Origin of the sequence: Hahella sp. CCB-MM4 (genome assembly GCF_002260525.1) — a bacterium.
GTDB lineage: Bacteria > Pseudomonadota > Gammaproteobacteria > Pseudomonadales > Oleiphilaceae > Hahella.
The window spans coordinates 173,014-214,564 of record NZ_MRYI01000009.1 but is presented as its reverse complement, the minus strand read 5'-3'; the positions used below and the strand labels follow the sequence as shown (position 1 = coordinate 214,564).

The 41,551-nt window shown below is 49.6% G+C and carries 37 protein-coding genes (1 of these 37 cut by a window edge); 15 read left to right on the top strand and 22 right to left on the bottom strand.

The features are described from left to right. Positions 1-354: 354 nt before the first annotated feature. Genes miaB through lnt form a run of 5 tightly spaced genes read left to right on the top strand, consistent with a single transcriptional unit; the run spans position 355 to position 5,595 of the window. Positions 355-1,695, top strand: a complete 1,341-nt coding sequence (miaB, locus tag BTA51_RS16790; RefSeq protein WP_094709281.1) for a tRNA (N6-isopentenyl adenosine(37)-C2)-methylthiotransferase MiaB — start codon at positions 355-357, stop codon at positions 1,693-1,695. A gap of 25 nt (positions 1,696-1,720) precedes the next feature. Continuing rightward, entirely contained in the window at positions 1,721-2,686 is a 966-nt protein-coding gene (locus tag BTA51_RS16785) for a PhoH family protein (RefSeq protein WP_094709279.1), read from the top strand. A 12-nt stretch (positions 2,687-2,698) separates the two neighbouring features. Continuing rightward, positions 2,699-3,157 carry an rRNA maturation RNase YbeY gene (ybeY, locus tag BTA51_RS16780; protein WP_094709277.1) on the top strand — a complete coding sequence of 153 codons (459 nt, stop codon included), beginning with the start codon at positions 2,699-2,701 and terminating at the stop codon, positions 3,155-3,157. A gap of 51 nt (positions 3,158-3,208) precedes the next feature. Beyond that, complete coding sequence (locus BTA51_RS16775; protein WP_094709275.1) at positions 3,209-4,048, top strand: HlyC/CorC family transporter; 840 nt, start codon at positions 3,209-3,211, stop codon at positions 4,046-4,048. Continuing rightward, entirely contained in the window at positions 4,045-5,595 is a 1,551-nt protein-coding gene (lnt, locus tag BTA51_RS16770) for an apolipoprotein N-acyltransferase (RefSeq protein WP_094709273.1), read from the top strand. The genes BTA51_RS16775 and lnt overlap by 4 nt, the downstream gene beginning before the upstream one ends. Here lnt and BTA51_RS16765 read toward each other — a convergent pair. Further along, positions 5,592-6,161, bottom strand: a complete 570-nt coding sequence (locus tag BTA51_RS16765; protein WP_094709271.1) for a zinc ribbon-containing protein — start codon at positions 6,159-6,161, stop codon at positions 5,592-5,594. The two genes, lnt and BTA51_RS16765, sit on opposite strands and share 4 nt — an antisense overlap. Positions 6,162-6,519: 358 nt before the next feature. Here BTA51_RS16765 and leuS point away from each other — a divergent pair, with 358 nt between their 5' ends. From leuS to holA, 3 genes are all read left to right on the top strand, one after another. Further along, positions 6,520-9,105 carry a leucine--tRNA ligase gene (gene leuS / locus BTA51_RS16760; protein WP_094709269.1) on the top strand — a complete coding sequence of 862 codons (2,586 nt, stop codon included), beginning with the start codon at positions 6,520-6,522 and terminating at the stop codon, positions 9,103-9,105. A gap of 35 nt (positions 9,106-9,140) precedes the next feature. After that, on the top strand, positions 9,141-9,650 hold the full coding sequence (gene lptE / locus BTA51_RS16755; protein ID WP_094709267.1) for an LPS assembly lipoprotein LptE: 510 nt from the start codon (positions 9,141-9,143) through the stop codon (positions 9,648-9,650). 67 nt (positions 9,651-9,717) lie between these two features. Further along, entirely contained in the window at positions 9,718-10,734 is a 1,017-nt protein-coding gene (gene holA, locus BTA51_RS16750; RefSeq protein WP_094709265.1) for a DNA polymerase III subunit delta, read from the top strand. A gap of 2 nt (positions 10,735-10,736) precedes the next feature. Here the strand turns inward: holA and BTA51_RS16745 are convergent, their stop codons facing one another. The 3 genes from BTA51_RS16745 to BTA51_RS16735 all read right to left on the bottom strand — a co-directional run bounded on the left by BTA51_RS16745 (position 10,737) and on the right by BTA51_RS16735 (position 13,518). Further along, positions 10,737-12,182, bottom strand: a complete 1,446-nt coding sequence (locus BTA51_RS16745) for a DHA2 family efflux MFS transporter permease subunit (RefSeq protein WP_094709263.1) — start codon at positions 12,180-12,182, stop codon at positions 10,737-10,739. After that, positions 12,179-12,661: a transcriptional regulator SlyA gene (slyA, locus tag BTA51_RS16740; protein WP_094709261.1), complete on the bottom strand. Its 483-nt coding sequence runs from the start codon at positions 12,659-12,661 to the stop codon at positions 12,179-12,181. The genes BTA51_RS16745 and slyA overlap by 4 nt, the downstream gene beginning before the upstream one ends. A gap of 353 nt (positions 12,662-13,014) precedes the next feature. Next, a complete protein-coding gene (locus tag BTA51_RS16735) occupies positions 13,015-13,518 on the bottom strand; it encodes a GNAT family N-acetyltransferase (RefSeq protein ID WP_094709259.1) in 504 nt (167 codons plus the stop codon). A gap of 419 nt (positions 13,519-13,937) precedes the next feature. On the opposite strand from BTA51_RS16735, the gene BTA51_RS16730 reads away from it, so the two are divergent. After that, complete coding sequence (locus BTA51_RS16730; RefSeq protein WP_094709257.1) at positions 13,938-15,032, top strand: EAL domain-containing protein; 1,095 nt, start codon at positions 13,938-13,940, stop codon at positions 15,030-15,032. A gap of 53 nt (positions 15,033-15,085) precedes the next feature. Here BTA51_RS16730 and BTA51_RS16725 read toward each other — a convergent pair whose 3' ends face one another. The 6 genes from BTA51_RS16725 to BTA51_RS16700 form a co-directional block, all read right to left on the bottom strand. Further along, positions 15,086-17,137 carry a methyl-accepting chemotaxis protein gene (locus BTA51_RS16725; RefSeq protein WP_168188201.1) on the bottom strand — a complete coding sequence of 684 codons (2,052 nt, stop codon included), beginning with the start codon at positions 17,135-17,137 and terminating at the stop codon, positions 15,086-15,088. 275 nt (positions 17,138-17,412) lie between these two features. Beyond that, on the bottom strand, positions 17,413-18,060 hold the full coding sequence (locus BTA51_RS16720; protein ID WP_210404856.1) for a hemolysin III family protein: 648 nt from the start codon (positions 18,058-18,060) through the stop codon (positions 17,413-17,415). A gap of 275 nt (positions 18,061-18,335) precedes the next feature. After that, entirely contained in the window at positions 18,336-18,677 is a 342-nt protein-coding gene (locus BTA51_RS16715) for a hypothetical protein (protein WP_094709253.1), read from the bottom strand. A 147-nt stretch (positions 18,678-18,824) separates the two neighbouring features. Then, complete coding sequence (locus BTA51_RS16710) at positions 18,825-19,214, bottom strand: VOC family protein (RefSeq protein ID WP_094709251.1); 390 nt, start codon at positions 19,212-19,214, stop codon at positions 18,825-18,827. A 30-nt stretch (positions 19,215-19,244) separates the two neighbouring features. Beyond that, entirely contained in the window at positions 19,245-19,985 is a 741-nt protein-coding gene (locus BTA51_RS16705) for a slipin family protein (RefSeq protein ID WP_094709250.1), read from the bottom strand. Further along, on the bottom strand, positions 19,982-21,421 hold the full coding sequence (locus tag BTA51_RS16700; RefSeq protein ID WP_094709248.1) for a nodulation protein NfeD: 1,440 nt from the start codon (positions 21,419-21,421) through the stop codon (positions 19,982-19,984). The genes BTA51_RS16705 and BTA51_RS16700 overlap by 4 nt, the downstream gene beginning before the upstream one ends. A 477-nt stretch (positions 21,422-21,898) precedes the next feature. On the opposite strand from BTA51_RS16700, the gene BTA51_RS16695 reads away from it, so the two are divergent. Then, complete coding sequence (locus tag BTA51_RS16695; RefSeq protein ID WP_094709246.1) at positions 21,899-24,262, top strand: glycosyl hydrolase family 18 protein; 2,364 nt, start codon at positions 21,899-21,901, stop codon at positions 24,260-24,262. Positions 24,263-24,461: 199 nt separating this feature from the next. On the opposite strand, the gene BTA51_RS16690 is transcribed toward BTA51_RS16695, so the two are convergent. From BTA51_RS16690 to BTA51_RS16680, 3 genes are all read right to left on the bottom strand, one after another. Continuing rightward, positions 24,462-25,217 carry an ABC transporter substrate-binding protein gene (locus BTA51_RS16690; protein WP_094709244.1) on the bottom strand — a complete coding sequence of 252 codons (756 nt, stop codon included), beginning with the start codon at positions 25,215-25,217 and terminating at the stop codon, positions 24,462-24,464. A 472-nt stretch (positions 25,218-25,689) separates the two neighbouring features. Then, positions 25,690-26,004, bottom strand: a complete 315-nt coding sequence (locus tag BTA51_RS16685; RefSeq protein ID WP_094709243.1) for a hypothetical protein — start codon at positions 26,002-26,004, stop codon at positions 25,690-25,692. A gap of 62 nt (positions 26,005-26,066) precedes the next feature. Beyond that, positions 26,067-27,434: a S8 family serine peptidase gene (locus tag BTA51_RS16680; RefSeq protein ID WP_094709241.1), complete on the bottom strand. Its 1,368-nt coding sequence runs from the start codon at positions 27,432-27,434 to the stop codon at positions 26,067-26,069. Positions 27,435-27,765: 331 nt separating this feature from the next. Here BTA51_RS16680 and BTA51_RS16675 point away from each other — a divergent pair, with 331 nt between their 5' ends. Further along, positions 27,766-27,999: a DUF1059 domain-containing protein gene (locus BTA51_RS16675; RefSeq protein WP_246841069.1), complete on the top strand. Its 234-nt coding sequence runs from the start codon at positions 27,766-27,768 to the stop codon at positions 27,997-27,999. Between the two features lie 297 nt (positions 28,000-28,296). Then, positions 28,297-29,085: an ABC transporter substrate-binding protein gene (locus BTA51_RS16670; protein ID WP_094709239.1), complete on the top strand. Its 789-nt coding sequence runs from the start codon at positions 28,297-28,299 to the stop codon at positions 29,083-29,085. A 66-nt stretch (positions 29,086-29,151) separates the two neighbouring features. On the opposite strand, the gene BTA51_RS16665 is transcribed toward BTA51_RS16670, so the two are convergent. Next, positions 29,152-30,000 (bottom strand): LysR family transcriptional regulator, encoded by an 849-nt coding sequence (locus BTA51_RS16665; RefSeq protein ID WP_094709237.1) that lies wholly within the window; start codon positions 29,998-30,000, stop codon positions 29,152-29,154. Between the two features lie 145 nt (positions 30,001-30,145). On the opposite strand from BTA51_RS16665, the gene BTA51_RS16660 reads away from it, so the two are divergent. The 3 genes from BTA51_RS16660 (at position 30,146) to BTA51_RS16650 (ending at position 34,823) form a co-directional block, all read left to right on the top strand. Then, positions 30,146-31,333: an acyl-CoA dehydrogenase gene (locus BTA51_RS16660; protein ID WP_094709235.1), complete on the top strand. Its 1,188-nt coding sequence runs from the start codon at positions 30,146-30,148 to the stop codon at positions 31,331-31,333. A gap of 182 nt (positions 31,334-31,515) precedes the next feature. Next, on the top strand, positions 31,516-33,747 hold the full coding sequence (locus tag BTA51_RS16655) for a thiamine pyrophosphate-dependent enzyme (protein WP_094709233.1): 2,232 nt from the start codon (positions 31,516-31,518) through the stop codon (positions 33,745-33,747). A 14-nt stretch (positions 33,748-33,761) separates the two neighbouring features. Then, positions 33,762-34,823 (top strand): ACP S-malonyltransferase, encoded by a 1,062-nt coding sequence (locus tag BTA51_RS16650; protein WP_094709231.1) that lies wholly within the window; start codon positions 33,762-33,764, stop codon positions 34,821-34,823. A gap of 116 nt (positions 34,824-34,939) precedes the next feature. On the opposite strand, the gene BTA51_RS16645 is transcribed toward BTA51_RS16650, so the two are convergent. The 8 genes from BTA51_RS16645 to BTA51_RS16605 all read right to left on the bottom strand — a co-directional run. Continuing rightward, positions 34,940-35,440 (bottom strand): DUF3368 domain-containing protein, encoded by a 501-nt coding sequence (locus BTA51_RS16645; protein WP_210404852.1) that lies wholly within the window; start codon positions 35,438-35,440, stop codon positions 34,940-34,942. 11 nt (positions 35,441-35,451) lie between these two features. Continuing rightward, positions 35,452-35,685 (bottom strand): UPF0175 family protein, encoded by a 234-nt coding sequence (locus BTA51_RS16640; protein WP_094709229.1) that lies wholly within the window; start codon positions 35,683-35,685, stop codon positions 35,452-35,454. Between the two features lie 496 nt (positions 35,686-36,181). Continuing rightward, positions 36,182-36,535, bottom strand: coding sequence for a hypothetical protein (locus BTA51_RS16635; protein WP_094709227.1), 354 nt, complete (start codon positions 36,533-36,535; stop codon positions 36,182-36,184). Between the two features lie 154 nt (positions 36,536-36,689). Continuing rightward, a complete protein-coding gene (locus BTA51_RS16630; RefSeq protein ID WP_094709225.1) occupies positions 36,690-36,983 on the bottom strand; it encodes a DUF5992 family protein in 294 nt (97 codons plus the stop codon). 219 nt (positions 36,984-37,202) lie between these two features. Then, on the bottom strand, positions 37,203-37,520 hold the full coding sequence (locus BTA51_RS16625) for a hypothetical protein (protein WP_094709223.1): 318 nt from the start codon (positions 37,518-37,520) through the stop codon (positions 37,203-37,205). A 787-nt stretch (positions 37,521-38,307) separates the two neighbouring features. Continuing rightward, entirely contained in the window at positions 38,308-38,487 is a 180-nt protein-coding gene (locus BTA51_RS16615; protein WP_094709219.1) for a hypothetical protein, read from the bottom strand. A gap of 151 nt (positions 38,488-38,638) precedes the next feature. Next, the gene (locus BTA51_RS16610; protein WP_094709217.1) at positions 38,639-39,520 is read right to left on the bottom strand and encodes a hypothetical protein; all 882 of its coding nucleotides are present in this window, start codon (positions 39,518-39,520) and stop codon (positions 38,639-38,641) included. A gap of 2 nt (positions 39,521-39,522) precedes the next feature. Then, positions 39,523-41,551, bottom strand: the end of a protein-coding gene (locus BTA51_RS16605; RefSeq protein ID WP_094709215.1) for an FG-GAP-like repeat-containing protein. The gene runs 5,018 nt beyond the window's last position; 2,029 of the gene's 7,047 nt are visible here — the last part of the coding sequence; its start codon lies off the right edge, out of view; it ends in the stop codon at positions 39,523-39,525.

Below are 41,551 nucleotides of genomic sequence, written 5' to 3'. Positions count from 1 at the left end.
GATGGGCCCAGATGAGGCCCTGCGAGGGGTGTGAGATCCAAAATGGCCGGAAAAACAATCTGTATCTTCGACCATTTTCGTCGAGAGTATCAATTACCTCAGAATTTTGGGGTTATTCAGACTCTCCCTAGGCCTCGCTAACCTTTCACCAGCATCAACACGCATCATCGATATGGCGACTTTTTAACCACTTTTCCGCTAAAATCCCCTACACTCGCCACGGGGAAATCCGTATAATACGCGGTCCTTTTTGGTCGGCGCTTTTCCGCCCTGAGCTGTAATGAAACCTGTCAGTTGGCTGGATTCAGTAAAGCGGAGCGCTGTGGCAAATGCTTTATTTTTTGGTGAACTTGAATGGCACAAAAACTCTTTATTAAAACCTACGGCTGTCAAATGAACGAGTATGACTCGTCTCGCATGGCGGATTTGCTGGGTGAAAGCCATCAGGTCACCATTACGGATAATCCGGATGAAGCCGACATCCTGTTATTGAACACTTGCTCCATCCGTGAAAAAGCCCAGGAAAAAGTCTTTCATCAGTTGGGACGCTGGAAAGAACTGAAACAGAAGAATCCCAACCTGTTAATCGGTGTGGGCGGCTGCGTGGCAAGCCAGGAAGGGGACGCCATACGTGACCGGGCTCCCTACGTCGATATGGTATTCGGCCCGCAGACCCTGCATCGTCTGCCCGAGATGGTCAACACCGTCCACGGAAACAAAATCCCTGTGGTAGACATCACCTTCCCGGAAATTGAAAAATTTGACCGCCTCCCCATGCCCAAAGCTGACGGAGCGACGGCTTTTGTTTCCATCATGGAAGGTTGCAGCAAATACTGTACTTTCTGCGTGGTGCCTTACACCCGCGGTGAGGAAGTCAGCAGACCTGTTGACGACGTTCTTGCTGAAATCGTACATCTGGCCGGACAAGGTGTCCGCGAAGTAAATCTGCTCGGTCAGAATGTCAATGCCTATCGAGGTCTCACCCATGAAGGTGACACAATTGATCTGGCAGAACTCATCACTTATGTCGCCACCATCGACGGCATCGACCGGATTCGCTACACCACGTCCCATCCGGTGGAATTTTCAGATTCCCTGATTGATGTTTATGCCGAGGTACCGGAACTGGTTAGCCATCTGCACCTTCCGGTTCAAAGCGGCTCCAATCAGATTCTGGTAGCGATGAAGCGTGGTCACACTGTAGAAGAATATGTTGAGAAGCTTGAACGCCTGAAACAAATTCGGCCGGACATCAGCCTGTCTTCAGACTTTATCATCGGCTTTCCCGGAGAATCCGATCAGGACTTTGAGGACACCATGAACCTGATCAATCGCATCGGATTCGATCATTCTTTCAGTTTTATCTACAGCGCCCGCCCAGGCACTCCTGCTTCGGACTTACCGGACGATGTCAGCGAAGACACCAAGAAAGAGCGCCTGTCCATTCTGCAGCAACGTATTCTGCAACAGGCACAGAGCATCAGCCGTCGCATGGTAGGCGGCACTGAGCGAATTCTCGTTACCGGTGTATCCAAGAAGGATCCCGGTGAATTGCAGGGGCGCACAGAAAATAACCGCGTGGTTAACTTCAAGAGTGACACCCAGGACATCATCGGCCGTTTCATTGACGTCAAAATCACGGAAGCCTATCCCAACTCACTGCGTGGTGAGCGGGTGGACAATCTGAGCTACTAATACCCACTGAATTCAAAGGCCCAAATTGACGGACCCATATATTACTTTCACTCTTGAGCCAGCTGATCCTGTCAGGCTGCTCTCCCTATGCGGGCAGTTCGATGAGAATCTAAAGCTCATCGAACGTCGGCTACATGTCCGAATCGCCTATCGTGGACACAAAATCACCATCCACGGGGATACCCAGCAGACCCACGCGGCAGTCGAGATCGTTAAGCACCTGTACCGCGAAACGGAAGCCAACACCGTTATCGAGCCGGAAATGGTTCACCTGTTCATACGTGAATCCGGAGCAGAGGATGATGACACCCCCAATCATGGGTCTGGAGCCGTCATCCGAACACCTAAGTTGCACGTTAAACCCAGAGGCGGAAATCAGACCCATTATGTCAAGGCGGTTCTCAGCCACGACATCAACTTTGGCGTAGGGCCCGCAGGTACTGGAAAAACCTATCTGGCCGTTGCCTGTGCTGCGCAAGCCCTTGCCAACGATCAGGTAAAGCGTATTCTTTTGGTGCGGCCAGCCGTTGAAGCCGGGGAAAAACTGGGCTTTCTGCCGGGTGACCTGGCCCAGAAAGTTGACCCCTATCTGCGCCCATTGTATGACGCATTGTACGAAATGTTTGGCTTTGAACAGGTCGGTCGCTTACTGGAGAAAGGGTTGATTGAAATTGCCCCCCTCGCCTTCATGCGGGGCAGAACACTCAATAATGCCTTTATCATTCTGGACGAAAGCCAGAACACAACACCTGAGCAGATGAAGATGTTCCTGACACGGATCGGTTTCGGCTCCACCGCCGTGATCACCGGTGATGTCACTCAGGTCGACCTCCCTAAAGGCGTGCCTTCCGGATTAATCCAGGCATTGAAAGTTCTGGAAAACGTGCCTGGCATCAGCGCCACGATGTTCAAGAGCAAAGACGTTGTACGTCACCCACTGGTCCAGCGGATTGTTGATGCTTACGACGCCCACAACGACACCAAGGTTTAAGGATTCCAATACATGACGCTTGATGTCGACATGCAGATAGCCTCTGAGAGCGAGCAACTTCCGGATGAGCAGAACATCATCCGTTGGGCCGCCGCAGCCCTCCAGACAGACGACGAGCAGGAAGTGACCGTCCGGATTGTCGACGAGGAGGAAAGCCAGCAGCTGAACCATCAGTATCGAGGCAAAGACAGACCCACCAATGTTCTGTCGTTCCCTTTCGAATCACCTCCCGGAATCATCCTCCCCTTGCTTGGGGATTTGGTTATTTGCGCGCCGGTGGTTGAAAAAGAGGCGATCGAGCAGCATAAAACACTTGAGGCCCACTGGGCTCACATGGTGATTCACGGCATGCTGCATTTGCAGGGATATGATCATATACTTGATCAGGATGCGGAGGTTATGGAAAATCTCGAGAAAGGCCTGATGCAAAAACTCGGCTTTGACAACCCTTATGCCGCAGATGAATTATAAATCCAAAGGCATAGCCTGCAGGGAACAACGAACAAGGTTACAAAGACATCGATGAGTGACGACCATTCGAGTAACAACTCTTCTCGATCCTGGCTGGATCGATTATCGCAAGCTTTTTCCGGCGAACCCAAAGACAAGGAAGACCTATTACAAATCATGCGGGAAGCGGAAACCCGCAAAGTCATCGATTCAGATGCGCTTAGCCTGATCGAAGGGGCCATGCAGGTCACTGACATGCAGGTTCGGGAGATTATGATCCCCAGGGCTCAAATGAGCGTCGTTAAGGCGAATCTAAGCCCTCAGGAATACACCACCGAAATTGTTGACTCCGCACACTCGCGCTACCCCGTGATTGGCGAATCAAGAGACGAAGTGATCGGTATTCTGCTGGCCAAAGACCTGCTGGTACTCGCCCTGAACAATGACCTCAACAAGAGCAAAGTCCAGGACATACTGCGTCCGGCCTGGTTCATTCCCGAAAGCAAACGCTTGAACCAGCTCTTGAAGGAATTCAAGGAAAACCGCAATCATATGGCGATTGTCGTGGATGAATACGGCGGGGTGGCAGGTCTGGTGACCATCGAAGACGTCCTTGAGCAGATCGTCGGCGAGATCGAGGATGAACACGACTTCGACGAAGAAGGCCAGATTAAATGTACCGGTGAAAATCAGTACATCGTTAAGGCCCTGACCACCATAGAAGAGTTCAACGAATACTTTTCCACGGCGCTGAATGAGGAAGAGTTCGATACCATTGGCGGACTGGTTCTGAAACAATTCGGCCGCCTTCCCAAGCGTGGTGAATCAGTCAGCTTTGGCGGACTGGAGGTCACTATTCTTAATGCGGATAACCGTCAGATTCGATTGATGCAGATCCAGCGGGCCGCATGATACGCAGCCTGACATCCATCTTTATCATCCCGGCTGTGGCAGGCGCTCTCCTGCCATTTTGCTTTGCGCCTTACGATATCTGGCCATTGGCATTTCCAGCCATATTTTTATTACTTCATTTCACTACCTACGACAGTCTGTTGCGATCATTTGCGCAAGGATGGAGTTTTGGACTGGGATTTTTTGGTGTAGGTGTATCCTGGGTTTACGTTAGTATCCACGACCATGGCGGCGCTTCCATGCCTCTGGCGCTAGCTTTAACGTCGCTATTCGTTGCAGGCATAGCCCTGTTCCCCGCCCTTCAATTTGTACTGACAGCAAAATTGGCTGCAGCGGCTAAAAAGCCACTCAACATCACAGCCAGAACACTATTGTTTATTTCAGTATGGGTACTGTTCGAGTGGGTTAGAAGTTGGTTCCTGACCGGCTTCCCCTGGCTTTATCTAGGCAACGCCTTTATTGAAACTCCACTGGCTGGATGGGCTCCGATAACCGGTGTATACGGAGTCTCCCTGTTTATCCTGCTTACAACAGCGGGGGGTTATCTATACTGGCACTACCGTCAAAAAAAACTACTGATCAACGTACTCTTGTTTATTGGTTTACTGTGGGGAAGTGGCGCACTGCTTAAGTCAGTCGAGTGGACTAAGGCACTGGATGATCCATTTACTGTCAGTATGGTTCAAGCCAACATCCCGCAAGACGGAAAGTGGGAGCCTTTCAACCGCGACTGGATCACCAAGGACTACCTAGACCTGACAAGCGATCTCTGGAGTAGCGACCTTATTATCTGGCCCGAAACCGCCCTGCCTTATTTCCAGCACCAGGCAACCAAGCTGATAACCAAGTTGGACCAGCAAGCCAAGGATACCAATACTACTTTGGCCATGGGCATTCTCAGCGCCGAGTTTGATAAATCAGGTAAGGCTACGGTCTACAACAGTTTCTCCGTTATTGGAAACGGTAAAGGACTGTATAACAAACAAAAATTGGTCCCTTTCGGTGAATATGTGCCACTGGAGGATCAACTTCGCGGATTGATTCGCTTTTTCAATATGCCTATGTCAGATATGGCAAAGGGCTCCTCTGAACAGAGCAGCCTTCGTTATGGCAAGCATAGACTGATGCCCCTTATCTGTTATGAAGTCGTATATCCGGATTTCGTAGCAGAACATGCCCGGCAGGCGGAGCTTCTGGTAACGGTCAGCAACGATAGCTGGTTTGGAGCGTCCATAGGCCCTCACCAACACCTGCAGATTGCTCAGATGCGAGCGCTTGAAACCCGCAAATACATGCTTCGCAGCACCAATAACGGCATTACTGCCATTATTGATCCTTTTGGCAATATTACGAATCGCGCACCACAGTTTGAGAGAACAACCTTAACCGGCCAAGCAAGACTCCGGAGTGGCGAGACCCCATTCGTGATAACAGGATCCTGGCCCATTCTGATACTGTGCGCACTGATCGCCATGGGCGTTTTATGGAGGGGGCGACGGGCTGAATCACCTCAACTCGATAGAGAAATCCAACCCTTTAAAGGCTAGCCTTCCGCTTCGGGGTCGTCCCCCTCCACTTCTGATTCCAACGGCCAACGGGCAGTTACCCGATGGAAATATATCCCATCACAGCGGTGACAGGGCTCCAAATGGGTGGTTTCCACCAGACAGACCATCTTGTCGCACTGAGTGCATTGGAGCATTCCGGGAATAGCAATCTCCCCGGCCATATAGGTTCCCGGATCATGGTTCAGTCGATGATCCAGGTTATCCTGCTCCACCTTGGTTTTATCCGCAATGGACAACAACGTCCGTCGCAATTTTTGCTCCAGGAGATCCATATCCATGCGCAGCCACTCTCGCAAGCCGCTGCCGGTCTCAGCAACAAACCGGGAAAGGGACTGAACATCGCGCTTCAAATACGCTTTAATCAGATCCCATTCTTCACGGGTAAGCCTGGCGACTCCCTGTTCAAACTCGACCGCCTTTTCGATCTCTTCTTTCAGGTTCTCCCAAGTGGTAGCCTCAGCTTCCGCCAGCGATTTTTCCAATCGATCCAGCACTTTGCCGTGTGCTTCAACAGCATTGTCGGAAAGTTTGGTCTTTTCGCTCATAGTCTCCTCCTTTCGGGCACTGTACTGTTGATCCCGTGCCCTATAACGTCAGTTTAGGCCTAATCACCCTGAGTTGCAGTTGATTAGGTCATTCCCCCAATAAAATTACGTTAATAGGCCATCCATATGACGTGAGGCCTATCTGTCACCCCTTTCATAGGTTAGAATAACCGGCTTTCGTTTTTCAGGGTCAAGCCATGATGCCGAAGTTTCACCACTATGACCTTGATCCAGGGCAAAGCCCAATTTACGAATAACTTATCCGGCAGCGGAACAGCACAGTGATATATCAAGCGGCTGATATGCCTGTTCGGGGTATATTACATTCATAGATAGTTGACCGAAGATTTTTAAAGCGATGGAAGAACTGTACCACCCGAAAAAAATCGAGACAGAAGCCCAAGAATATTGGGAAACCAACCAGTCCTTCAAAGTGTCTGAAGACCCCAGCAAGGAAAAATACTACTGTCTATCCATGTTCCCCTACCCCAGCGGCAAGCTCCACATGGGCCATGTGCGGAACTACACCATCGGCGATGTTATTTCCCGTTACCAGCGGATGCTGGGGAAAAACGTCCTGCAGCCCATGGGATGGGATGCTTTCGGTCTCCCGGCAGAAAATGCCGCCATCAAAAACAATGTTCCCCCTGCCAAGTGGACCTACGAAAATATCGATTATATGAAAGGCCAGCTGAAGCTGCTGGGCTTTGGATATGACTGGAACCGCGAAGTTGCCACCTGTAAACCGGATTACTACAAATGGGAACAGTGGTTCTTCACCCGGCTTTATGAAAAAGGCCTGGTCTACAAAAAGATGTCCACAGTTAACTGGGACCCGGTGGATGAAACGGTTCTGGCCAACGAACAGGTTATTGACGGCAAGGGCTGGCGCTCTGGCGCTCCCGTCGAACGCCGTGATATCCCTCAATGGTTTATCAAAATCACAGACTATGCGGAACAGTTGCTGAACGATCTGGACGGCCTGGAAGGCTGGCCGGAACAGGTTAAAACCATGCAGCGCAACTGGATTGGACGCTCCGAAGGTGTGGAACTGACCTTCGGCGTGAAAGACTCTGACGCAGAGCTGGAAGTTTACACCACCCGCCCAGACACCTTGATGGGTGTCACCTACGTTGCACTGGCACCACAACATCCACTGGCAGCAGAAGCCGCCGGGGAGTCAGCATCGCTGGCAGAGTTCATCGATACCTGCAAGAACACCAAAGTGGCCGAAGCGGAAATTGCCACAATGGAAAAACGCGGCATGGACACTGGTCTGGTTGCCATTCATCCATTAACCCAGGAAGAAATTCCCATCTGGGTCGCTAACTTTGTGTTGATGGATTACGGCTCTGGTGCCGTTATGTCTGTTCCCGGACATGACGAACGGGACCATGAATTTGCCCTGAAGTTCGGTTTACCAATCAAACAGGTCATTGCCCCCAAAGGCACCGAGGAAATCGATATCCAGGAAGCCGCCTACATTACCAAAGGTCTGCTGGTGAATTCCGGAGAGTTTACCGGTATGACCTCCGAAGAAGCCTTTGATGCCATAGCAGAGAAGCTTGGTTCACTCGACAAGGGCCGCAAAACTATCAACTACCGCCTGCGTGATTGGGGTGTATCCCGTCAACGCTATTGGGGCACTCCAATTCCAATGCTGACTCTGGAAGATGGTAGCGAACAGCCGGTAGCACTGGAAAATCTTCCCGTCCAGCTTCCTGAAGATGTTGAAATGGACGGGGTGAAGTCGCCCATCAAAGCAGATCCGGAATGGGCCAAGCGTACAGTGAATGGGCTGCCTGCGATTCAGGAAACCGACACCTTTGACACCTTTATGGAGTCATCCTGGTATTACGCCCGTTTCTGTTGTCCAAACCTGGATGATGCCATGCTGGACCCAGCCGCTGCCAACTACTGGCTGCCGGTCGACCAATATGTCGGCGGTATCGAACATGCCATCCTGCACCTGCTCTATTCACGCTTCTATCACAAATTGCTGCGTGACGAAGGCCTGGTCGATAGTGACGAGCCTTTCAAGAACCTTTTGTGTCAGGGCATGGTCATTGCCGAAACTTTCTATCGTGAAGAAGAAGGCGGTAAAAAATCCTACTACAACCCGAAAGATGTGCGGGTTCAGCTGGACGACAAAGGAAAGCCGGAAGGTGCTGTATTGATTTCAGACGGCCAGCCAGTAGTTATCGGCGGCAAGGAGAAGATGTCCAAGTCCAAGAACAATGGTGTTGACCCTCAGGATCTCATCGATCAATACGGGGCCGATACGGTTCGTCTGTTCACCATGTTCGCGGCACCTCCCGAACAGTCGCTTGAGTGGTCGGATTCAGGAGTCGAAGGGGCTCACCGCTTCCTGCGCCGCCTGTGGAAACAGGTACATGCACATACAAGTGGTGGTGAATGTCCGGCACTGAATGTGTCCAGCTTGTCAGAAGCACAAAAGACATTACGCCGGAAAACCCACGAAACCATCAAAAAGGTTAGTGACGATATCAGCCGTCGCATGACGTTCAATACAGCGATTGCCGCAGTAATGGAATTGCTTAATGATGTCAGCCGCTTTGATGATGACTCTGACCAGGGTCGTGCGGTCGTTCGTGAAGCCTTGGAATCTGCGGTATTGATGCTTGCCCCAATAGTCCCCCATGCCAGTCATGCACTGTGGGATGCTCTTGGGCACAGTGGTCCGGTTCTCGATTCCGTTTGGCCGGTAGTGGACGAAAGTGCTCTGGTGAAAGACAGTATCGAAATGGTGGTACAGGTTAACGGCAAATTGCGCGCACGCCTTAGTGGAAGTGCGGACACCAGCAAGGAAGACTGGGAAAAGCTGGCCCTGGAAGATGCCAATGTCCAGAAATTTGTTGAAGGCAAGAACATCGCCAAGGTCATTGTCGTACCGGGCAAACTGATCAACGTTGTTGCCAAATAGACGCCGAATAAGCAGGAGTGCTGGGCAGAATACGAATGAGCAAACATAAAAACGCAGTCTGGATGGGTGTTCTCGTATCTGCCAGCATAGTGTCCGGTTGTGGATTTCATTTGCGGGGACAGGTCGACTTACCTGATAACCTGAAGCAAATGGCCCTAAGCTGCCCTCAGGAGAGTAGTCGGGATCTCTGTCTGAATCTGAAGAAAAGCCTGGAACAGGCCGGTATTCAGATTCTTGACAGCACGGACGACGCCGCAGTACTCAGTATCAATGACGTCAAGGATCAGCGTAGAGCCGTCAGCATCGGCAATGATGCGGGTGTGGCCGAATATGAGGTCACCCGCAGTGTGAAGTTCAGCTTCACGGATGCCGAGGGCAATCCCGTCATTGCTGACGGCAAGACCTCCCAGTTTCAGTCCTATCGCTTTGACGAAACCAGCGTCCTGGGCAAAGACAAGGAGGAAGAACAGATCAGAAAGGAACTGAACCAATTGCTGGCTCAGGACATCCTCAACCGGGTTGCGGTCAGCGCTTCCAGACTTTGAGCGAAATGCGGCAATAGCGGGGGACTTGCGTGACACAATCTGCAGCTAATCAACCAGCCGTTCAGTTATGAGAATTCGCCCGGATCAACTGACTCAGTCACTCAAAAAGAATCCTCCAGGGATTTTTGTCGTCAGTGGTGATGAGCCACTGCTATTGCAAGAAGCCTGCGATGAGATCCGTAAGTATTGCAAAAGCCAGGAATTTTTGGAGCGCTTGGCATTCCACGCCCCTAAAAACTTTGACTGGGGGCAGCTGGACGAACATACCCAATCATTTTCGCTGTTTGGCGAGAAAAAACTGATCGAACTCCATCTCGAGTCGCTACCCAATGATGCAGGAAAAAAATCCCTGCAGGCCTGGGCCAATCAACCTCCTGAAGATGCCTGCCTTCTGCTCATTAGTGGCAAAATTGAAAGCTCTACGCTGAATACCAAATGGTTTAAAGCCATAGAGAGCCACTGCCTGCATGTGCAGATCTGGCCGATCAACCACGATCAACTCCCCCAATGGGTTACGCAGCGGATGCAGCGGGTAGGTTTTCATCCGACTGCTGCAGCGGTCAAAGCCCTGTGCGACCATGTGGAGGGAAACCTGCTTGCGGCACAACAGGAAATTGAAAAACTCCGCCTGCTGAACACCCAGGAACAGGTGGATGTGGACGATATTTTGAAAGGTATCGCCAGCAGTAATAAGTACACGGTATTCAACCTGGTGGATGCCTGTTTGGAACGGGATGCCAAGCATGCTGTAAAGATCCTGCAGACCCTGCAGGCAGAATCATTCGAACCCAGCATTGTGCTTTGGTCGTTATCACGGGAAACCCGTGTGCTGGCCAAGCTATTCAGGGCTCGTCAGGCAGGCCGTAATATTGAACAAGTATTGCAACAGGAAAGAGTGTTCAAGAACAAGTGGCCGCTGTACAAGAAGTACATGGGCAAAGCCTCCCCGGCTTACCTCCCCAAGTTGCACCATCACTGCCAGTTAGCCGATAAAGCCATCAAAGGCCTGGAATCACAATCACCCTGGTCTCTGCTGATGGAAGCCTCCTTGTTGCTGGCAGGCGTTGCGTCAGTAAAAGCTTGATCTCAACACTCTGTCGCATAATTACTGCCAACCTGACTGCGGCGTATTTTCATCGCAGGGATCACAGCGAGTAACGACAGAATTCCCATCAACCCAAAAGCCTCAAAATAGCTCAGACTGGCGGCCGACACTTCCACGCCTGATGGTGCACTACTCCCAGAGCCACCCAGCTCCAGTACGATAGCCACCATATTCGTACCAAAAGCCGCCCCGAACTGTCGGCAGAAATTGATAATGCCTGAGGCTTGTCCCAAATGCAGATCATCCACTTCCACTAATGCACCGGTGCTTAATGCGGGCATCATCAAGGCCAACCCTACGCGCCCGAGAACAACCAACACTGTCAAATACAACAACGGCGTACCTTGGCTGGTCTCAAGCCACAATAAAGTGGCAATACCAAAAACGCCCAACCCGGCCACAATCAGATTTCGCGGCGGATATTTATCAGCTGCGAAACCTGCCAGGGGAAACAGGATTCCGAGAACCAGACCCGCAGGAAACATGATAATACCCGCGTCTGTCGCGGAGTATTGATAGGCCGTCTGGACAAACAACGGAATCAGATAAGTTGAACCATACAGCGCCAGCCCTAGAGCCAATGCCGCTATCGAGGCATTGCGAAAACTGGCGATACGAAGAAGAGACAGCTGAAGCAATGGCGCTTTACTCTGGTGCTGCTGCCATACGAATCCGGTCAATGAGACGAGTGACACCAGCATTTCAACGATGACAGTAATGATCTCATCACCGCCATGCTGCAGCCGGGTCAAAGCATCCAGACCTGTAGCAATCCCCAACCCAAGCATGAGGAAACCCACCCAATCGAAACCTGCTGGCTTTTGGCTGCGGTCCCGTCCCGGCATATAAATCATCGCCAACACCAGTCCCAGGAATGAGATCGGCATGGGAACGATAAAAACATATCGCCAGTTCAGTTGATCAACAATGATTCCGCCCAAAACAGGCCCCAGGGCCGGCGCCAGAATGACACCGATTCCATATATCCCCATCGCCCTCCCCCGTTGTTCGCGGGGAAACACTTTAAACAGTACAAACATGGCAAGGGGCTGCAACAATCCCGCGGCAGCGCCCTGTAGAACCCGCGATAAGATCAGCATCTCAGGTGTCTGGCTTAACGCCCCTAGCGCTGAGGCTCCGCAGAACAACAGCATTCCAAAGCCAATGGCGAATTTGAGGCCAGCCCTTTGAGCCAGCCAGGATGCGGTGAGCATAGAGGTCGTCATGGCAGCCAGAAACCCGGTAGACAGCCAATGGGCCACTCCCTGAGATAAAGTGAAGTAGCGCATGATCTCCGGGAGGGCCACGTTGATAATGGTGGCGGTCAGGATGGTTGAGATCGTCCCCATCAACACGGTCAACATGGCTAACCATCGATAAGCCGGGCCATGACGATTAAACAGTGCGGTCAGTGCAGCATCCGTCATTGATTCTCCCCGTCGCTATCAGCGCAAGCCTCGTTATCGAACTTGCTGTCCAAAGCAGACGCATTGGATCTGATTTGTTGGAATACCCGCATGCAGGTCTGAATTTCCTCATCACTGATACCATTCATCATCTGCTGCCGAAGTCCTGACGCTCGCTGATTCAGGCTTACCAGAAAGCTTTCACCTTCTTCCGTCAGATTGATTCGTTTGGCCCGACCGTCACGAGCACACGGCGAACGGGTAATCAGCCGATCCTTTTCCAGACCTTCCAGAAATCGAACCAAAGTTGGAGATTCAATTGCCAAAGCACTGGCAAGTTCTTTCTGAGTTAGACCGCCGCCAAGCCTCTGGATATACATGAGAGCCACCCAACGGGACTGGGTCAGCCCCAGATCACTTAATTGATCATCCAGTAACCGACGCCACAGACGACTCAGCCTTGATAGCTGAAAGCCAAACTCTTCCCTGGGCTTACTCATAAACAGACCTATACACCGAACAATATAGTTAGCATGCTATCTATATTATTAAAAAGAGACTATCAGCAATTCCGCTTAGTAAGTTGTAAATCATCGCATCGTGGATGGCAGACTTTATTCAACCGTTTGCATGTCATCTGCCCAATTAGACATTATCCATCCTGCTAGGGTCTGTTGACGTTTCGCCATCATCACTGCTGGAGACCATTTTTGTGATCCAGCTAGCGGTTCGCCGCCCGGGCGGAAGGAGTGCAGTGTAGTTACTCTACATAAGTGACTGACAACGACGCTGGGCACAAAAATGGTTCCAGCCCGAAGGGTTGCGATGGCGAAACATCAACAGACCCTAGAGATCATCCCTCCGAATTCTGGTCACCCAACCATTTATACATGACCAGAGCATCCACATAGCCCTTGTGGGGATGATGAAAGGCTTGAGGCAACCTTCCGACAGTCTCAAACCCCAAGCTCTGCCAGAGCTTGACCGCCTTTTCGTTACTGGCGGCGACGAAATTGAACTGCATAGCCTTGTAGCCGAAATCGAGAGCCTGCTGTTGTGAGTGTTTACACATCAGTGTTGCAATTCCCTGTCCCCTGGAAGCGCTGGAAACCATATAGCCGCAATTGCAGACATGACTTCCCGGTCCGTTCTGATTGTTTTTTATATAGTAGGTACCCAGTATCCGGCCGCCCTCTGAAACCACGTACGTTTTACGGGGTAGCTCCATCCACAGGTGATAAGCCTCTTCTTTCGAGGTTTCCAAGGCATAGCCGTAGGTCTCGCCAGCCTCAACCACTTCTTTGAAAATCGGCCAGATACCCTCAAAGTCTTCCGGTATCGCTTCTCTTATTTCCATGTCGTCTTTCCTGATTCTTAGTCTGAATTGAATATATTAAAGAATTGAATTTGATGAGAGCACTATGTTCACCAAATTAGATAGCACCTGGATTTACCAAAATAGAAAACACCCGGATTTACCGAAATAGATAAACCCCGGAATTTTTTTATCGCAAACCAGCTTTAATCATCAAGCACAGCACGGGGCCAGGCTGCAGGCAGCCTCGTCGAAATTCACGCTCAGGGCTTCGATACATCCACGCATTTCTTTTTCCGGCAGGATTCACATTCGTTAACAATTAGTGATCACGGAATTCTTTACTCTTCCCAATTATCGACCAAACTATGAAGTAGTAGTCCAAATTCAGGAAGATCATTCAGCCACCCCAATGCCTGCTCCCGAATAGAGGAGGCATTATCCGGAAAAAGCGTAATACGATGATCCGCTGGTTTCTTGAATGCTATAGCAAAGACAAAGGTCAAATCGAACGAGTGCCACTTCGTCAGTTTCCAGTGACTATTGGTCGCGGAGATGACGCAGATATCACTCTCAACTCGACGGATGTTTCCAGGGTTCACGCAGAACTCAGCTTACAAGGCGACGAGCTTTGGGTTCGGGATCTAGGCTCTACCAACGGCACTTTCGTCAATCATGAGCGCATTAGTGGACCGACCAAAATACAGAACGATGACGTGGTTCATTTCGCCCATGTCGAAGCTCGGGTAATTGACGAAGACAGTTTCACCGGTGATGTATCCAACATTACCATGATGATGAGCTGCGATCTGTCGACCAACATTCCCCTGGGTTCCCGACACCTCAAATCACTATTGGAAAATGCCCAGGTCACTCCCCTGTATCAACCGATTGTCACCCCCGACGGACAGCATTTCGCTTACGAGCTGCTTGGAAGAGGGGCACACCCGGAACTCTTACCCAACCCGGGTGCTTTGTTTCATATTGCCGAAAGTATTAACAAAGCGGTGGAACTCAGTGAGCTGTTCCGCCAGACAGGGCTGAACGACGCCAATTCCAACAGCCTTCCCAAGCCTCTGTTCGTCAATACTCACCCCCATGAAATGCAGGACCAGGATCGTCTTCTGAAGTGTCTTGCGGAAGGCCGTGAGGCCTTCCCTGATCTGCATCTTGTCATTGAAATTCACGAACAGGCCGTCACTGATATCAAGGCCATGCAACATCTGGCTGAAGAAATAAAAGCGATGGGCTGCGGACTGGCGTATGACGACTTTGGCGCTGGCCAGGCACGATTACTGGAGCTAACCGAAGCCCCTCCAGAAGTGGTCAAGTTTGATATCGCCCTGATCAGAAATATTCATCGGGCAACGTTACAGAAACAGGAAATGCTCGAAATGCTGGTGGCGATGGTCCAGAAAATGGGTATCAAGGCTCTTGCCGAAGGCGTCAGCTGCCCGGAAGAAGCCGAAATTTGCCAGCGCATCGGGTTTGACCTGATTCAGGGATTTGCCTTCGGATTTCCTTACCCTCTGACCGAGTGGCGCTCCCACTGGTAGAACGCCACCTTTAACTTTCCCTGCCATGTTAAGCCCCGCTAACCGTATAACACCTAGCCCACCACTTTAAAGCGCTCGACCAGCATATCCAGCTCGCTTGCCACTTCACCAAGCCGACCGCTGTTTTCGGAGCCGGATACGGCAGTGTCCTTGGTATCTTTGGCGATATCCGCAATCCGGGTCAGTCGCTGGCTGATGTCTTCTGCCACCAGCCCCTGCTCACCTGCAGCATGCGAAATTTTCTGGCTGAGGTTATTAATATCGGCAATACGATGCCGAAACTGGGATATGGCTTCAGCAGACTGACTGGAAACCTCATGACTCCGGGTTACCGCTGACTGATTGTTCACCATGGTTTCCGAGAGTCCGCGATAGCTGGAAATCAAGCGCTCAATGGTGTTACGGATTTCGGCGGTTGAATCTGCCGTACGGCTTGCCAGAGTTCTCACCTCATCCGCAACTACTGCAAACCCTCGCCCCTGATCTCCTGCTCTGGCCGCCTCAATCGCAGCGTTCAGCGCCAGCAGATTGATTTGACCGGTAATACCTTCGATCACCGACGAGACACTCTCCACTTCTTCCATCTCCCTGGTCAGGGTTTCCATGGATTTTACAGACTCATCAATACTTCCCTTGAGGGATTCGAGTGAAGCGAGGTTATGCTGAATCTCATTGACCGTATGCTCAATTTCTCCCACCGCCAGAGTGGCAAGCTTCATCCCTTCATTTGCGGTCCCCGCAACATCATGGGCTGTAGCCGTCATTTCATGCATGGACGCAGAAATCGACTCCGTGTCCTCACTCTGATCAATGGACTGATTTTTCAGTGTCTCAGACATGGATTGACTATGACTGGCCGACTGCTGCATCTCCAGAGCCTTGTCCTGCAGTTCCTCCATAATCGCACTCAAGGATTGCCGGACTTGCTCTACAGCCAGGGTAAGCTCTCCCATTTCGTCATTCCCATGCTTATCAATCCGATAGGTCAGATCGCCCTGAGCCAGCCCGTTCAGCGCTTTCTTCAGAGTCCGCAATGAGGGTCTGATACTACGAATAATCACCGCCAGCACCACCACCGCCACCAGAATCGACACCATCAGCGCCGTACCGGCAGAGGTCAGACTGTTGGTAAGGTTGGAGGTAACCCGATTGTTGGTTTCCACCGAATAACGTCGGGCGAAAGTATTCAGTGCATCAAGATCGCCGTCCACCCTGCTCTGCAGAGTTCTCAACTGCTTGAGATTTTCCTCATACCCCAATCTTGCTTCTATCAATAAGCGGCGTTCGTCTATCAGCCCTTTTTGATCACCTTTTCCAGCGGTTAACGTGGTCAACATCTGGGTGGTTTTCTGCGCCGTCTGCATGAAGTCCTGGGAGTCAGGATAATTGGTTGCCAGGTTAACAAAGCTGAAGAACTTATCCTGGTGATTCATATTCCACTGATTGAACGCCTGTTGATTTTTATCCAGCGTTTCCAGTGAATCAGACAGATTAATGCTTTTGATAATCATGAGTCCTCGAAGGAATGAAGCGTAGAACTCATTGGCGATAGACAGTGCATAGTCATCAGCCAGCGTCAGCAACAGGGAATCAAACATCGGCGTGATTTCAGCCTCCAGTTTATCCACCTGGGCGGCTTTCTCCTTGGAACTGGCAATGACTTCCAGGCTCTGTTTGTGACGGCTCATGGCAGAGTTCATCAGTGTGCTGATTTGCTTCAGCTGCCCTTCCAGATCCTCCAGATTCTGCCGCTCCGATCTTGCTTCCCGGATATCACTCAGACTGCTGCGAATAGAATTCAGGCGAGCTTCCATCTGCTGCCGGTTATTGCGGATATCGCTCTCCAGGCGTTTGGTTCCCTCAACACTGGCAGTGGCCAGAAATTGTTGGAACAGTTCCGTGGATTTAGTGAGATATAGATCCAACTCGCTGTTGGTCAGCACAATCGGCGTCGCACTCTTGGTCAGGGTATTAACATTGTCGATGGTCTGTCTTGCATAACCAATGCTGATTAACGTTGATACAGCAACGACTGATATGACAATGAAAAAACCGATTGAAATGCGAAGGACAATGCTTGGCTTGGGCAGATGGAAAGACTTCATAACTGCACTCTGTATGTCTGGTTGGGCCAAATGCTGCTCCTTTCAGGAACATTCATTATTTTTGTAGGCTCATTTGCTCTACCGACGAAAGTCGTAGCATTAATTAGAAACAAGTGATCAAAATGCAGCCAGTACTAAAGGGGGGATTTATCAATACTTTTTTGTGAAATGCCGGAAATTCTGTAATTTAATGTATACAGAAAAAGTCTAACCATCTGTTTTATTGGGTATTTCCTGAATAATCGAAGTTTAAACCGGAAAGCCAGGCGAGGCATTCAGGATAAAACACCGGAAAACACGGCGATGTAGTGGCAGGTACTGCCGCCGAATACAAACAAGTGCCAGACGGCATGCAGATAGGGATAACGGTCGAGAACAAAGAATATCACCCCGAAGGAATACGACAGCCCCCCGGCCAGAATCATGCTTAAAGCAAACGAAGACGAATTCTGGGCCAACTGTTCATAGGCCACCAGAATCAGCCATCCCATGAACAGATAATTGAGCAAGTGTGCCCGCTCGAATCGCTGGTGGTGAGTAATCTTCAATACGATACCGGTAATTGCCAGTCCCCATATCACGGCAAAAATACTCCACCCCCAGGGGCCTCGCAGATTGACCAATAGAAAAGGCGTATAGGTCCCAGCGATCAGCAGATAGATAGAACAGTGATCAAATACATTGAGGATCGTCTTGGCACGGGGATGTTGAATGCCGTGATACAAGGTCGAGGCAAGATACAGCAGAAACAGGCACCCGCCATAAATGGAGACCCCCACGATTTTCCATGGATCTCCTTCCTGGCTGGCCAGGGTGATCAGCAGGGTTGCGGCAGATACGGCGACTAGAAGCCCCACTCCATGAGTGATGGCATTGAGCAGTTCCTCACTCAGTGTTTGTTCCCGGACCAGGGTTTTCACAATGACTCCAATGTACCTCGTTAATACTCTGAGCCTGACACGATCAAATCACCAATGCCAGTTACAATTGATTGAATATTCTGAACTGGATACTTTGCAGTTTTACAACAATTATCCAGTTATAAGACAGTTTTGCAGTTATAAAATAGCTATGCAGTTTTAAAACAATTTTGCACTTATAAAACGACGGGGAAAAATGCAGAGACCGCTGTCTCATAGTCTCTGCATTGGAGGCATTTTATTAAACCTTTGGAGACAACCATCGATGCATCTGGAACTTAACCCAGTAAATCGACCATTACCGCATTGGTGTACACAAGGCTGCCGTCACTGGCGCGGTGTCCCACTAAGTGAAAATGTCCCCGCTGATCGTCTTTGTGAATGTAAACCCGAAGCTGGCAATCCGATAATTTCCCGCATTGCGGTGGGGTTTCCAGTTCCAGATTACTCAAATCCACATCCAGTATCGCATCGCTTTTGTCACTGTGCTTTAACTGCTCTTCGGCTTCTTCCATACGAATATGGTCCGCATCACTGATGCGAAACCGGATCAGTCCTAGCGGACTGGACTTGGTGGCTCCTTCAGGCTTACACCAACTGTCGAGAGTCATCGTATTCATGGTTGTCACCTCCTCTAGTTGTCACTTTCTCTAGAAGAACAACTTCTATAAATACGATCAGGCGCAGCATTCGGGTTAGTTGCAAATACTCCGGATAGCCAGACAGTTAACGACCATTTCGGGGAATTGAATCAATACCAGATTTATTCAATCGCCCCAAACATTAACCTCAGGAGACTCACCGAAGTCGGGGCGTTGCGGATTGACCACACAAAACCGATGCCCGGTAGGAGCTTCCATCACCACCCAGCGGGGAAAGCGTTCCACTATCGTAGCCCCAAGGCTTTGCAGGCGGTTAACTTCCGCCTCAATGTTATCGGTTTCGATATCCAGGTGGACGCGGCTGGGGTGATTGACTTTCTGTATCAATACATGAGGTTGATCATCCGGAACATTGAGATGGGTATATCTGTCAGCCCAGCTTTCATCTGAGGGTTTGGGATCAAAGCCCAGCGCTTGTCCCCAAAAACGGTTGGCGGTTTCGATATCCTCCACATCACAGTCAATAACCATGGCAGCCAGTCGACTCTTGTGCACGATGAACTCCTTTTACAAATCACTGAAATCCTATTGTTTGGTAAACGGCTTCACCAGGTCAATCGGCAATGGGAACACCACTGTATTGGTTTTGTCGCTGGAAATTTCGGTCAGGGTCTGCAGGTATCTCAATTGCAGGGCACTGGGCTGCTCGGACAATACTTTCGCCGCTTCCCTGAGTTTTTCAGAAGCTTCCAACTCACCATTGGCATGTATGACTTTCGCCCGCCGAACACGCTCAGCTTCCGCCTGCTTGGCAATGGCACGGACCATTTGCTCATCCAGGTCCACGTGTTTGATTTCAACATTCGAGACCTTAATGCCCCAATTGTCGGTTTGCTTGTCGAGTATCTGCTGAATATCCGCGTTCAATTCATCTCTGGCGGACAACATCTCATCCAGCTCATGTTGCCCCAATACGGATCTCAATGTTGTCTGCGCCAATTGGCTGGTAGCATCGTTATAGTTTTCCACATTGATGATCGCTTGCTGGGCGTCCACCACGCGGTAATAAACCACCGCATTAACCTTCACAGACACATTATCCCGGGAAATAACATCCTGGGTGGGAACATCCATCACAATGGTGCGCAGATCCACCCGCACCATTTGCTGAATCACGGGGACCACCACAATTAACCCAGGTCCTTTCACCCGATAAAACCTGCCAAGTAGAAACACCACCGCCCGTTCATATTCCCGCATGATGCGAAACATGCTGAACAGAAAGGCCAGCACCAGCAAAAAAAGACTCAAAAAGAAATAATTCATGCTTTATCCTCCACTTCCAGTACCAAACCGTCCACTGCGCTCACCGTGAGGATATCGCCCTTCTTCACCGGCATTTTGCTATGTGCCTGCCATACCTCTCCGTGAGTTCTTACCCGCCCCATTCCGCTAAAATCGGATAACGCCTCGGCCTGGCTACCGATTAATGCTTCTTTCCCAGACACCACCTGCTGTCTCCGGGCTCGCAACGCCATGTGCAGCATCATCGCCAGCATGCCGGCAAAAGCGACCCCCATACCTGCAATCATGGGAAAAGCAATCTGAAAGCCCGGTAGCTCGGTATCCATCAACATGACCGAGCCCACAATAAATGCCACCAGTCCACCCACCCCGAGGATACCGATACTGGGAGAAAAAGCTTCCGCAATCATCAATGCGATACCCAAAAGTATCAGGCCCAATCCGGCATAGCTTATGGGGAGCAGCTGCAGGGCATATAGTGCAATCAGCAGGCATATGGCACCGATGATGCCGGGGCCGCCCAGGCCTGGGTTATAAAACTCGAAAATCAGTCCGTAGATGCCTACCAACATGAGTATGTAGGCAACGCTGGGATCGGTGATAACAGACAGCAGCTTAAGCCGCCAGTCAGGTTGTACTCTAGTGAGTTGATAGGGAGTCAATTGCAAGGTATGAGGGTGCCCGTTCAGGTCCAGAACCTTACCGTCTATTTGCTGAATCAGATCATCCACATCCTGGGCAATATAATCGACGATGCTTTGTTTAAGTGCTTCTTCAGCATCGAGACTGACAGCTTCTCTAACCGCCTGCTCTGCCCAATCGGCATTGCGTCTTCGAAGCCCGGCCAGACCCCGGATATAGGCCACTGCATCGTTGATTTGCTTGCGTTCCATCGTGGTGGCAGGTGCAGGTACCGTCGATCCCCTATCTTTGCTTTTTTCCGAGTCCTGAGAATCTTCTGGTGATGAATCCGGTTTTTGCGGCTGCTGTCCCGGTAATTCAGGGGCTCCAATCTGTACAGGTGTGGCTGCACCGAGATTCGTCGCCGGAGCCATCGCGGCAATGTGAGCCGCATACAGCATATAGGTTCCCGCGCTGGCGGCACGAGCCCCTTTGGGATAAACATAAATTGCCACAGGAATAGTCGAAGCCAGAACGGCCTGATTGATATCCCGCATGGATTTATCTAACCCACCCGGGGTATCCAGCAGCACAATCAAAAGAGCGCTTCCGGATTCCGTTGCCTGTCTCAGGGAGCGAATCATCCAGTCAGCTGTTGCCGGACCAATAGCTCCCTGCACAGACATCACCCAGATACGGTGATCGGTAGAGGTTGCAGAAGATTCATCAGAATGGGTTGCCACTGGCCACAGCAAGAGAAGAAGCGCCAACAGCGCAACACCACCCCACAGAATCATTCTGTGATGACGAATAGAGCTATAAGACTGGCGGGACATAGGCCACACCTGTATTACGCAACTTACTATAAAGAGTAATCCATATAGACCAGATTTACATCCGGGATCTGACTAATCCACTTGGGACCGCATTAATTCTGAGGTCTTTAACTTTTCGTATATCTAGATCCATGCCTCGCTAACCCCCTCTAACCCTCTCTACCCCCCTCTACTCCTCTCCACCCTTCTCCATTGGTCTCTTATCGGTATTAACACGAAGAGCTCAAGGTGTTAAGTGTTTATCATTTTTTAATACCAATACATCAAAAAATATGCAACCATTAAGATACCAATAACAAAATATTTGCGACATCAGTAGATCCACTGGAAGTATTGGTACGGACCAGTCAAGTTGCTGATAGAGCCCTGCTCCCACAGGCTCAGCACAGATTTACTCCGCACCGGCCTTCCTGCATAACCATAAATAAGAAAAGGAGCCCTGATCTAAAAGGGCGATCAACACAAAGGAATCCGACTATGCGTACGCAAAAAAAATCCCCTAAGGGAGTACTGACTTCACTTCTATGCCTGGCAGGAGCTTTGTCTTCAGCCCCACTCGTATCTGCAGGAGAAACCTGTCGACCTGAAGGTCTTTACCAGACCCCCGGTATTGATGTCCCCTACTGTACGATCTATGACACCAATGGCCGTGAGAAAATGGGAACGGATCATTCCCGTCGAATCATCGGTTACTTCACCTCCTGGCGCACCGGGAAGAATGGCGCCCCCGCCTATCTGGCCAGCGATATTCCCTGGAGCAAACTCACTCATATCAACTATGCCTTTGCCCATGTCGATGGCAGCAATAAAATCTCGGTTGGAAACGTCAACGATGCCAATAACGCGGCAACCGGGTTAACCTGGGACGGGGTTGATGGTGCGGAAATGGATCCGGCACTGCCCTATCACGGCCATTTCAATCTGCTGAACAAATTCAAAAAGCAATACCCGAATGTGAAGACGCTGATCTCCGTCGGAGGTTGGGCAGAAACCGGCGGCTATTTTGACGACAACGGTGACCGGGTCGACAGTGGCGGCTTCTATACCATGACCACCAATGCGGACAACAGTATCAACCATCAGGGTATTAATACGTTTGCCGACTCAGTGGTGACCTTCCTGCGAACTTATGGTTTCGACGGTGTGGACATTGATTACGAGTACCCCACCAGCATGAATGATGCAGGAAATCCTGACGACTTTTCCATTTCCAATGCCCGCAGGGCTGGCCTGATGGCCTCCTATGTGGAATTGATGAAAACCCTCAGAGAGAAGCTGGACGCGGCTTCAGCACAAGATGCAAAACACTATATGCTGACTATTGCGTCGCCCTCCTCCGGCTACCTGCTGAGAGGTATGGAGCTGATGCAGATCACTCCTTATCTGGATTACGTCAACATCATGTCTTATGACCTGCATGGCGCCTGGAACCAGTTCGTGGGGCCTAACGCGGCACTCTATGATACCGGCGAAGACGTTGAGTTGAAGGCCTGGAACTACTACAACACGTCCCAATATCAGCGCATCGGTTACCTGAATACAGACTGGGCCTACAAATATTTCCGGGGCACAATGCAGGCAGGACGTATCAATATCGGTGTCCCCTACTATACCCGGGGATGGCAGGGTGTTACCGGAGGCGACTACGGGCTTTGGGGGACGGCTTCCGCACCGGATCAGAACAACTGCCCTCCCGGCACCGGGACTGGTGACAAGAATGACTGCGGACACGGCGCCGTCGGCATTGACAACATCTGGCACGACCTGGACAAACAAGGCAATGAAATGGGGGCCGGCTCCAATCCCCTGTGGCATGCCAAGAATCTGGCAAACGGAGTTGCAGGCAGCTATATCTCCGCTTACGGTCTGGACCCAGCCAACGATCCTACTGATGTCTTAACCGGTTCCTACTCCCGGCACTATAACGCCACCGCTGTCGCTCCGTGGTTATGGAATGCAGAGAAAGGGGTATTTCTCTCCATTGAAGATGAGCAATCCATCGACGTGAAAGCCAAGTACATCACGGACAACGGTATTGGCGGGGTCATGTTCTGGGAGTTGGCGGGTGACTATGCTTGGAACGCCGATAACAGTGAATACTTTATGGGCGATACCCTGACCACCCGTTTTTACAACAAGTTCAAGAGTGCCTCGCCATATGGAGATAAGATCGGGGGCAGCCTGCCCGAGACCAGCCTGGACATTCGATACAGCTTCAGTGGCTTCAAGCTGGGCGACCAAAACTATCCGATCAACCCCAAACTGACCATTTCCAACCACACCGGCCAAACCATTCCCGGTGGCACGACGTTTGAGTTCAATGTTCCCACAGCCATTCCAGACACCATCAGCGACCAGAGCGGCGTCGGACTCAAAGTCATCGATAGCGGTGCCAACAGTTCCGGCAACAATGTTGGGGGCCTGGAGCACGACCATCACAAAGTAGCGTTCACTCTCAAGAACTATCAGGCGCTGAACGACGGACAGAGCATGGACATAGCCTTGAATTACTATCTGCCCATGCCAACGCCATCCAGCTGGCGGGTAAAAATCGGTAATGACACCTTTGCCCTGAAACAGGATCATCCGGAGTTACCGGCAGGCACCATAGGTGATGGAGATGACGGCGGAAGCGACGGTGGTAACTGCGCCGACGCGAATGTCGATCCGAGCACGGTCAACGTCTATCCCAACTGGACCCAGACAGACTGGCAGGGTAAACCGAACCACGCCAGTGGAGGCGACCTGATGTCTCACAACCAGGTGGTTTACAGAGCCAACTGGTGGACTCAGTCAGTACCCGGCAGCGACGGCAGCTGGACGCTAGTCTGTGAGTTCTAAGCAGACAGATGAGCTCTAAACAAATAGATGAGTTCGAAACATTCTAAATTGATAGATGATCTTTGAACTGAACTAAAACGCAACAATCAAAAAAGCCGCGGAACAGCCGCGGCTTTTTTCTATTTATGTCAGATCAAATCAATTTCAGGTCAAGCCAGCTTCAGGACAAGCCAAACGCAAGGACAGAAAGCCTGGCAGCCTACTGCTCGTATGGCTTGGACATGGCTTCAACTTCTCCTGCTTCTTCCATCGCTTTGAAATTAGTTTCCAGGGTCTTCACAACTTTCGGATCTGAGTTTACGTTAACAGCCATATACAGCGGTGTATGCCGGAATGTCAGTACCGGCACCAGATCCGTAATATCCTCCTCCGAGGCTACGTATGGCCCGGCCAGACCATCAGTGACCCATAGATCAATCTGATCAAGTACCAGTCTCCTGGGATTCAGGCTATCGTTCGCCATGGTAGAAACATTAAATCCACGCTCAATGAGGTAGTTACTCATGACGTCATCTTTGTAGCCACCAATACGGTATTTCTTGGCATCATCAAGATTATTCAGCTTGATAGTAGAACCAGGCTTGGCGTAAAGCGTCCAGTCGATATTGGCCAGTGGGCCGATCCAGTGAAAAAACGGCTCCCGATCTTCAGTCCTGGCAGCACAGAATATCGCATGATTGGGCTTGGTCTTCGCCCTGGACAGACCAGTGGCCCAGTTTCTAAGCTTAAGCCGGTAATCCAGCTTAGTCCGCTTCATCAGAGCTTTGACAACATCCGTGCATAACCCGGCAATGTCCTCTTCCTTGTGCGCAAAAGCAGTTCCGGAAAGTGACATGTTGTACGGAGGATAGTTCTCAGTGAAGATATTCAGTTTTTCTTCGGCCGCAGCGTATTGACCACTGGTTACCACAACAAGGCCTGCACACAGCCCTATCAGCGCTCTACGTAAATTCATCGTAGTATTCTCCTCGCCAGGATAATTGATGTTCTGTTACCGGCAGCCACATACTCACGCCGTTATCCTGACACCAATATCCTTCATCTTATTTGAGTCATCAGTGGTGGATAAGTAGGATGCTTCTGAACTTCAACACTCCTTTTGAACACTCACTCGGTAGCTCTCTAACCCAACCTGTTAAATAATGAAGTTTACACCATTTAGTGATTTTCGCTGTAAATGCCCGCAATATAACCAGTTTTATGGCGAAATTCACCAATTCTCTGAATTCTCAAAGACTTAGACGGGATAATCCGTTATTTCATGCAAATTCGGCCAGATTACATACGTGTTAATTCGTATTACTTTTGTGTTGATAAGTTGCTGAATCCACTAAATTTAGGGAATCTGGCTGCCAGTTGAACAAAATCCCGGAGCCAATCCTCCGGGATTCCAGATTCACTGTCACCGACACCTGTTAGGGGCAGACTTAATCAATGACGCGATAGATCTCCCAACGGTTGGTTCCGGACACAACATAGGGCTCCAATTCCTGACTCCATTGCTTGTGAGCATCTATTTTTGCCAGCTTGTCCCAGACCTCATTAAGCTCATTTAAGTCTTCAATTATGTGCTCTGACTGAATCGTAGACTCCAGTGCTCCAACAGACCCGGTGATTAGCCGAAGCTTATCAGCGGTCAACCCAGCCTGGGGACCAATATCCCTCATCCAACCCTGCATCAGGTCGATTACTTTTTGCTTGTAACCGAATTTCGCATCGATAGACCAACGAGCAACCATCATAGTGATTCTCCTCTTGTTCAGACTATTGAGTTATGTCTTTCCGCTCACCCAGAGATCAATCTCTAACCATCTATAATTCCGTTACAGTCGTTATCCAAACCATCCCTGCTACGACGACCTTTTTCATTAAACCCGGGATACACCTGGGCGTTACTGTCGTCGCAATCTCCTTCTTCGGCACAGACACCGTCACCATCCAAGTCAGTACAGCTACCCACAGGCTGTGGCAGAGAAGTCCCGCCTGCGCCCCACTGAAGCGCATCATATGCCTGAATCAACCCATACCCATATTTCGCATCCGGCCCGGTTTCACCCAGATCAAGAGCGGTCTGGGTCAGGGCCGATTTGACATCATCCGGCGACGAGGCCGTTCCATGGGCAATCAACAATGCCACAATTGCGGTAACGTGCGGCGAAGCCATGGAGGTTCCCTGATAGAACCAGTAACCAAATCCACTGCTGTCAAAAGTCTCCTGCAAGACGCCGTCCGCATACCCGTCACCATTGGCATCTGTTGACAGATTTCCCCCCGGAGCAACCAGATCAAGCCCCGTTCCCTGGTTTGAGTACCGGGCCAGGGTATTGCGATAATCAGTCGCTCCCACGGCCAGAGTGGTGTCGTAGATCGCCGGGTAGCTGACATTTTTCTTGAAGCCGTCATTACCTGCCGCAGCGACCACTGTCACACCCGCTGCATAGGCATAGTCAAGAGCGGGATCCATAACCGCATCATGAGTAATGCCGTAACGGGCGCTGATGCCCAGACTCATATTGATAACCCTGGCGCCATGATCCACCGCATAGACAATACCGGCCGCTATGTCCGCAAAGGTTCCGCTACCCTCGTCGCTCAAAACTTTTACCGGCATGATGCAGCTACCGTGGGCCAGACCAGCGACCCCGACACCATTATTGGTCTTCTGGGCAACGGTACCGGAAACATGAGTTCCATGACCGTCTCCATCAGTGAAACCACTGGGATTCCCAAGCATACTGGCGGGCGACACCACACAGTTGACGCCATCCGGCCCACCGCTATTCAGGCCCGTATCGAGAATGGCCACGACAACGCCTTCGCCGGTGCTAAGTGTCCAGGCCTGTTGGGCCTGCACTGAGTCGAAGTGCCACTGGTAACTGGAAAACGGATCGGAAGTGGTCACAAACTTCTGCGCCACTCTGTTGAGATGGGCCTCAATCCCCAGACCTCGCAATCGGGAAATTTCCCTTGTCTCGCTGCCTGGGGTTACTGTAAGAACGGTTAATCCTGCGTCCGGAAAATGGCGCTTGGCCGTATATCCGGGAATTACATCGACATTGCCGACAATCACCAACTCTCCCTGTTGAAACGGAGGCACCTCTGCCGAGGCAAATGTCCATCCTCCGGTTAAACCTGCGCTCCACAACATGAATACATACAGCCACTGCTTCATAGAAGACACCTTTAAAAGGACATTTATTCCATAAGTCTAGTCAATGTAACAGTTTGTAAGTAATCACGGATTGTCATGAAAAACGCGGAGCTTATAGCTGACCAATGATTGCGGGGATAATCCATCGTGCGGTTATAACAAATTCCTCTGTAAGCGCTTACTTCCCAGGCATCAATTAGGACTAAACTTGTAAATGAAGGATTCCTATTCTTCATCAATGAATCGCTGTCATTGTGACTAAATATCAGGAGCTACATTCGATATTAGGAGCTACATTCGATATTAGGAGCTACATTCGATATTAGGAGCTACCTACGATATTAAGAGCTACATGCAGCGAAAAATCCCCATTGCAATGGGAGGTATTACCATGGCGAGATACTACGTTGACTGCCGGAACTCCCCCAGCGAGTCAAACTGCACAGTTGCTCTCTCTGCAGATACCAAGGAAGAGCTGCTGGAGGCAGCCGTCCAACATGCCGTCCAGGTTCATGGTCATGAAGACACCACGGAATTTCGCGAGCAGATAAAGCAAATGCTGAAGGAAGGAACTCCTCCTGCTTGATAGGGATATAGTGACAACTCTAAAAGGGTGGCGGTTCAAATGCGGGCTGCCGCCCTTCTGTCGCCGGAGAATTTTATTCGACAGATTCAACAGGGATTGATTGATGTACATCACTAAATCAAAAAGACACTAACAGTTACTTGCCTTTCCTGCTTGCCATTCGATAATCATTGGCTAACATTTTGAGAATACTTATAAAAAAACAACCGGCTGGAATAATAAATTACAACATGCGCCTCCCTATAATGAGTATCAAAAAACACGATTGTTATTCACATTCCAATCAAAGGAAAACACATGCCGATATACAAAGCCTCCTGGATGGTGGCGTTTCTACTCTCCACTATCATTTCCACTCTGGTTACTGCCGCTGAAACTGATATCACTTTTTGCAGCGACAACAACTACTGGTACCCCTTCACCTATGTAGACGAAAACGGCGAGGCAGCCGGCGTTCACGTTGATATCGTCAAACAGGCTGGGCAGAACCTCGGTTACAATGTCAACTTCAAACCCATGCTTTGGCAGGAATGTCTCGATTCAGCTCGCGGAAACCTGGTTCATGGCGTCGTCACAGCCTCGTATAAAAATGAGCGTGCCGAATACATGAACTACCCGGCAGATGCCGTCAGCTCCAAACGTTCTGCGTCACGGGTTACCCAGGTGGAATATATTGTCGTGGTTTCAGCCGACAGCACTTACGAATTCAAGGGTGATCTGAATACGTTGCCGGAACCGGTAAGGGTCGCCAAGGGTTACTCCATTGTCAGCACTTTGCGTGAATCCGACAGGAAGATCTACGAAAGTAAAACCGGCGAACTGCGCAATATCGAAAAACTGGCCAAGTTGAAAAATGGCTCAGTCATTACCACTCCTGAGGTTTACCAGCACTTGATCAACGACCCCAAATTCAAAGGGTTGCTGAAATCAAACCTTTACCCTATCAGTAGTAAGTCCTACCATCTGACTTTTGCTAAAGGTGCTCCACTGGATTCCAATCAGGAAAACGCGATCTGGAACGAAGTCGCGCGGCTGCGGGACGATCCGAAGTTTATGGGTGCTTTGACCGAGAAATACCTGAGATAACGGTATCCCAGGATTTAGCAGCCCTGAGGCTATGCAGGGCTGCTTCAGCAACCTTCACCGACTCCTTCACCCACCTCTCTCCCAACGTCTTTTACAAAGCTCAAGCAGGCTCTCCAGCGGATCATCGGAATCCCGAATTTTCGGATACGCCAGCCCTATCTCCAACTTCATCTCAATCCCGGACAGTGGCCGCAATACAATATCCTTACGCTCACAGGTCGTCGGCCAGTCAGGCACCAGTGCAGCTCCCACCCCGGCACTGACCAGCCCCAAAGCATATTCAATCGTTCGAATATTGGCCCGAACGTGAAATTCAATCTGCCGGGTTCTCAGTTCATGCTGCAGTCTCTGTAAAGCGTCGCAAGGGCTACGATGAATGAACGGAAGATTATCCAGATCTTCGAGCGCCACCTCTTCTTTCAGACATAATGGATGACCGGGAGGCAACGCCAACAGGTAGCGATCCAGCCATATGGGCTGGAACAAGTCACCGTCGCGCACATGGGCCGGCGTAATAATACAGGCATCACAAGGCTCTTCCGGATTGACCAACGTCAGCTCCAGAGAATCAACAGACTGGATCAGCTCTTTCAGTAGCTGGCTCATACGGTCAGTCCCAAGGGAACGCATAAGACCTAACGTAAAAGACACCGGGCGGGGCTTGCTCCGAAACAACTGGGTAATGGCCTGGGCTTCACCGGTCAGCTTTTTGGCCAGAGGGTATAAACGCTGAGCCGCCTCACTGGGATAAACGCCTTTACTGTGACGGGTAAACAAGGAAGCGTCCAGATGACTCTCCAACTGCTGAATGGCAGCGGAAATAGATGGCTGGGCCACATAACAACGCCTGGCCGCTGCCGATATCGAGCCCAATTCATACACCGCAATAAAATAGCGCAGCTCACGTAAATCCATATCTTGGAATCGCTCTCAGATGGCTGTCATTTTTGCTATAGGAATGACCTATAGCACTTTCATATAAATTATATTTCAACTCTATCAAAAGTGCTCGTATGCTAAGGGGATTAGTATTGGCACAGGCCCAACCCGGAGAATGTTCATGAGTGCAAGCAAGCCCCAATTCGACTGGCAAGACCCTTTTCTGCTGGAAACCCAACTGACTGACGATGAACGCATGATCCGGGATACCGCCCGCGACTACGCTCAAGAAAAGTTGATGCCACGGATTCTGGAGGCCAATCGCAAGGAAATCTTTCACCGTGAAATCATGAACGAACTGGGAGAACTAGGCCTGCTGGGCTGCACCTTGCCGGAAGAATACGGCTGCGCAGGCACAAACTATGTCAGCTATGGTCTGGTCGCCCGTGAGGTGGAAAGGGTCGATAGCGGATACCGTTCCGCCATGAGCGTACAGTCCTCACTGGTCATGCATCCGATTTATGCCTATGGCAGTGAAGATCAACGCAAAAAATATCTCCCCAAACTCGCCTCTGGTGAGTGGGTCGGATGTTTTGGCCTGACCGAACCGGATTCGGGCTCTGATCCCGGCAGTATGAGAACCCGTGCCGAACGGGTTGCGGACGGCTACCTGCTGAAAGGCTCCAAAATGTGGATCACCAACTCCCCGATTGCCGATGTCATGGTGGTGTGGGCCAAACTCGATGGCGAGATCCGTGGCTTCATATTGGAAAAAGGGATGCCAGGACTGTCAGCCCCCAAAATTGAAGGCAAGTTTTCCCTACGGGCATCCATCACCGGCGAAATTGTTATGGAAGATGTGTTCGTTCCTGAATCACAAATCCTGCCCAATGCTTCCGGTCTGAAAGGGCCATTCGGTTGCCTCAATAAAGCCCGTTACGGCATCGCCTGGGGCGCCCTAGGTGCCGCAGAATTCTGCTGGACTCAGGCGCGTCAATATACGTTGGACCGCAAGCAGTTTGGCCGCCCACTGGCCGCCAACCAGCTGGTTCAACTGAAACTGGCCAATATGCAAACCGAGATTGGTATCGGCCTACAAGGCTGCCTGCAAGCCGGAAGGTTGATGGACAGAGATCAATGCGCGCCGGAGCTGATCTCACTGATCAAGCGTAATTCCTGCGGCAAGGCGTTGGATATTGCCCGTATCGCCCGGGATATGCATGGCGGTAACGGTATTGCTGATGAGTTTCATGTCATCCGCCACGTGTGCAATCTGGAGGCGGTCAATACCTATGAAGGTACCCATGATATTCATGCGCTGATTCTTGGGCGTGCCCAAACCGGCATTCAGGCCTTTACCGGAGTTTGATTGTTCACCGGGCAATCAGACTCTGACCTGGATGCCCGGACATTTATCTATTGAGAACGATCAATATTTTCGAGTTACCAATAGTCGCGGACCATCAACTTCCAATACCAATATCAAGATCAATAATAAGTGAGCGGCGGGATAACCAGCGGTTCACCCAATCACGCTGAGGAACATCCAGCATGCAAAATCGCGCTGAAGTAGTAGAACAAAATTTTATCAGGCGAGTTACCTCCGGTGACCTCCCGCAAGCGCTGAGCAGTACTTCTCCGAAACAGGCCGGTCTATCCAGTGCAGAGTCCATCGCCTTGTTTGAGACCCAGGTGCTGTCCCGCGTGCTGGACCTTCATTCGCGAAGACTGCAGGCCCGCGGCGAAAGTTTCTATACCATCGGAAGCTCCGGACATGAGGGGAATGCCGCCATTGCGGCAGCCTTCCGGCACAATGATATGGCCTTTCTGCACTATCGCGATGCCGCGTTCATGATTCAGCGTAGCAAGCAGCTCCCCGGCCAGACTATCACCTGGGACCTGCTGCTCAGTTTTGCTGCCTCCAGTGAAGATCCTATCGCAGGAGGACGTCACAAAGTTCTGGGCTCAAAATCCCTGTTCATCCCACCACAGACCAGCACCATTGCCTCTCACCTGCCCAAGGCCGTGGGAGCCGCCTACAGCATCGGACTAAACCGTCGTATCGGACAGACAGGAGAAATGCCCGATGACGCGGTTGTGCTATGCAGCTTCGGAGATGCCTCGCTTAACCACTCCACTGCCCAGGGTGCCATGAATACTTCATGCTGGACAGCTTATCAGCGTATCCCCCTGCCTTTGCTTTGGATATGTGAGGACAATGGCATCGGCATTTCCGTGAGGACACCAATGGGTTGGGTGGAGTCTAGTATGAAGCACCGTCCGGGTATGAACTATCTTCGTTGCGACGGTCTGAATTTCGCTGACGTGTACGCCAAGGCCCGTGAGGCAGAACGACTGGTGAGAAAACGCCGGCAACCCGCATTCCTGCATATGAGCTGCGTCCGCCTGATGGGGCATGCTGGTTCTGATGCGCAGCAGGCCTATCTTTCCATGAAGGAAATTGAGGCCCATGAAGCACAGGATCCGTTATTGCATTCCGCCAGAATATTGATGGAAAACGGACTTCTGAGTTCAACAGATATCACCAGCCTTTACCAAAGCACCTCAGAAAGAGTGGCAAAGGTTGCTGAAGTAGCCATACAGCGTCCCAAATTACTGGCCGCCAAGGCAGTAATGGAAAGCCTCACTCCGCCCAAACGACTTAATCAGCCAAGCCTGCCACCAGTATCAGAAGACACTCGGGAACGAGTTTTTTCACGCGAACGCTCCCAGATGGGAACTCCTCAACATACTGCACGCCTTATCAATTGGGCGCTTACCGACCTGATGCTTGATCATCCGGAAATCATTCTGGCGGGTGAAGACGTCGGGCGAAAAGGCGGCGTATACGGCGTCACCCAAAAGCTGCAGGAAAAATTTGGTGCACATAGGGTGATCGACACCCTGCTGGATGAACAAAGTATCTTCGGACTGGGGATCGGTATGGCGCACAATCGCCTGCTGCCCATCGTGGAAATCCAATTCCTGGCATATGTCCATAACGCAGAAGATCAGTTGCGGGGAGAAGCCGCCACATTGAGCTTCTTCTCTCAGGGGCAGTTTACCAACCCGATGGTGGTTCGCATTGCGGGACTGGCATATCAGAAAGGCTTCGGCGGTCATTTCCATAACGATAATTCGTTTAACGTGTTCCGCGATATTCCTGGCTTAATTGTCGCCTGTCCTTCTAACGGCGCAGACGCAATTTCCATGCTCCGGGAAGCAGTCAGACTCGCCCATGAAGAGCAAAGAGTTGTCGTCTTTCTCGAACCCATTGCCCTTTACATGACCCGAGATCTCCACGAAGAAGGCGATGCACAATGGACCTTCCCCTATAAGACTTCCGAAGAGGCTCCCGCCATACCATTCGGACAAGTGAATAAATGGGGAGATGGTAAAGACCTGGCAATTGTCACCTACGGCAACGGCTTTTACCTGAGTCGACAGGCAAGCAAAGCCCTGGAAGAGGCAGGCGTCAGGCTACGTATTATTGACCTGCGCTGGCTGTTACCGCTGCCCAAAGAAGCCATGCTGGAGGCAATAGAAGGTTGTAAACATGTGCTGGTGGTCGATGAGTGTCGACGCACCGGTTCGGTCAGCGAAGAAATCATGACTCTACTCATGGAGTCCGGCTGGGATCGCTCAAAAGTCGCCCGCCTGTGTGCGGAAGATTCTTTCATTCCCCTGGGAAGGTCCGCCACTTCTACCCTACCCAGCCGGGATAGCATCACCGACGCGGCGAAAGATCTGCTGGGTCATATGTTGTTAGCCAAAGCCGAATAAAGGATACGCATCTTATGTCAAAGCAAGCATCAACCGGCAAAGAACGAATTATTGTCGTCTGTCCCGGCCGCGGCACCTACAACCAGAACGAGTTGGGCTACCTGAATCGCTATCATCCCAAACATCGGGAAATGCTAAGCCAATTCGATCAGTACAGAAAGCAACAGGGACAAGTCACACTCTCCGAGCTTGATGGTGCGGAGAAATATTCCCTGAAACAACACTCATCAGGAGACAACGCCTCTGCACTCATCTATGCCTGTGCCTATGCCGATTTCCTCAGCATAGATCGCGAACGCTACGATATCGTGGCAGTCACCGGCAATAGCATGGGCTGGTACATCGCCCTTGCCTGCGCCGGAGCCTTAGCCCCTATGGATGCCCTTCACCTGATCAACTATATGGGCATCGCCATGCATAACGCCCTAATTGGCGGGCAGTTGGTGTATACCCTGGTCGACAGCCAATGGCACCCGCTACCCGGCAGAAGAGAGCAGGTTCTCGAATTACTTGATCAAATTAATCAAAAACTGGGAAGCGAAGAAGCCTTCATCTCCATCGAACTGGGCGGCATGCTGGTGCTCGCCGGCAGCGACCGGGCCTGCAAAATGATGATGGCCGAACTCCCCCCGGAACAGGATCGCTTCCCCTTAAAATTACATAATCACGCTGCGTTTCACACACCACTACAAACACCTGTCATGGAACAGGCCAGAAAAGACCTCAGCCCTAAACCTTTCCAGAGGCCGGATATTCCCCTGGTCGACGGACGCGGAGCCATATGGACATCTTGGAGCACAGACACACAAAAGCTGTGGGACTACACACTTGGCCATCAAGTCATTCTGCGATACGATTTCACCCAGGCAATCGAAGTCGCAATTAAAGAATTCGCACCCGATCGGGTAGTTGTACTCGGGCCCGGAGATACACTGGGCGGGTCCGTCGCTCAGACGATGGTGAAGATGGATTGGCAGGGGATGTCTGATAAGAGTGGATTTTCGGCGCGGCAGTCAAGTGATCCGGTGTTGTTGGCGATGGGGAGAGAGGATCAGGCGACAGTGGTGGGACGGTAGTTTTTATCGTGGGAGCCCTTCCCGCAAAAGAAGGCTCTCACTTGTCTCGAGCTAAAAGTTTCAACCTATGGTTTTCTATGGATTCCCTGCTGCCGCTATAATAGCTGCGATTTTTTTCACTTCACTTTTGTTTCTTGAGACAACTTAAGAGCCTGTTGATATAAGTCCTCGCCCATTCTGAAACCAGTGGCACGGAGCTTATCTAAGTATGGTTTTACTGTCTGAATATGCCCCTTGTTCTTTGGCTCAATAAGAACTCCTACCATTCCGATGATGTTACGGCCAAGTTTCTTGGCAATAGCACGGCCTGCAACTTCATCAATGATTAAAACGTCAGATTGAAGCTCAATTGATAACGCTATCGCTTCAGACTCCCCCAAATCCAAGTGCTTGGAAAGCTTGGTCGCTACATGTCTATTCTGCAGTTTTATGACTTTAATCCAGCTCGAATTTAGTACCTGTAAAGCCCCAGGCTGTGTTCTCTTGACCTGAGATAACTCATTGAAAACTGCTTCTGGAATAAGAGTTTCAGAATAAAGCTTTTGAAGAAGTTGAAGAGCACCTATCTTAGCAAGGTGGGTAATTGCGGTAGTATCGCTGACGACAATCCTGTCCAAAATTTAGCTCCCTATAAGTCGTTATTCTTTATGTCATCAATTAGGTCGTCTACGTCATAATTCACGGTAGCCCCTTTTTCAGATAGCAGTGTATGGAAATCGAACTCTGAAATACCGAGTAGCTTACCTGCCATTGAGCCGTGAATACCTTTGAATTTGTATAAAGCGATAGCAAATAATTCCAACGCTTCTTTTTCGTCTACTCCGATCTTATCCATCAGAGAGTCGTCTAGCTCTATTTTCATCTCTTTTCCTCTAAAAACAGGGTTAATGGAAGCCGAGACTCCCAATATTCTTTATTCCTGTGGCCATCAGTATCCCACCTAATGCAAATAAGTGCGACTCTACAAGAATGTGTAGAAAAATCGTTATCGACTTCGTCCATGTGTTGAAGAGGGCAACAGGATAATGAAGAGTTCCCGTTTATTGTAAATAGTCAATCTGGATGGCAAGTATACCCTTGAACACTCCTGCCATATGGACATCCTGGAGCACAGACACACAAAAGCTTTGGGACTAAACGCTTCGCCACCAAGTCATTCAGCCATACGAGTTCGCCCGGACAGGGTTGTTGTATTCGGGCCAGGAGATACCCTTGGTGGGTCTGTGGCTCAGATAATGGACAGGTCCGATAAGAGTGGAGCGGTGCGGAAATAGCGATCGCCAAACATTTAACAACTACCGAGACTGCTAATCAATAGAATTACTGGGGAGATAAGCAAAGTTATCTCCCCAGTAACCTTACCAAGGACCAGTTCCCTTACCAATCACAACATTTGTGATACGAGGTCTGTTCGATTCACAGCCAGAAAGACTGATATGAACCGGTTTTCCGCTAACGGCCGCAGCCAGAAGGGTCGAGTAGATTCTATCCTGCCCACTTTCCGCGATACTGGACTGAACCATATAACTATCCGCATCAGAACAGCTTTCAGGGTTTTCAATCGGAATACCAGTTACACGAATGGTCAAATTTGAAGCATTGGACATGCTCCAGACATTAAAGTTCTGGATAGTTTTCCAGGTTTCGGCGTGAGCGCCGACAGCAAAGCTGCCCAACATTAACGCTACAATTCCATGCTTAACAAACTTCATATATTACACCTTTCTTTTCCATCTATCTGAATCCAAATATTAACTAAAGTTTTTTCGCTCAGTCGTATCTAAATAATCAGTCAGCACACTTAAATTGTTAGAGCGATAATGTTAGACGAGCCTCATATACACTCATTAACGACCAAAAACCACATCAATTCGACAGCTCAATATATGCCGCCTGATTACAGCTATCATCACTATAGTTGTGAACTCTTATTGAAAAACCACCAGCAAAAGCGGCTAGAGCTGCTGCATAGGCTTTATCAAATATACTTTGGCTCCCTGCAATTGACAGAGGAAAAACAATTGACTTGCCTACACAGGGACCAGTACCGCCTTCAACCCGTATTACAAAAGCATTTGAATTCGAATTTGTGTTTGTAATGCTGGCAATTTTTGATCCGGTGGCAAGATCGCCTGCATTTGCAAACAATGTTACAAACATGAGGCTACAAGCAATTACTCTAAACGTATTCCTTCTTAAAATTTGAAAAAAAGCCCCTATATTCCCTACGTGATATAAGAGGGCTAGGCTGAAGCCCAGATCTGACTCATGTCAAATGTAAGACTTGACCTCATTACTTTTCCTTTTAATTCTCTTTATATTTCGATTCTGTATTAAGAATTTATTCCAGTGTTCAATGTGGATCTAGCCCCACTTTCCCTACTTAACATAAACGGCATGCACCTTTATCCACGCCCCACTTGCATCGCAGCCATTCATAGATACAGTTACAGGAGATTTAGCAGCTTTCGCCGCCAGTAATGCGGACTTTAATGCGGGGTCGGCAGTTGTATTGCCTGCCCAGCCATTGTTGCTAGAACATGTATTATCTGACGTTGCATTCGGAAAGCCATTATCCAGTTTAATTGCGATTGAACCTCCCTCGTCTACATAGAGTTCGGCAATAATTCCAGTATCTGATGCTGAAAATGAAAAGGGTGAAAATAAGATAAGCATAAGAGTAAATAATTTTCTCATTTGTATGAATGTCTCCTAGTGTAAGTCTATTATTTGTATAACGCGCATGCTCAATTTTGTTTTCTAAAGACACATCCTCCAGGCCCATGATTCCATTAAAAAATCACTGGATTTTGCTCCTGTTACTTATAAAACTTCGTCATAAGCCTTTTTAACAAGCTAATAAAACCCGCGAGAAAGCCCCACCTTATTCCCTACGTGAGATAAGAGGGCTAGGCTGAAGCACACATCAGACTCATGTCAAATGTAAGGCTTGACCCCATCCATCCCCCTTGCCAAAAGTAAGGCTTGACCCCATTGCTTTGCTTAGAGGCGCTTAATTTTTTACTCCAATCCTAAAGAGTTACTTAATTCTAACCCCTTGAATCTCAGGATATCCTTCGCTGTTACACTGATAATTGACATTAGCCTTAAGACCAGAAGTCATTGCAGCTAACAGTGACGAATACATCAGTGACTCTTTTCTTTCAAGCAAGTACCGCATTTTATGATTAGAATTACTGCATTGATTGCTAACATTGAAATAAACATCAATTTGTGTTTTCCACACCTTTAGCTCAGTGACAGTCAAATACCCAGTATTAAAGTCTGTAGCATTTGACAGCATAGGCATTAGTAACAGGGGCATATATAACAACTTCTTCACAACACCATCTTCCATTATATCAATGCACTTCATTTAGTTTATTCAAATCTACTTTGACACAATAACTTTTTGAGCTTTGTAAGTCTCGTATAAATAGCCACTTCGAAAATAGATCTGTCGCCTTTTCACATCTGAGTCATGTCAAATGTAAGGCTTGACCCCATCCCGCTCTGCGCCTCGGCAGGGAGGAAGCTGCGCCAGAAACTCAGCGAACTTTCTATTGCTCAATCGCTTCGCAGTAACCTGATTGCCAAATTGATCCTGGCCAACGATATAACAGCCACTCTTGCCAAGATCTACGCCCAGTGTTTTGATAGCCATGATGATTCGCCTCCGTTGGGTTTGGTCACCTTCATCCTATATTTAGGATGAGAGGCGAGTCATCTCAGGCTTGACCCTATCACCTCTCTCGATCTCCGTTTTCTGGTGTCAAGCGTAAGGCCTGACCCCATCACCGTTAGGCCTGACCCCTTCACCGCTTAAAGTATAGTGCTCCCTTTTTTGCGACACCAATACCCTCCACAAGCAGTTTCTTCTTAAGTGTATCCATTTCTAGAAGCCAAACATTAACAACGGCATTAAGAAACAGCCTCTCTCTATATTCTTGAATCACAACAGTGTTATTTTCTTCAATATAGCTAACGGCAAACATATTATTTCTATTTAGCAGCTCTTCACTTATCTCTTTCACAATATTCGTCTTCAAATCCAGCACAAAGTATTTACCGGCTTTTACACATAACAGATTATTTCCACCGATTCCCATCACAGGCTCATATTGAGCTAAGTCTATGTCTCGAAGGGATTGGTTCCGAATATCTAACAGTTTCAGTTTCTTATTTTTACCATAAGACTCAAAAAAAATTGCTTGTGAATCGCTTATTTTTATGGGGCATTTCGAGGCGGCCCCCCTCTCGAGCTTAGCGACTTTCACAGGTTCAGATGCAGATAAATCTGACATATAGAGAGACTCTTCAAAACCATCATGAGTCCGCTCCACTCTTGAAAAGATAATATTTCCGCTAGACTCAAAGTAGATAGGACAGCTTGCATTTTCAAAAAGTAAATCTTCTTGATGAGTTCTAATATCAAAAATCCCAACAGCATGAGAAGTGCTTTCAAACAGAAACTTATCTTGATCAACTTTCTCTAAATTTATGTAGCCACTAACATTGCCATTCCGACTTAAGGGTGCTAACTCTTTCAGACTAGAGTCAGCAAGATTGGATATAAACAAATAGCCGTTTCCGCTACTTAATAACAAGTTTCCCATTCCATCTCCTTCCGAAAAGGCATTTGAAACGCCCAAAAAAAATGAAACCGTCAAAAAAAACAACACTTTACATAAATTCATAGTCAAAAACTTCCTTTCATTGCATCTGCAAAGTCTTGACAGTTATGGGTTAGAATATTGTAGTCATTTGGAGCCCACCCCCCAGATTGGAGAACCGTATTTGCCACAGTTCTCATATTTCCTTGATATATATCCCTACTAAATATATAGCTAGAATAGTCTCCTTGACTTAGTACTGGATCAGCATTGACTCCCAAGGTATCCCCAGTATATCCAATATTGACCAACCTACCATTTTCTACGCCAAAGGCATGCTCGTGCATTACATTAATATTCACATTGTCGCCTACTCTTAAAAACACTCCATCAGGTCCACCAAGCGGCCGAACGCCAAAAAAAGCGATATCATCCTTTCCATTCCACAGCCCTTCACTTCTTAAGGCATCTAAAATTTCCTGCTCGGTAGCCCCTCTAAAGGATTTAGGTGCTCTGTGACGGCCCATTCGTCCTTCTCCATTGAACAAATGGGCCATTGCTGCTGTTTGGGCTCCATTAGCAAATTTACCTCCACCAATCACCGATGTGGTGCCACCTACAAGGGCTGCGATTGCTGTCCGCCCTACAATTTTACCGAAATCCTTGTCTTGCATATCGTACAGACTTCCCGTCTCAGCACCCTCTGCTAGGTTCAATGTAACAAATTTAGTAAACGCTGAGCTGACAAAACCTTGACCAAACTTGCCCCCCTGCATAACGGAAATGACCCCGCCAGCTAAACCATGGGCCAATACTCTTGCTTCGAATCCAAGACTCGATTGACCTATAGCGCCGAAAACCCCCCCAGACAAACCACCGATCACAGCACCTTTCGCAATGTTTCCACCAACTATCGCCGCATTAATAGCCCCCATTAGTAGCCCCTGAACGAATGGGGCACATTCCGGGCATATAACCATTACAGCGACAATTCCCGCACCAGACGCCGTTTCCTTTGGATGCGTCCACATATACACAGTAGGATTGGGAAGGATCTTCAAGGCCTTCTTTAATAACTTTTTAAAGAAATGCCCACTGGGATCGCTATATTTCAACGGATTATTCAACACATACGAATAGCGGTTATAACTCTGACTCGAACTGGCCGCCTGAATAAAGGTATCCGCGCTCAGGAATCGGGCTAGCGTGGCATCATAGACCCGTCCATTCATATGGATCAGATCCACTTCCTGGATGCTTTCGTGACCGGTAAAGCCTTTATTGGTATAAGGCAACTGGGTCAGGTACAGCGGGTCATCCAGCGTCGCCCCGGCTTTCCACGGGAACTCACGCAGTTTGCCCCAGGCATCAAAGCTTCGGCGGTCCACCACATTCGCAAACGCATCCGTCACCAGATCGATACTGCCCAATGCATCTTTGTGCAGATACCGTGTTTGCACCCCGTTGCTCGAGGACACGATATGCTCCGCCACCAGTTGGCCGCCGGCATAGATGTAGTGCTTCTCTTCCGTGGCACTTCCCTTGCTCAGCAACTCATACAGACCGCCGACGTATAGGGTGGTATCCCCTTTATGATTGACCTTCTTATATCGAGCTCTACCCGGTCCATAGCTGAACGCTGCAGAACGCCCCTCCTGGGTCATCAGCACCGGCTTGTTGAAACTACTCCACTGAATCGTTCGACCATTACCGCTGGTCATATTGCCATTGGCATCGTAGACATAGGTGTTGGCACCGGCAGTCGTTACCGCATGCGGTCCCGCGTTGTTGCCGTAGCTATAATCACCCACGTCGGACTTATAGGTGATATTGCCCAGACTGTCGTAGCTCAGTGTCTGAGTCTGATTCAGGTCGTCTGTGGTATAGCGACCACTACTCACTTGGGTACTGGTCAGACGGTCGATCCGGTCGTAAGTGAAGATTTCACGGATGTCATTTGCCAGATCCTCTCGCAAAGCCACGTTCTGGTAATCATCGTACTGGTATTCCAAGTGCCGCATGACTTCCACAATGGACAGCATGCTGCTATGAATGGCCTGCAACTGGCCGGTGCCCTGGTTGTAGGTATAATCGTTAACGATACCGTTGCCGTAT

Coding starts and splice junctions, on each gene's coding strand:
- miaB (WP_094709281.1), top strand. CDS start 355: ATGGCACAAAAACTCTTTATTAAAACCTACGGCTGTCAAATGAACGAG.
- ybeY (WP_094709277.1), top strand. CDS start 2,699: ATGACGCTTGATGTCGACATGCAGATAGCCTCTGAGAGCGAGCAACTT.
- BTA51_RS16775 (WP_094709275.1), top strand. CDS start 3,209: ATGAGTGACGACCATTCGAGTAACAACTCTTCTCGATCCTGGCTGGAT.
- lnt (WP_094709273.1), top strand. CDS start 4,045: ATGATACGCAGCCTGACATCCATCTTTATCATCCCGGCTGTGGCAGGC.
- BTA51_RS16765 (WP_094709271.1), bottom strand. CDS start 6,161: ATGAGCGAAAAGACCAAACTTTCCGACAATGCTGTTGAAGCACACGGC.
- leuS (WP_094709269.1), top strand. CDS start 6,520: ATGGAAGAACTGTACCACCCGAAAAAAATCGAGACAGAAGCCCAAGAA.
- lptE (WP_094709267.1), top strand. CDS start 9,141: ATGAGCAAACATAAAAACGCAGTCTGGATGGGTGTTCTCGTATCTGCC.
- holA (WP_094709265.1), top strand. CDS start 9,718: ATGAGAATTCGCCCGGATCAACTGACTCAGTCACTCAAAAAGAATCCT.
- BTA51_RS16745 (WP_094709263.1), bottom strand. CDS start 12,182: ATGACGGATGCTGCACTGACCGCACTGTTTAATCGTCATGGCCCGGCT.
- slyA (WP_094709261.1), bottom strand. CDS start 12,661: ATGAGTAAGCCCAGGGAAGAGTTTGGCTTTCAGCTATCAAGGCTGAGT.
- BTA51_RS16735 (WP_094709259.1), bottom strand. CDS start 13,518: ATGGAAATAAGAGAAGCGATACCGGAAGACTTTGAGGGTATCTGGCCG.
- BTA51_RS16730 (WP_094709257.1), top strand. CDS start 13,938: ATGATCCGCTGGTTTCTTGAATGCTATAGCAAAGACAAAGGTCAAATC.
- BTA51_RS16725 (WP_168188201.1), bottom strand. CDS start 17,137: ATGAAGTCTTTCCATCTGCCCAAGCCAAGCATTGTCCTTCGCATTTCA.
- BTA51_RS16715 (WP_094709253.1), bottom strand. CDS start 18,677: ATGAATACGATGACTCTCGACAGTTGGTGTAAGCCTGAAGGAGCCACC.
- BTA51_RS16705 (WP_094709250.1), bottom strand. CDS start 19,985: ATGAATTATTTCTTTTTGAGTCTTTTTTTGCTGGTGCTGGCCTTTCTG.
- BTA51_RS16700 (WP_094709248.1), bottom strand. CDS start 21,421: ATGTCCCGCCAGTCTTATAGCTCTATTCGTCATCACAGAATGATTCTG.
- BTA51_RS16695 (WP_094709246.1), top strand. CDS start 21,899: ATGCGTACGCAAAAAAAATCCCCTAAGGGAGTACTGACTTCACTTCTA.
- BTA51_RS16690 (WP_094709244.1), bottom strand. CDS start 25,217: ATGAATTTACGTAGAGCGCTGATAGGGCTGTGTGCAGGCCTTGTTGTG.
- BTA51_RS16685 (WP_094709243.1), bottom strand. CDS start 26,004: ATGATGGTTGCTCGTTGGTCTATCGATGCGAAATTCGGTTACAAGCAA.
- BTA51_RS16680 (WP_094709241.1), bottom strand. CDS start 27,434: ATGAAGCAGTGGCTGTATGTATTCATGTTGTGGAGCGCAGGTTTAACC.
- BTA51_RS16675 (WP_246841069.1), top strand. CDS start 27,766: ATGCAGCGAAAAATCCCCATTGCAATGGGAGGTATTACCATGGCGAGA.
- BTA51_RS16670 (WP_094709239.1), top strand. CDS start 28,297: ATGCCGATATACAAAGCCTCCTGGATGGTGGCGTTTCTACTCTCCACT.
- BTA51_RS16665 (WP_094709237.1), bottom strand. CDS start 30,000: ATGGATTTACGTGAGCTGCGCTATTTTATTGCGGTGTATGAATTGGGC.
- BTA51_RS16660 (WP_094709235.1), top strand. CDS start 30,146: ATGAGTGCAAGCAAGCCCCAATTCGACTGGCAAGACCCTTTTCTGCTG.
- BTA51_RS16655 (WP_094709233.1), top strand. CDS start 31,516: ATGCAAAATCGCGCTGAAGTAGTAGAACAAAATTTTATCAGGCGAGTT.
- BTA51_RS16650 (WP_094709231.1), top strand. CDS start 33,762: ATGTCAAAGCAAGCATCAACCGGCAAAGAACGAATTATTGTCGTCTGT.
- BTA51_RS16640 (WP_094709229.1), bottom strand. CDS start 35,685: ATGAAAATAGAGCTAGACGACTCTCTGATGGATAAGATCGGAGTAGAC.
- BTA51_RS16635 (WP_094709227.1), bottom strand. CDS start 36,535: ATGAAGTTTGTTAAGCATGGAATTGTAGCGTTAATGTTGGGCAGCTTT.
- BTA51_RS16630 (WP_094709225.1), bottom strand. CDS start 36,983: ATGTTTGTAACATTGTTTGCAAATGCAGGCGATCTTGCCACCGGATCA.
- BTA51_RS16625 (WP_094709223.1), bottom strand. CDS start 37,520: ATGAGAAAATTATTTACTCTTATGCTTATCTTATTTTCACCCTTTTCA.
- BTA51_RS16615 (WP_094709219.1), bottom strand. CDS start 38,487: ATGGCTATCAAAACACTGGGCGTAGATCTTGGCAAGAGTGGCTGTTAT.
- BTA51_RS16610 (WP_094709217.1), bottom strand. CDS start 39,520: ATGAATTTATGTAAAGTGTTGTTTTTTTTGACGGTTTCATTTTTTTTG.